At 67.7% G+C, this 44,509-nt stretch carries 39 protein-coding genes (1 of these 39 running past the window's edge); 24 read left to right on the top strand and 15 right to left on the bottom strand.

Annotated features, from left to right (window positions below; all coding sequences use genetic code 11):
* Positions 1–351 carry the 3' end of an ATP-binding protein gene (locus ACZ3HV_RS39400; protein ID WP_465692352.1) on the top strand. The gene continues 2,226 nt to the left of window position 1, outside the view, so 351 of the gene's 2,577 nt are visible here — the last part of the coding sequence; its start codon lies off the left edge, out of view; the stop codon is at positions 349–351.
* Positions 352–1,044: 693 nt separating this feature from the next.
* Here ACZ3HV_RS39400 and ACZ3HV_RS39405 read toward each other — a convergent pair.
* Positions 1,045–2,418 carry an FAD-binding oxidoreductase gene (locus tag ACZ3HV_RS39405; RefSeq protein ID WP_465692354.1) on the bottom strand — a complete coding sequence of 458 codons (1,374 nt, stop codon included), beginning with the start codon at positions 2,416–2,418 and terminating at the stop codon, positions 1,045–1,047.
* Between the two features lie 60 nt (positions 2,419–2,478).
* A complete protein-coding gene (locus ACZ3HV_RS39410; RefSeq protein WP_465692356.1) occupies positions 2,479–2,988 on the bottom strand; it encodes a pyridoxamine 5'-phosphate oxidase family protein in 510 nt (169 codons plus the stop codon).
* An 86-nt stretch (positions 2,989–3,074) separates the two neighbouring features.
* Between ACZ3HV_RS39410 and ACZ3HV_RS39415 the strand changes: the two genes are divergently transcribed.
* The 3 genes from ACZ3HV_RS39415 to ACZ3HV_RS39425 all read left to right on the top strand — a co-directional run bounded on the left by ACZ3HV_RS39415 (position 3,075) and on the right by ACZ3HV_RS39425 (position 7,520).
* Complete coding sequence (locus tag ACZ3HV_RS39415) at positions 3,075–3,917, top strand: DegV family protein (RefSeq protein ID WP_465692357.1); 843 nt, start codon at positions 3,075–3,077, stop codon at positions 3,915–3,917.
* 158 nt (positions 3,918–4,075) lie between these two features.
* Positions 4,076–4,957 (top strand): ComEA family DNA-binding protein, encoded by an 882-nt coding sequence (locus ACZ3HV_RS39420; RefSeq protein ID WP_465692359.1) that lies wholly within the window; start codon positions 4,076–4,078, stop codon positions 4,955–4,957.
* Positions 4,944–7,520 (top strand): ComEC/Rec2 family competence protein, encoded by a 2,577-nt coding sequence (locus tag ACZ3HV_RS39425; RefSeq protein WP_465692361.1) that lies wholly within the window; start codon positions 4,944–4,946, stop codon positions 7,518–7,520. The genes ACZ3HV_RS39420 and ACZ3HV_RS39425 overlap by 14 nt, the downstream gene beginning before the upstream one ends.
* Positions 7,521–7,643: 123 nt before the next feature.
* Here ACZ3HV_RS39425 and ACZ3HV_RS39430 read toward each other — a convergent pair whose 3' ends face one another.
* Positions 7,644–8,213, bottom strand: a complete 570-nt coding sequence (locus ACZ3HV_RS39430) for a cysteine hydrolase family protein (RefSeq protein ID WP_465692363.1) — start codon at positions 8,211–8,213, stop codon at positions 7,644–7,646.
* A gap of 134 nt (positions 8,214–8,347) precedes the next feature.
* Here ACZ3HV_RS39430 and holA point away from each other — a divergent pair, with 134 nt between their 5' ends.
* Complete coding sequence (holA, locus tag ACZ3HV_RS39435; protein ID WP_465692365.1) at positions 8,348–9,331, top strand: DNA polymerase III subunit delta; 984 nt, start codon at positions 8,348–8,350, stop codon at positions 9,329–9,331.
* 348 nt (positions 9,332–9,679) lie between these two features.
* Here the strand turns inward: holA and rpsT are convergent, their stop codons facing one another.
* Positions 9,680–9,940: a 30S ribosomal protein S20 gene (gene rpsT / locus ACZ3HV_RS39440; protein WP_360367258.1), complete on the bottom strand. Its 261-nt coding sequence runs from the start codon at positions 9,938–9,940 to the stop codon at positions 9,680–9,682.
* A gap of 187 nt (positions 9,941–10,127) precedes the next feature.
* Entirely contained in the window at positions 10,128–10,706 is a 579-nt protein-coding gene (locus ACZ3HV_RS39445) for an SRPBCC family protein (RefSeq protein ID WP_465692367.1), read from the bottom strand.
* 214 nt (positions 10,707–10,920) lie between these two features.
* On the opposite strand from ACZ3HV_RS39445, the gene ACZ3HV_RS39450 reads away from it, so the two are divergent.
* Entirely contained in the window at positions 10,921–13,923 is a 3,003-nt protein-coding gene (locus tag ACZ3HV_RS39450; RefSeq protein WP_465692369.1) for a S8 family serine peptidase, read from the top strand.
* Positions 13,924–13,973: 50 nt separating this feature from the next.
* Here the strand turns inward: ACZ3HV_RS39450 and ACZ3HV_RS39455 are convergent, their stop codons facing one another.
* Positions 13,974–14,873, bottom strand: a complete 900-nt coding sequence (locus ACZ3HV_RS39455; RefSeq protein WP_465692371.1) for a protein kinase family protein — start codon at positions 14,871–14,873, stop codon at positions 13,974–13,976.
* A gap of 116 nt (positions 14,874–14,989) precedes the next feature.
* Here ACZ3HV_RS39455 and lepA point away from each other — a divergent pair, with 116 nt between their 5' ends.
* Genes lepA through ACZ3HV_RS39490 form a run of 7 tightly spaced genes read left to right on the top strand, consistent with a single transcriptional unit; the run spans position 14,990 to position 22,930 of the window.
* The gene (lepA, locus tag ACZ3HV_RS39460; RefSeq protein WP_465692373.1) at positions 14,990–16,876 is read left to right on the top strand and encodes a translation elongation factor 4; all 1,887 of its coding nucleotides are present in this window, start codon (positions 14,990–14,992) and stop codon (positions 16,874–16,876) included.
* Positions 16,877–17,788 (top strand): aminoglycoside phosphotransferase family protein, encoded by a 912-nt coding sequence (locus ACZ3HV_RS39465; RefSeq protein ID WP_465692375.1) that lies wholly within the window; start codon positions 16,877–16,879, stop codon positions 17,786–17,788. It begins immediately after the preceding gene.
* Positions 17,789–17,846: 58 nt separating this feature from the next.
* Positions 17,847–18,428: a TetR/AcrR family transcriptional regulator gene (locus ACZ3HV_RS39470; protein WP_465692377.1), complete on the top strand. Its 582-nt coding sequence runs from the start codon at positions 17,847–17,849 to the stop codon at positions 18,426–18,428.
* On the top strand, positions 18,425–19,801 hold the full coding sequence (locus ACZ3HV_RS39475) for an MFS transporter (RefSeq protein WP_465692379.1): 1,377 nt from the start codon (positions 18,425–18,427) through the stop codon (positions 19,799–19,801). Before ACZ3HV_RS39470 ends, ACZ3HV_RS39475 begins: the two co-directional genes overlap by 4 nt.
* Positions 19,802–19,841: 40 nt before the next feature.
* Positions 19,842–20,468 (top strand): MOSC domain-containing protein, encoded by a 627-nt coding sequence (locus tag ACZ3HV_RS39480; protein ID WP_465692381.1) that lies wholly within the window; start codon positions 19,842–19,844, stop codon positions 20,466–20,468.
* Positions 20,469–20,518: 50 nt separating this feature from the next.
* On the top strand, positions 20,519–21,694 hold the full coding sequence (locus ACZ3HV_RS39485; RefSeq protein ID WP_465692383.1) for an MFS transporter: 1,176 nt from the start codon (positions 20,519–20,521) through the stop codon (positions 21,692–21,694).
* A 24-nt stretch (positions 21,695–21,718) separates the two neighbouring features.
* The gene (locus ACZ3HV_RS39490) at positions 21,719–22,930 is read left to right on the top strand and encodes an MFS transporter (protein ID WP_465692385.1); all 1,212 of its coding nucleotides are present in this window, start codon (positions 21,719–21,721) and stop codon (positions 22,928–22,930) included.
* Here the strand turns inward: ACZ3HV_RS39490 and ACZ3HV_RS39495 are convergent.
* Genes ACZ3HV_RS39495 through kduI form a run of 3 tightly spaced genes read right to left on the bottom strand, consistent with a single transcriptional unit; the run spans position 22,909 to position 25,278 of the window.
* Positions 22,909–23,664, bottom strand: a complete 756-nt coding sequence (locus ACZ3HV_RS39495) for an IclR family transcriptional regulator (protein ID WP_465692387.1) — start codon at positions 23,662–23,664, stop codon at positions 22,909–22,911. The genes ACZ3HV_RS39490 and ACZ3HV_RS39495 overlap by 22 nt on opposite strands.
* Before the next feature lie 19 nt (positions 23,665–23,683).
* Positions 23,684–24,445: an SDR family oxidoreductase gene (locus ACZ3HV_RS39500; RefSeq protein ID WP_465692389.1), complete on the bottom strand. Its 762-nt coding sequence runs from the start codon at positions 24,443–24,445 to the stop codon at positions 23,684–23,686.
* Positions 24,442–25,278 carry a 5-dehydro-4-deoxy-D-glucuronate isomerase gene (gene kduI, locus ACZ3HV_RS39505; protein WP_465692391.1) on the bottom strand — a complete coding sequence of 279 codons (837 nt, stop codon included), beginning with the start codon at positions 25,276–25,278 and terminating at the stop codon, positions 24,442–24,444. Before kduI ends, ACZ3HV_RS39500 begins: the two co-directional genes overlap by 4 nt.
* Positions 25,279–25,383: 105 nt before the next feature.
* On the opposite strand from kduI, the gene ACZ3HV_RS39510 reads away from it, so the two are divergent.
* The 5 genes from ACZ3HV_RS39510 to ACZ3HV_RS39530 all read left to right on the top strand — a co-directional run bounded on the left by ACZ3HV_RS39510 (position 25,384) and on the right by ACZ3HV_RS39530 (position 29,316).
* Positions 25,384–25,704 (top strand): hypothetical protein, encoded by a 321-nt coding sequence (locus ACZ3HV_RS39510; protein WP_465692393.1) that lies wholly within the window; start codon positions 25,384–25,386, stop codon positions 25,702–25,704.
* A 46-nt stretch (positions 25,705–25,750) separates the two neighbouring features.
* Positions 25,751–25,939, top strand: coding sequence for a tautomerase family protein (locus ACZ3HV_RS39515; protein WP_465692395.1), 189 nt, complete (start codon positions 25,751–25,753; stop codon positions 25,937–25,939).
* Positions 25,940–26,053: 114 nt separating this feature from the next.
* Positions 26,054–27,079, top strand: a complete 1,026-nt coding sequence (locus tag ACZ3HV_RS39520) for an aspartate-semialdehyde dehydrogenase (protein WP_465692397.1) — start codon at positions 26,054–26,056, stop codon at positions 27,077–27,079.
* Between the two features lie 113 nt (positions 27,080–27,192).
* Positions 27,193–27,327, top strand: coding sequence for a hypothetical protein (locus ACZ3HV_RS39525; protein ID WP_465692399.1), 135 nt, complete (start codon positions 27,193–27,195; stop codon positions 27,325–27,327).
* Between the two features lie 153 nt (positions 27,328–27,480).
* Entirely contained in the window at positions 27,481–29,316 is a 1,836-nt protein-coding gene (locus tag ACZ3HV_RS39530; protein ID WP_465692401.1) for an AMP-dependent synthetase/ligase, read from the top strand.
* Between the two features lie 88 nt (positions 29,317–29,404).
* Here the strand turns inward: ACZ3HV_RS39530 and ACZ3HV_RS39535 are convergent, their stop codons facing one another.
* From ACZ3HV_RS39535 to ACZ3HV_RS39550, 4 genes are all read right to left on the bottom strand, one after another.
* On the bottom strand, positions 29,405–31,294 hold the full coding sequence (locus ACZ3HV_RS39535) for a M6 family metalloprotease domain-containing protein (RefSeq protein WP_465692403.1): 1,890 nt from the start codon (positions 31,292–31,294) through the stop codon (positions 29,405–29,407).
* Between the two features lie 90 nt (positions 31,295–31,384).
* Positions 31,385–31,813, bottom strand: coding sequence for an SRPBCC family protein (locus tag ACZ3HV_RS39540; protein ID WP_465692405.1), 429 nt, complete (start codon positions 31,811–31,813; stop codon positions 31,385–31,387).
* Complete coding sequence (locus tag ACZ3HV_RS39545) at positions 31,810–32,703, bottom strand: MBL fold metallo-hydrolase (RefSeq protein ID WP_465692407.1); 894 nt, start codon at positions 32,701–32,703, stop codon at positions 31,810–31,812. Before ACZ3HV_RS39545 ends, ACZ3HV_RS39540 begins: the two co-directional genes overlap by 4 nt.
* Before the next feature lie 111 nt (positions 32,704–32,814).
* The gene (locus ACZ3HV_RS39550) at positions 32,815–33,501 is read right to left on the bottom strand and encodes a Crp/Fnr family transcriptional regulator (RefSeq protein ID WP_465692409.1); all 687 of its coding nucleotides are present in this window, start codon (positions 33,499–33,501) and stop codon (positions 32,815–32,817) included.
* A 563-nt stretch (positions 33,502–34,064) separates the two neighbouring features.
* Between ACZ3HV_RS39550 and ACZ3HV_RS39555 the strand changes: the two genes are divergently transcribed.
* The 3 genes from ACZ3HV_RS39555 to ACZ3HV_RS39565 all read left to right on the top strand — a co-directional run bounded on the left by ACZ3HV_RS39555 (position 34,065) and on the right by ACZ3HV_RS39565 (position 36,943).
* On the top strand, positions 34,065–34,802 hold the full coding sequence (locus ACZ3HV_RS39555) for an IPT/TIG domain-containing protein (RefSeq protein ID WP_465692411.1): 738 nt from the start codon (positions 34,065–34,067) through the stop codon (positions 34,800–34,802).
* Positions 34,803–34,913: 111 nt separating this feature from the next.
* Entirely contained in the window at positions 34,914–35,765 is an 852-nt protein-coding gene (locus ACZ3HV_RS39560) for a hypothetical protein (RefSeq protein ID WP_465692413.1), read from the top strand.
* Between the two features lie 44 nt (positions 35,766–35,809).
* Positions 35,810–36,943 (top strand): IS630 family transposase, encoded by a 1,134-nt coding sequence (locus ACZ3HV_RS39565; RefSeq protein ID WP_465692415.1) that lies wholly within the window; start codon positions 35,810–35,812, stop codon positions 36,941–36,943.
* A 26-nt stretch (positions 36,944–36,969) separates the two neighbouring features.
* On the opposite strand, the gene ACZ3HV_RS39570 is transcribed toward ACZ3HV_RS39565, so the two are convergent.
* Both ACZ3HV_RS39570 and ACZ3HV_RS39575 read right to left on the bottom strand, forming a co-directional pair.
* Positions 36,970–37,455, bottom strand: a complete 486-nt coding sequence (locus tag ACZ3HV_RS39570; protein WP_465692417.1) for a carboxymuconolactone decarboxylase family protein — start codon at positions 37,453–37,455, stop codon at positions 36,970–36,972.
* Between the two features lie 315 nt (positions 37,456–37,770).
* A complete protein-coding gene (locus ACZ3HV_RS39575) occupies positions 37,771–38,184 on the bottom strand; it encodes a hypothetical protein (RefSeq protein ID WP_465692419.1) in 414 nt (137 codons plus the stop codon).
* Positions 38,185–38,270: 86 nt separating this feature from the next.
* On the opposite strand from ACZ3HV_RS39575, the gene hemW reads away from it, so the two are divergent.
* The 3 genes from hemW to ACZ3HV_RS39590 all read left to right on the top strand — a co-directional run.
* The gene (hemW, locus tag ACZ3HV_RS39580) at positions 38,271–39,476 is read left to right on the top strand and encodes a radical SAM family heme chaperone HemW (protein WP_465692421.1); all 1,206 of its coding nucleotides are present in this window, start codon (positions 38,271–38,273) and stop codon (positions 39,474–39,476) included.
* A 308-nt stretch (positions 39,477–39,784) separates the two neighbouring features.
* Positions 39,785–41,194: a DNRLRE domain-containing protein gene (locus tag ACZ3HV_RS39585; RefSeq protein ID WP_465692423.1), complete on the top strand. Its 1,410-nt coding sequence runs from the start codon at positions 39,785–39,787 to the stop codon at positions 41,192–41,194.
* Positions 41,118–44,509, top strand: a 3,392-nt coding sequence (locus tag ACZ3HV_RS39590; protein WP_465692425.1) for a DNRLRE domain-containing protein, incomplete at its 3' end; no start/stop codon positions are given. The genes ACZ3HV_RS39585 and ACZ3HV_RS39590, both read left to right, overlap by 77 nt.

The following is a 44,509-nucleotide window of genomic DNA, read 5'->3' on the forward strand; positions in this document are numbered from 1 at the left end:
CTCTACCGGTCCCGACTCGCCCGCGACGCCGGTGACGCCGAGCAGGCCCGGGTCTGCATCCGGGACGCGGTCAACCGGCTGCTGGTCGAGGGCCGGGTCGTATATCTGCTCGAAGTACTGCCTGAGGCGGTCGCCGTCCTGCACGCGCTGGGGCGGTCGGACGCGGGTGACTTGCTGTGCGGCCAGCTGCTGGCGTGGCAGCGGTCGATGGACCCGCCGATGCTGCCGACCGCGTGGGCGGTCCTGCAGGAGTCGTGTGCCAGTGCGTCCGTTGCCGAGGGGTGGCCGGAGCCTGATCCCGCAGCCGCGGTCCAGCGGCTGGCGAACGACGTACTCACCGCTCTTTCATGACGCCCTTCTGCTGAAGCTGCCGGGTAACTGCCGGTACTTCTGCCTCGTCCTGACCTGGCTGCCCGACGAAGAATTACAGCCGTAGGACAGGTTCCACGAAGCAGAGACCGACGCCGGGCAGTACGGGCAGAAAAGGGCGGTGAACCCATGAAGAGGCCATGGAACCGCACTGGACTGCCGTCGAGCTTGGGGGAGGCGACGCGGAGGGCATCCGGCGGCCGGACGGTGGGGGCGCCGATCGGCTGTCGAGAGCTCCGGAGTGCTGTGCAGTGCGGATCTGTCCTGCCTGAACCGGGTGCCGTGCGCCGTCAGGGCACCACACCCGGGGCGAGGTCCCAGCAACGGGCCAGGCACACGAAACAGGGGACGAGTGCTGCGGTCCGGCTGACACGGGGAAACCGGTGGGTTTGGTCACCCGCCGGCGGGTCAGTCGCTGGGGCCTCCCGGGACTTCGACGAGCTCGCGGTCAGAGCGGTCCACACCGGACCGGCACGGGGAGTAGCTCGCCGAGGAACCGAAAGCCACGCAGGCACGCTGGCCAACAGGGGGAGCCAGCATGCCGGCGCCATGAGGAAGCCGCCCGCTGACGCGTGGGGGGAGTCGCCAGGCTGACGCACGTGGGGACGTCAGCCCGGAGACATCCGGCAGTCAGCACAGCGAGGTGAAGGCCCCGGCGGGGTGGCCTTCACCTCGCTAGCTTGTGTCCTCGGCCGGAGGCACCGACTGGTGGAAGCGGAACCAGTTGTCCGGGTCGTACTGACGTTTGACCTCGCGGAGCCGACCGAGGTTGGGACCGTGGTAGGCGGACTCCCAGTCGGTCAGTCCGGCGTCCGGGAAGTTCGGGTAGACCCGCCCCGAGCCCCACTGATGCGTGAACTGCCACACCTCGTCCAGCCAGTCCGGAGCGGCTGCGTCTTCGACCTCGACGCTGTGCTCGAGCAGGAATGCCTCTTCGCGATGGGCAAAGGCGGTTGCTTCGGTCGGGACGCGGTTGTAGCCACCGCCCCACGGGGAGAAGCTGAACTCGCGGATCTGGCCCGGGACCCGATCGGCTGTCAGCCGAGCGACCAAATCGCTGATCGCCGCCGGCGGCATCGGTTGCCGGAAGAACTCCGACTTCACGAACCTGGGCTTTGTCGAGTCCGGCGAGTAGCCGGGGCCGACGGTCTCGAGCCGCTCGACCTCACCCAGGTAGTCGCCATGCTCGTGGAAGACCCAATGAGGCTCCACGCCGATCGCAGCGACGATGTCGGTGACCACGTCGAGTGGCCCGGTGCCGAGCATCGAGCCGAACAGATGGACCTCGGGCGGCCGGGCGGGATCGGCTGGGACGAACAGCCGGAGGTCCAGGTCGTACTCGTCCGGAGCTGAAGGTGCCCAGCGCTGGTATGCCGTCGTCACCGCGGCTGCGTGATCGTAGGCCCAGGTCAGGTCGAACGACGTCATGACGGGTGGAAGTGGCACGGTGTCGAAGACCAGGTTCGTGAGCACGCCGAGCTGGCCGCCGCCGGCGCCGCGGAGGGCCCAGAACAGGTCGGCATCATGGTTGGCGTCACACCGGACGATCGATCCGTCGGCAAGGACGAGTTCGGCCGAGACGAGGTAGTCGCACGCCAGCCCGTAAGCCCGGCCGAGGAACCCGAAGCCGCCACCGAGCACCTGTCCGGAGATGCCGACCGTCGGGCAGGTTCCGGCCGGGAGCATCCGGCCCTCTGTGGCCAGGACGTCGTAGATACCGCCCAATCGGGCTCCCGCACCGACGGTGACGAGCGTCCCCGCGAGCTCGACCCGGTCCATCGGACCGACGTCGATGAGCAGCCCGGCGGTCGTCGATCGGCCGGCGTAGCAGTGGCCGCCGCCTCTGGGGACCGTCCGGATCCCCTGATCGCGACCGAATCTGATGGCTGTCGCGACGTCGCCCGCGCTTGCGGCCCGGACGATGGCTTGTGGACAGGGTGCTGTGGGCTGCGGCCGGGCCGTTTTCGCGGCTTCGTCGTACTCAAGGGTCCCGGGAAGGAGCAGTGCTCCTTGGAGGGACGCCGCGAGTCGTTCCCACCTGACTGTCATGAGCTGACTATCCCGACGAGCTCAGGCGTGGACCACACTTTTAGCCACGGCTAAACGGCCTCAGGACTTGAGCACCGCAGCCTTGTCGAAGGCGTAGCCGACCATCCAGCTCGGTTGCAGGCGGCAGTAGACGATGTCGTCGGCCCAGCTCGACGGGGAACTGCCGTAGTGCTTCACCAGATGCGCCTCGATCTCCGCGAAGTCCGGGTGCTCCGGCGTCAGGAACTCCACGTCGCCGTGGCTGAACACGCCGATCCTCTCGCCATCGACGTACGAAAGGCTGGCGGCCGGTCTGGCCTTGAGGTGCCGCGCCTTCGCCGCCGATCCCGACGTGGTGAACACCCACCGGGCATGCAGGAAGTGCCCGTCGACCGCGCTGATCCGCGGCTCGCCGCGCGCGGTGACCGTGGCCAGGTTGAGCGTGCACATGCCGGTCAGAACCCGCACCAGGTCGTCGGCGTCCAGCCGGCGCGGGTCCGTGATGATGTTGCGCAGATGCTCCGTCGAACGCTCGTACGCCCGATCCAGAAGCTCCTGCAACTCGGTGACTTCGGCCGCTGTCTCCTTCATCTTCCGCAGTCTGGCACCGCGCGCCGACAAAGGGCGTGTCTCCCGGTTCCGGAGACACGCCCTAAACTGTCCGGTAACCTCGCTTCATGTCAGCCCGCGTGCAGGTCGTCACCGACTCCACGGCTGGCCTGTCCACGCACGAGGTGCTCCGGTACCCGCTGACCGTCGTACCGCTCCAGGTCGTCATCGGCGGGACGTCGTACGACGACGGCGCGACCTCGGCCGACGCGGTCGCTGAGGCGCTCAAGACCTTCACGCCGGTGTCGACCAGCCGCCCGGCGCCGCAGACGTTCGCCGACACGTACCTTCGCTGTGCGAAGGACGGCGCGGAGTCGGTGGTGTCGATCCACCTCTCCGGCGACATGTCCGGCACCTTCGAGGCCGCCATGATCGGCGCCAAGGACTCGCCGATCCCGGTCCGCGTGGTCGACTCCCGCTCGCTCGGCATGGGACTCGGCTTCCCGGCACTTGCCGCAGCTGCCGCAGCCGCCGAGGGGGAGGACCTGGCAGGCGTCGAGGCCGCGGCCCGCGCCCGGATGAAGTCGATCTCGGCGTACTTCTACGTCGACACCCTCGAGTACCTCCGCCGCGGCGGCCGCATCGGCGCCGCCCAGGCATTGCTCGGTACGGCGCTAGCCGTCAAACCACTGCTCACGATCAGCGGTGGCCGCATCGTCCCCCTCGAAAAGGTCCGAACCTCCAGCCGAGCCATCGCCCGCCTCGCCGACATCGCCGTCCAACGCGCCGGCGACACCCCTGTCCAGGTAGCGGTCCACCACCTGGCCAACCTGGAGAAGGCCCAAACCCTCGCCGACGGCCTGGCCACCCGCCTCCCCCAAGCCGAAGAAATAGTCCTCCGAGAAGTAGGCGCCGTCATAGGAGCCCACGTAGGCCCCGGCCTCCTCGCCGTCGTCATAGCCCCCCGGTAGCGCCACCCGACCTCCGCGCTCGGTCAACCCGCGCTACCTCCCCGCTCACTCGACCCGGTCCAGTCTCTTCACGCAGCCTTTCATCCCGTCCGCGCGACGTTTTCCACAGCTTCGAAGTCGTGCCTCCAGCAGCGTCACGGACTCGTACTTTCTCTGGCGTGAAGGTCTTTCGTCGTGCTCCAGCGCCCGGCCCGGGCGCCCGTGAGCGTGCGCTGGAACGTCTCGGCGCCCGCCCACCGGAGCACGCACCCGACGAACACCTGGAGGAGCGTGATGAGGAGGTGCGAGGTGGATGGATCCCCGAATCAGTCCGGCCCGAGCGACTACGAGACGCCCGCTGGACCCTGTCCCCGCGACACGTCGTGGTCCTGGCCGCCGTACTCGCCATCGGCCTGTCCTGGGCCGCATGGTCCGTCTTCCGGGCCCGCCCGGAGACCCTCCCCGACACCCGCCCGTCCACCGCCGCCACAGGCTCACCCGTCGCCCAACCATCATCCGGCAGCCAATCCCCAGCCGCCGCTGGTACCACCCAACCCGCAGGAGCTCAGGCCTCACCAAACCAGCCCGGGCAGTCGGCCGGCATCCCCGGACAGCCGACCGGCGTGGTCGTCGTACACGTGGCCGGCAAGGTACGGCGCCCCGGCCTGGTCCGTGCCCCGACCGGCTCCCGCGTAGCCGACGTACTCACGCTCGCCGGCGGCCCTCTCCCCGGCGTCGACCTCACCACCCTCAACCTCGCCCGCCAAGTCACCGACGGCGAACAAATCATCGTCGGCCAACCAAACGCACTCCCACCCGCCTCCACCCCCGGCGCGATCACCTCATCCGCACCCACCGCTCCACCCGAAGCCCCCGTCAACCTCAACACCGCCACCCTCGACCAACTCGACGCCCTCCCGGGCGTCGGCCCCGTCCTGGCCCAACGAATCCTCGACTACCGCACCCAGAACGGCCCCTTCACCACCATCGACCAACTCCAAGAGGTCCCCGGCGTAGGCCCCAAGAAGTTCGACTCCCTAAAACCCCATGTCCGCCTCTAACCCCACCACCCCCACCCCAAACCCGCCCCCGACCCACCACCCCACCTCACCCGCCCCCACTACCCACCCCAATCCCGAGGCCGCCGACGCCGCCGGACCTGCCAACTCGACCAAGGACACCGACTCCGCCGACCCCACCGCCGCCGCCGACCACGCAAACCCCACCGACCCCGCCGAGCGACCGGACATCCGGCTGCTGCTGCCCGCGGCCGCGGGCTGGCTCACCGCCGTCCTCTTGGTTGGCCAGCGCCCGCTCGCCGGTGCCATCACGGCCGCAGTCGCCCTAACCACCGCCGTCGTACTCGCCCTGACCAAGTCCCACGCGTCCGGCAAGACCAGGCGTCAGACGCGTCCCCGGACACGCATTAGCTCGACCGTCGTAGGCGTCATGGTCGTCATCGCCGGCATGGGACTAGCGGCCGGCCTCCAGGTCGAGAGCCTCCGCGCCGGCCCGGTACACAACTTGGCGGCCAACAACGCAACAGTCACCGTCCGCCTGAAAATGACCGCTGACCCAGCCGTACGCCAGAGTCCAGGCGGCCGACGCCCGCCGTATGTCGTAGTGAGAGCAACGATCGAGGAGGTGAAATCCCGAGGGACAGCAACCCGAGTGCGTACCCCGGTGCTCGTGATCGGTACGACGCAATGGCAAACGGTCAGGTACGGCCAGCACGTCAACGCGAACGGCCGACTCGAGGCAGTGGAATCCGGATCCGACGTCACCGCGATGCTCTCGATCCGTTCACCTCCGCGGATTGCCGACGAACCACCCTGGTGGTTACGCGCCGCCGAGACGGTCCGCGCCGGCCTTCGCAACTCGGTCGCCGGCGAGCCAGAGGACGTCCGCGGCCTCGTACCAGCACTCGTGATGGGCGACGAGTCCGCCTTACCCGCCGACCTGACCGAGGACTTCCAAACGACAGGTCTCACGCATCTCTCGGCGGTCTCGGGCACGAACCTGACCTTGCTGCTGGCGTTCATCCTCCCGTTCGCCCGGCTGATCGGCGTTCGGGCTCGCGGGTTGACCGCGATCGGACTGATGACGGTCATCGTGTTCGTGGTCCTCGCAAGACCCCAGCCGAGCGTCCTCCGTGCGGCCGCGATGGGACTTATCGCGCTGGCGGCGATGACCAGCGGCGGAGCCCGCCGGCGAGCCGCACGCAGTCTGTCGGTCGCGGTCATCGCCTTACTGCTCCTCGACACGTCCCTCGCGCGATCGGCCGGATTCGCGCTGTCCGTACTTGCAACCGCGGGGATCGTCCTACTCGGTCCCGGCTGGCGGGACGCGTTGGCCAAGTGGCTGCCGACCTGGTTGGCCGAAGCAATCTCCTGTCCGCTCGCCGCGCAACTCGCGTGTACGCCGGTCGTCGCCTGGCTCTCAGGCCAGGTCTCGCTGGTCGCAGTCGCTGCCAACCTGCTGGCCGGTCCCGCCGTCGGCCCGGCGACCATCCTCGGCTTCACTGCGGCCGGCGCCGCTCTCGTCAGTACAGCCGCGGCGCAACTCGTCGGCTGGGCCGCAGGCTGGCCGGCTCGATGGATCATCCTCGTCGCTCGCGAAGGCGCTGATCTCCCCGGCGCCGCTAACGCCTGGCCCGCCACCACGGTCGGCGTCGCCGTACTAACCCTGCTCTGCCTCGCGCTCGTAGTAGGCCTCCACAGGATCCTGGCCCGTCCGATCGCCATGGTCCTCGCGGTAGTACTGCTCGCGGTCGTCGTACTGCGCCCGGTGGGATCACTCGGCTGGCCGCCGGACGACTGGCTGTTCGTGATGTGCGATGTCGGCCAGGGCGATGGCCTTGTCTTGCGGGCAGGCGAGCGTACGGCGGTCGTCGTCGACACGGGTCCGGATCCCGCCGCGATGGATCGGTGCCTGCGTGACCTAGGGGTCGAGCACATCCCGGTACTTGTGCTGAGTCACTTCCACGCAGACCATGTCGGCGGTCTGGCCGGCGTACTGAAAGACCGGCGCATCGACGAGATCGAAGTGACGCCGTACTTCTCACCACGCGCGGAGCACAACCGTGTAGTCGACCTCGCGTCGCATCACGGAATCAGCCTTCGCACAGTCACGTACGGCGAGAAGCGCGTCGTCGGCCAACTCAGCTGGACTACCCTCTGGCCCGCCCGCGTACCCGCGCTCCCACCACCCGGTACGTCGTCCGCGACCCCGACCGACGAGGGTTCACCGGAGAACAACGCCAGCATCGCCATGATGGTCGAGCTGTCCGGCCTCCGAATCCTCCTGACCGGCGACCTGGAACCCGAGTCCCAACGAGCCATCCTCGCAACCGGCGCCGACCTGCACGCCGACATCCTCAAAGTCCCGCACCACGGCTCGGCCCAACAGGACCCGACCTTCCTGGCCGCCACCAACCCCCGCCTGGCCCTCATCTCCGCAGGCCGCAACAACGACTACGGCCATCCCGCCCCGCGAACCCTGGACATCCTCTCCCACGACGCCACCCGAACCGCCAGCACCAACACCAGCGGCACCCTCACCATCACCAACCCCAACAACCACCTATCCCTCACCACCCACGAACCCCAATCCCCGACCCGCTGATGGCGGGCTGAAGCTCAGCCTGGAGAGTGCTGGAGATTGAGGTGCTGGACCCTGGCTGCTCAAGCACCCGTCACCGGAGGCTGAGGGCGAGGATGCTGAGGCCCGTCTGCCGGGCTCTGGAAGTCAGGGTGTTGGGGTGAAGGTGACGCCGGCTGCGTTGACTGTGGTTTCGGGTTGGTTGCCTAGGGACCAGGCGACTACTCGGGAGACGGTGTGGGCGGGGATCTCGTCGCTGATGCCGGCGGCGGCGGGGACGTTGTAGGTCGCGTGGGCGTCGTGGGGGAGGACCACGCGGTAGCCGCGGGCCAAGGCTGTCCGGGCGGTTGCTTGTACGCACATCTCGGACATGACGTCGCAGATCGCAACCGCGCGTACGCCGGCTTTGACGAGCACCTCGCCGAGGGGTGTGCTGTCGAAACCGTCGTCTCTTGGCTTGCGGATGACGTGCTCTCGGGGACCGGGCTTGACCGGGAGGTAAAGCTCCCAACCTGGGGTATCGGGTTCGTCGTCCGCGCCGGGTGGGCCGTCGTTCTGGAGGTGTACGACGACCGCCCCGGCAGCTCGCGCTCGGTCGAGCAGTTCGGTGGTGCGGTCGAGGAGGCGAGGAGCATCGGGTACGGCGTTCGCCCCGGAGACGAAGGCCGATTGCATGTCCACGATGATGAGCGCGTCGACAGGCTTGGTGTTGGTCATGCCGCCATCTTCACGCGTGCGGGCAACAGGTCTCCACGGAGTTTCCCGGGGCGTGGGGTTTGCCGGCGCGGCGCGAGATCCCCAGGAGTTTGCCCGGGGCGTGGGTTGTCGGTGGGGCGTGGGATGCTGGCGGGGTGGCTGCTCGTAGGGGTTCTGCGCCGAAGCTGGGCGACGTGTTGCTGGTGACCGGGACCGAGGCGTTCCTGGCGGATCGGGCGGTGAAGTCGGCGATCGCGGCGGTGTCCAAGGGCAGCGCCGAGGTTGAGGTGACGGAGATCGACGCGTCCACCATGGATGTCGGGGTGTTCGCGGAGCTCACTGGGCCGTCGCTGTTCGCGAGTGAGCGGGTGCTCGTGTTGCGTGCGCTGGAGAATCTGCCGAGCGAGATGGCTCCGTACCTGATCGAGTACGCCGGCGCACCGGTGGACGACGTACTCGTAGTTTTGGTGCACTCAGGTGGGCAGAAGGGGAAGGCAGTCCTCGACAAGTTGCGGAAGGCATCGGTCAACGAGGTGGTCGCGACCGCGCCGAAGGCGTGGGAGCTGCCGCAGTTCGTGGCTGGTGAGATTCGGTTGCTGGGCGGGAGTGTGGACGAGCGGGCGGCGTCGGCGCTGGTGGACGCGGTCGGGCACGATCTGCGGGCGCTGGCTGGGGCCTGTTCGCAACTGGTGTCGGATTCGGGCGGGCAGGCGGTCAGTCCGGAGCTGATCGGCCAGTACTTCGGTGGTCGCGCGGAGGTGACGAGCTTCGCTGTCGCGGATGCGGCGATCGCGGGCCGGACCGAGCCGGCGCTGGAGCAGTTGCGCTGGGCGCTGGACTGCGGGGTCGCGCCGGTGCTGGTGACGAGTGCGATGGCGGGTGGTTTGCGCGGGCTGGCGAAGTTCGCGAGTGCGCCGAGTGGTTTACGGGAGACGGATCTGGCGCGCGAGGTCGGCGTACCGCCGTGGAAGCTCAAGCAGCTGAAGCAGCAGTCTCGCGGCTGGACTCCCGGTGGGCTGGCGACCGCGATCAAGGCCGTAGCCCAGGCCGACGCCGACGTGAAGGGCGCCTCCGGTGACGCCGGCTACGCCCTCGAACGCATGGTCATCACCGTAAGCCGCTCCCACGGCCGCCGCTGACCCCGCAACCCACCCGGTACGGAGAGCCGCCACCGCCGGCCTGAGTCGGGTCGGGATCACGCCACTCCTACTGCTACTACCCGGGGGCTGGAGGGGTCTTGAGTCGTGGGTTGTGGTTGAGGAGTTCGGCGTGTCGAGCGCCGAGATCCACGACTCGAGTTGGCAGGGGGTCGCCGGGGTGCACGACTCGGGGTTGGCGGGGGCGCCAGGTTCCACGACTGGGTCCGGGTCGCGGGGGTGGGGCGTTAGTGCTCGCGGATTAGGTGGAGGCGGTCTGCGTTCGGGGTTGTGCGGGCACGCAAAAACGATCGGCCGGTCGGGAGACGGGCCGATCGTTGGCGGGCTGCTTCAGAGAGAGGCGGCCTTCTTGAAGATGGCCGACTTGCGGTTGGCGGCCTGGTTGGCGTGGATGACGCCCTTGCTGACGGCCTTGTCGAGCAGCCGGCCGGCCTTGCGAGCGGTGTCCTGCGCCTTGTCGGTCTCGCCGGCGTCGACGGCCTCGTGGAAGCGGCGAACAGCCGTCTTGAGGGTCGACTTCACCGACTTGTTGCGAAGTCGCGCAGCCTCGTTCTGGCGGTTGCGCTTGATCTGGGACTTGATGTTCGCCACGGAGCAGAGCCTCGATCAGGAGTATGCGGTCATTACAGGAAAATGTCGCGGCGCACGGCTGAACACCACCCGTGGGCGCGCGAAGAGCCAGATTACCAACAAGCCCCCGCTAGCTCCAAACTCAGCCCCCGTCGGCTCCAGGCTCAGCCTCAGGCAGCAACAGACTCGGGCACGGGTGGCTCCAGGCTCATTCCCGGGTGGACTCGGTCGGCGGAGTTGGGGAAGCGGTGGCTTCGGCGGTGGTTTTCAGGCGGGTGAGGGTGGTGTGGATGCCGTGGATGTTGCGGGGGGTGCGGTTGCCGAAGATCGGGCGGAAGAGGAGGCGGAGGGCGGCGGGGCGATGGTCGGTCCAGGACTCGGTGACCTCGCAGCCGGTCGCGGTCGGGGTGAAGTCGTAGGCCCAGAGCGAGATCGGGATCGGGCCGAAGTGGATGGTGAAGGCGAAGCGCCGGCCCGGATCCGCGTCGACCACTCGTCCGAAGGTGAACCAGCGGACCACACCGACCCGGTTGTGACCCACGAAACGCGCACCGACGGCCGGGCGGGGCGTGCCGGACGCGGCGTGCCTGGTGCCCGACGCATCGGGCGACCGCTCCGGTTGCACCGACCTACCGTAGGACCGGTCGCGGGGGACCGGCGTATGGGAGGACCAGGTGACGCGCGTGCATTCGGGGCTCCACTCGCGCATGCGGGGGAGGTTGCTGACCAGGGCGTAGACGGCGGCGGCCGGGGCTTGGACGGGGATGGACTCCGTCAGGTCGGCCATCGGGTTTTCCCTTGCTGTCGGCTGACATGGGGCCACCTGAGCGTGACATCGACAGGGCCTGACGGCATACTCGGGCCCGCGTGACGCTGATCACCGCAGCCGCCTGGTGCGTGCGGGAGTACCGATCAAAGCAGTCACCCAAGCAACCAGTCACGCAATCAAAACCAGCGAGCCCAGCTCCACCATCGCGCCGTCCCAGCCCTGGAGGAACTCAGTGACCCGCCGTACCCCCAAGCGCCAGGCGATCCTCGTCGCCACCGCACTGATCGCCGCGGCAGCCGGCGTACCGATCCTGGTCAGCGCGGCCAGCGCCAGCCAGATCCCGCCCGACGCGGCCGACCCACAGGTCAAGCGCTCCGGCACCGGCTCGTACATCGTCCAACTCGACGACTCGCCGGTGGCCGAGTACGACGGCACCATCGCCGGCCTGGCCGCGACCAGGGTGGCTCCTGGCGGGAAGCTCTTGAAGACCGCCGCGCCGGTCGTCGACTACGTCAAGCACCTCACCAGTGAGAGCGACCAACTCCTCCAGAAGGTCAAAGGAAAGAAGCTCTACGACTACAGCTACACCTACGCGGGTTTCTCCGCCGAGATGTCGTACGACGAAGCCGTCAAGCTGGCCAAGTCGTCCGGGGTCAAGAGCGTCGAACCGAGCGAGCTGCAGCACGAGGACACCGTGGACACCCCGCGCTTCCTCGGCCTGTCCGGCAAGGGTGGTGCGTGGCAGCAGGCGGGTGGGGTCGACAAGGCAGGCGACGGCGTGATCATCGGCATGATCGACTCCGGTTTCGTCCCGGAGCGGCCGAGCTTCGCGCCGATGAAGACCACCAAGCAGTCGGACGCCATCGTGGCGAAGAAGTGGAAGGGCACCTGCCAGGCCGGTGCGGAGGCGCCCGCCGTCACCTGCAACAACAAGGTGATCGGCGCCCGGTACTTCGACAAGGGCATCGGTACCCGCCCGATCCCGGAGGAGTTCAAGTCGCCGCGCGACTACGGCGGTCACGGCACCCACACCGCGAGTACGGCGGCCGGCAACTACGGCGTCGACATGAGCGTCATGGGCCGGGACTACGGCAAGGGTTCCGGCATGGCCCCGCACGCGCGGCTGGCGATCTACAAGGCGCTGTGGGCCGTGGACGCGACGGGTGGCGGCAGCGGGACCGATGCCGACATCGTGGCGGCCATCGACGCCGCGGTTGCGGATGGCGTTGACATCATCAACTACTCGATCTCCGGCTCCGGCTCGACGTACGTGAATGCCACCGGTCTGGCCTTCCTGCGGGCGGCCAAGGCGGGCGTGTTCGTCGCCACCAGCGCCGGCAACACCGGTCCGGGCGAGGCCACGGTCGGCAAGACCTACCCCTGGGTGACGTCGGTTGCCAACGGCACCCATGACCGCGACATCCAGACCACCGTGACGCTGGGCGATGGCAAGACCTACACCGGCGCAGGCATCGGCGCCGGCACCCCGCAAACGCCGGTGATCCTGGCCAAGGACGCGGGGCTCGATGGCGCCAACCCGACGAACCTCGTCCTCTGCCAGGCAGGAACGCTCGACCCGGCCAAGGTCAAGGGGAAGATCGTGGTCTGCGATCGCGGCGTCAACGCCCGCGTCGACAAGAGCCTGCAGGTGAAGAACGCCGGCGGCGTCGGCATGATCCTGCTCAACATCACCCCGGGCACGCTGGACGCCGACCTGCACACGGTCCCGACCGTGCACCTCGACGACAAGGCCGCGCCTGCGGTCAAGGCGTACGTCAGCGGTACGGCGAACCCGACCGCCACGATCGGCGCCGGCACGCCGGTCCGCGTGACCGCACCGAAGGTCGCCGGCTCGTCCAGCCGCGGCCCGTCCCCGGCAGGCAACGGCGACCTGCTGAAGCCCGACCTGATGGCGCCGGGTACGAACGTCCTCGCCGCGACGACCGTGTTCAGTGCAGCCGGTGGCGAGTACGCGTTCATGAGCGGTACGTCGATGTCGACGCCGCACATCGCCGGGATCGCGGCGGTACTGAAGAGCAAGCACCCGACGTGGTCCCCGATGGCGATCAAGTCCGCGCTGATGACGACCGCGACCGACAAGGACACCAGCGGCAAGCCGATCCAGAACGACTCCGGCTCCCAGGCCAACCCGTTCGGGTACGGCGCCGGCGAGGTGCAGCCGAAGCAGGGTATGGACCCGGGCCTGGTCTACGACTCGTCGTACGCCGACTGGGCGAAGTTCGTCTGTGGATCCGGCCAGGTCCCGAGCACGCACGAGCTGTGCGCGGGCGGCTCGACCGACCCGAGTGACCTGAACTACCCGACGATCGCGATCGGCGACCTGGCCGGCAGGCAGACCGTGACCCGGACCGTGACGAACGTCGGCCAGTTGCCCGAGGTCTACTTCCCGAAGGTCGAAGGCCTCACGGGACTCAAGGTGACCGTGACGCCGCGGATCCTGATCACGCTGCCCGGCCGCAGTACGACGTACAAGGTGACGTTCGAGAACGCCGGTGCGCCGCTGGAGCAGTACTCGTTCGGCAAGCTGACCTGGAAGTCGAACCGGCATGCGGTAAGCAGCACGCTGGCGATCAAGCCGCTGACGGTGAAGGCGCCGGTGCAGGTCAACGGGTCCGGGACCGCGGGGTCGGTCCAGGTGCCGATCACGGCCGGGTACTCCGGCACTCTGAGCACGACGTCCGTCGGCCTGACCCCGGCCACCATCAACGACGCCGCGCTGAAGAATCCGGGTGGCGTGTCGTTCCCGACGACGAACCCGCAGGTCAACGACCACGTCGCCAAGTTCACGGTGAACGTCCCGGCCGGCACGAAGTACGCCCGGTTCTCGACGTTCGACGCGGACTACCCGGCCGGCACCGACCTCGATGTGTTCGTCTACAAGTCCGGTGCGACGGCTCTGCTCGCCAGCAGCACCGGTGGTTCCGCCGAAGAAGAGGCCAACCTCCCAGCCCCGGCGGGCGGCTCCTACGACGTGTACGTCGACCTGTACGCCGGAGCCGCCGAGCAGACCGTCAAGCTCGACCACTGGGAACTCCAGAACCCGGAGAGCAACCTCACCGTCACTCCGGCCAGCCAGGAAGTGCAGGTAGCGGCTCAGACCAATGTCACCGCCTCCTGGACCGGCCTGACCGCCGGCACCCGGTACCTGGGCCAGCTGCACTACACCGACGGCGCCGACGGCTCCGGCTCGACCATCGTCCGAGTAGACGCCTAACCGTAGGGCGGCCCCAGCCATCTGGGGCCGCCCCAAGGCCAGGGCAAAGGTCAGCCAAGTCGTTCGCGGACCCAGTCGAGGTGGATGAGGGCGTGCTCGCGCTGCCAGGCACGGATGGTCGGTAGGCCAGGCGGAGCCGGCTGAGCCGCGCCCCACCACAGTCCGGCCGCTATGGCGGCCAGGAAACCGGTGATGGCGACATCGTCCGGCAGCGCGGGCAGTGTGACCGACTCACGGATGTCTGCCTGCAGGATGACGGTGTCGGCCCAGCGTGGTGCGAGAGCCGGGTGCGCCCAGTCGATGAACACCACACGGTCGTCGGTCAGGATGATGTTGTCGGCCCGCAGGTCCCAGTGCGCCAGGGCCTTCCCCTCCGCGAGCGCACGCAACCCGGTCCGGGCGAGCTCCGCCAGTTCTTCCTCGCGACCAGCGGCCCACGCGGGTACGTCGAGACCGTCAGCGATCACGTTGTCCCACCGGCTCAGGAACTCCAGACTCCGTACGGCGGCGACCGGCGCGTCCGGCCACGGCGACGGGTCCAGGGCCTCGGACAGCTCGGAAACGGCATCCAGGACGCGATCAGCATCACGCTGGTCCCACGGGTGGGACGGCAGTCGGCCTTCGATGTCCTCGAACAGCAGACCGACCCAGTCCCCGTCGTCGTACACGTCGTACAGCGCGGGCGCCGTCGGCAGGGGGCCAATGGCCTGGACAGCGGTGATCTCCTGGCGGAACAGCGACGGCGTCTTCGGGTTGAGCGACGTACCGACGGTTTTGACGAACGCGCGGCGCCCGGAGGCGGTCACCAGGCGGGCGGCGACGCCGGGGGAGAAGCCGCCCTGCTGGGTCGCGGCGGAGACCACCACCGACCCGAGCGTGCGTTCCACCCACGCCCGCACAGGAGCGGGCACCTCCTCGAAAGGCAACCGGACCCCAGCAGCGTGCGCCATGCCGCCCTACGGTAGGTCCCCAGGCCCCGGGTCGCTCGGCATTTTAGAATCCGCTGGCTCCGCATGGGATGATTGACCGGTTGACCAGCATTAACTAGACGAACTGGACCCCCTCCGTGCCCGTAGGCCCCACGACCGTGCCGCAGCCGGGTCGCACTGACCCGTCGCTGATCCGGAACTTCTGCATCATCGCCCACATCGACCACGGCAAGTCGACGCTGGCGGACCGGATGCTGCAGATCACCGGGGTGGTCGACGCCCGCTCGATGCGGGCGCAGTACCTGGACCGGATGGACATCGAGCGGGAACGCGGCATCACGATCAAGTCGCAGGCGGTCCGGCTGCCATTCGCGCCGAAAGCGGAGTCCGCGGGTGGCCTGCTCGCCCCGGACGGTACGACGTACATCCTGAACATGATCGACACGCCCGGCCACGTCGACTTCACCTACGAGGTGTCGCGGTCGCTGGAGGCGTGTGAGGGCGCGGTGCTGCTGGTCGACGCGGCGCAGGGGATCGAGGCGCAGACGCTGGCGAACCTCTACCTCGCGCTGAGCGCGGATCTGCACATCATCCCGGTGCTGAACAAGATCGACCTGCCCAGTGCGCAGCCGGAGAAGTACGCCGCCGAGCTGGCTCACATCATCGGCTGCGACCCGTCCGACGTGCTGAAGGTGTCGGCCAAGACCGGCGAGGGCGTCGAGGAGTTGCTGAGCGAGATCGTTGCTCAGGTCGACCCGCCGAAGGGCGTCAAGGACGCACCGCCGCGGGCGCTGATCTTCGACTCCGTCTACGACACCTACCGCGGCGTGGTCACCTACGTCCGGGTGGTCGACGGCGAGCTGAACCACCGCGACCGGATCAAGATGATGTCGACCGGCGCGGTGCACGAGATGCTCGAGGTGGGCGTCATCTCGCCCGAGCCGGCCAAGTCGCCGAGCATCGGGGTCGGCGAGGTCGGCTACCTGATCACCGGCGTGAAGGACGTCCGCCAGTCCCGGGTCGGTGACACCGTCACCGCGGCCGTTCATGGCGCGACCCAACCGCTCGGCGGCTACAAGCACCCGCAGCCGATGGTGTACTCCGGGCTGTTCCCGATCGACGGTGACGACTACCCGACGCTGCGTGACGCGCTGGAGCGACTGCAGCTGAACGACGCGGCGCTGCAGTACGAGCCGGAGACCTCGGGCGCGCTCGGGTTCGGCTTCCGCTGCGGCTTCCTCGGCCTGCTGCACATGGAGATCGTCCGGGAGCGGCTCGAGCGCGAGTTCGACCTGGACCTGATCTCGACCGCGCCGAACGTCGTCTACCGGGTCGAGATGGAGGACGGCAAGGAGCACGTCGTCACCAACCCGAGCGAGTTCCCCGAAGGCAAGATCGCCGACATCTACGAGCCGGTCGTGAAGGCGACGATCCTCAGCCCGAAGGACTACATCGGCGTCATCATGGAGCTGTGCCAGACCAAGCGGGGCAACCTGCAGGGCATGGAGTACCTGTCCGAGGACCGGGTCGAGCTCCGCTACACGCTGCCGCTGGCCGAGATCGTCTTCGACTTCTTCGACCAGCTGAAGTCCAAGACCAAGGGGTACGCGTCGCTGGACTACGAGCCGACCGGTGAGCAGGCGGCCCAGCTGGTCAAGGTGGACATCCTGCTCCAGGGCGAGACGGTCGACGCGTTCTCCGCGATCGTGCACCGCGACAACGCGTACTCGTACGGCGTTGCGCTGGCCGGCAAGCTCAAGGAACTGATCCCGCGGCAGCAGTTCGAGGTGCCGATCCAAGCTGCGATCGGGTCCCGGATCATCGCCCGCGAGTCGATCCGGGCGATCCGCAAGGACGTGCTGGCCAAGTGCTACGGCGGTGACATCACCCGGAAGCGCAAGCTGCTGGAGAAGCAGAAGGAAGGCAAGAAGCGGATGAAGATGGTCGGCCGGGTCGAGGTCCCGCAAGAGGCCTTCATCGCTGCCCTGCGGACCTCGGACACCACGGAGAAGGCCAAGAAGTAAGTGCCGGTCGACATTCCGGAAGGCCTGCTGGTCGTCGGTTCACGCGGTCCGGACTGGGCCGGCTGGCTCGACCGGCTGCCTCGGCTGACGCGCGATCTGCTGGACGAGTGGCAGCTGCGCGTCGACGGTACGTCGTTCTACGGGAACTGCGCGTTGGTCGTTCCCGTGATCACAGCCGACGGGCAGCGCGCCGTACTCAAGGTGCAGTTCCCGCATTGGGAGGCGGAGACCGAGCACCTGGCGTTGCGGGCGTGGGGTGGGAACGGCGCGGTGCAGCTGCTGCGGGCCGATCCGCGGCGGTTCGCCTTACTGCTCGAGCGGTTGGAGCAACGGGACCTGACCACGATCGACGTTCTGGACGCGTGCGAGATCGTTGGCAGCACCTACAAGCGGCTGCATGTCCCCGCAGGTCCGCAGTACCGGACGTTGTCGGGTGAGCTGACGCGATGGCTCGAGCGGTTCCGGCAGTTGCCCACGTCGGCGCCGGTCCCGCACCGGTACGTCGAGCAGGCGATCTCGCTGTCCGAGGACTTCGTCGCGGACCCGGCGACCGACGGCCGGTTGATCCACACCGACCTGCACTACGAGAACATGCTGGCCGCGGAGCGCGAACCGTGGTTGGTGATCGACCCGAAGCCGCTGTCGGGGGACCCGCACTTCGAGGTCGCGCCGCTGGTCTGGAACCGCTGGGACGAGGTCGTTGCCGCCGGCGACCTTCGGTTCGCGGTCCGGCAGCGCTTCTACACGGCGATCGACGCCGGTGGTCTGGACGAGGAGCGGGCCCGCGACTGGGTCATCGTCCGGCAGATGCTCAACGTCCTGTGGACGCTGGAGGACGCCGGCACCGACGAGTCCCTCCCGCAGGACTGGCTCACCCGCAACATCGCGATCGTGAAGGCGATCCAGGACTGAAGAGTGAGATGCCGCACGCCGGCTTAAGTTAGTAGTTACTACCTACTAACTTAAGAGCATGTCGCCGACACGGATGAGCGGGCGCGAGCGCCGCGAGCAGATTCTTGCCATCGCCGAGGAAGAGTTCGCCACCGCCGGGTTGTACGGCGCCTCAACCGAGACGATCGCCCGTCGGGCGGGGATCACCCAGGCCTACGTGTTCCGGTTGTTCGGCACGAAGAAGCAGTTGTTCCTGGAGTGTGTGGATGCCGCGTTCGAGCGGATGACGCTCGCGATGCTGGCTGCAGCGGGTGGTACGAGCAGGATCGAGGCGCTGACCGCGATGGGTCACGAGTACAACGAGATGCTCGCCGACCGCACCACCCTGCTACTCCAGTTGCAAGGCACCGCCGCCGCGGCCGCCGGGGACGGTGAGGTCCGGGGTGCGGTGCGAGTCAGCTTCGGCCGACTCTGGCAGGCCGTTGCCGACACCGCCCACTTGGACCCGGTGACCGTGAAGGCGTTCCTGGCCTTCGGGATGTTGCTCAACACCAACGCTGCGCTCGACCTGCCTGAGGTCGACGAGGACTGGGCGCGGCAGGCGCGCACGCGCATCAAGCCAGGCCTGTTCACCCACATCACCAGCGAGACCAATCAATGACCGTCCGCACGGAGACCTCGCCGCGGAACCTGGTCGCGGTGGTCGTCTTCATCGGCCTGCTCGTCGCTGTCATCGGCAGCCTCGGCGCCCCGCTCATCACCGCGGTTGCCGAGCACTACGACGTCTCGCTCGCCGCGGCCCAGTGGACGCTGACCATCGCACTGCTGTCCGGCGCCGTCACCACTCCGCTGGTGGGTCGGCTTGGGTCCGGTCCGCAGCGGCGAACCGTCGTACTGGTCACGCTTACCGTCGTCGTGGCGGGCAGCCTGCTGACCGTGATCCCGCTCCCGTTCGCGCTGCTGCTCGTCGGCCGCGCGGCCCAGGGCGCTGGGCTCGGCCTGATCTCGTTGATGATGGCGACCGCCCGCGACCACCTCGACGACAAGCGTTCCGCCAGTACGATCGCGCTCCTGTCGGTCGCCTCCACTGCCGGGATCGGCATCGGCTATCCGTTGGCTGGGTTGCTCACCGACCTCTGGGGCATCCGCGCCGCCTATGCGCTCGGCCTCATCGTTACCGCTGCCGCACTGCTCGCGGCCGCCGTCGGGATCCCGGCCGCGCCGGTGCGGCCGGCGAACCGCGTCGACGTACGTGGCGCAGTGCTGCTCACCATCGGGCTCCTCGCCCTGCTCATCGTGATCAGCCAGACCGATCTCTGGCGAGACCACACCGCGCTCGCTCTCGTCGTACTCGCGGTTTCGGTGCTGGTGCTCACCGCCTGGGCAGTCGTCGAGACCCGGACCGGCAATCCGCTGGTCGACGTGCGGCTCCTTCGTCACCCTGCGATCGCCGCCGCCAACCTGGTGATGCTGACCGGTGGTGTCGGCATGTATCTGCTGCTCAGCCTGATCACGCGTTACGTCCAGACGCCTGCGTCCGCCGGATACGGGTTCGGGCTGAACACCTTCCAGGCCGGGCTGGTCCTCGTGCCGTTCTCGGTGCTCGGCTTCGTGGCCGGCCGGATCCTGCCAGGCCTCCGCGGCCGGCTCGGGGTTCGTCTGTTGCTCGCGGCAAGTACTGCCGTCGTGCTGGCGGCGTTCGTCCTGTTCGCGCTCGTTCGAGATCGCCTGGCCGAGCCGGTGATCGCGATCAGCATCCTCGGCTTCGGCGTCGGCGCGTTCTCCGCCGCCATGCCGGCCGTCATCCTGGCCGCGACTCCCTCGGCCGAGACCGCCGGCGCGATGAGCGTCAACCAGGTCGTCCGCAGCGTCGGTTTCTCCATCGGCAGCGCCCTCGGCGGACTCATCCTCGGCGCCTACACGACCGACCTCTTCCCACGGGAGACCGGCTACACCACGGCCGCCTGGGCCGGCGCGGCCACCACCGCCATCACGCTGCTGGTCGTTGCCGCCGTACCCCGATCCCGCGAATAACCGGTGGCTCCGGCCCGGCGTTGGGAGAGAAGATGCCGGTATGCGGTTGCTGACGGTCAATGTGGTGGAGAAGCTGATCCCGGGTCCGAAGGAGACGGGCTTCACGGCCATCGACAAGCGACCGCAGCCGGGACGGGTCGCGGTGGGTGAGCTCGGCCTCGCCGGTGACCGCGTGTGTGACGTCAAGAACCACGGTGGTCCCGACCTGGCCCTCTACGCGTACGCCGAGGAGGACGCGAACTGGTGGGCCGGACAGTTGGGCCGTGAGATCCCGGCCGGACTGTTCGGGGAGAACCTGCGCACCGAAGGGCTCGACATCACCGGCGCACTGCTCGGTGAGGTCTGGCGGATCGGCGATGAGGTCGAGGTGATGGTCCGCGCACCTCGCATCCCGTGCATCACCTTCCAGCACCGCATGCAGATACCCCACTGGGTGAAGCTCTTCCACCAGGCCGGCTGTCCCGGCGCGTACCTGAAGGTCCTCCGGACCGGAACGATCGGCGCGGGGGACCCGATCGAGGTCCTGAGCCGGCCGGACCACGAGGTCACCATCGGTGAGATGTTCAGCGCCCAGGATTCGGCGAAGATGCAGGGGATGCTGGATTCCGGCGTCGATCTGATGGACGAGCTCCGCGACACCGCGCACCGCGTGGCGGCGCGCGCGTGAGCGCGCCGCAGCCCACCGGGATTCTCCCAGCTCCTGGACCACTGCGCCCGATGGCGCTCGCGACTCTGCTCAGCCGGATCGGCAACGGGCTGCTGATGACGGTCAGCGTCCTGTATTTCACCCGGATTGTCGGATTGTCGATTGCTCAGGTCGGGCTCGGGCTCACTATCGCCGGGTTGTTCGGTCTGCTGTCGGCCGTGCCGCTGGGGCATATCGCCGATCGACGTGGGCCGCGGACGCTGTTCGTCGTACTGAGTCTGATGCTGTGTGGAGTGTCGCTGCTCTACCTGCTCGTCGAGAGCTTCTGGCAGTTCCTCGTCGTCGCCATCGCGGTGACCGTGATCGACCGGGGCGCGGGCGCTGTCCGATCAGCGTTGATCGCCGCGGTGACCCAGGGCGCCGGCCGGGTCGCGGCCCGCGCGTACCTGCGGGCGGTGACCAACATCGGGATCATGGCCGGCGCCGGGATCGGTGCGTTCGCGCTGCACTTCGACACAGGTACGGCATACCGCCTGATGTTCGTGCTCGATGCGGTGCTCAGCGTCATCGCGGCCCTCGTCGTACTGGCGGTGCCGCGAGTCGAACCGCAGTCACGCAGCGACGACGGGCCGGTGTGGGTGGCGCTGCGGGACCGCGGATACCTCGCCGTGGCGGCCCTGAACGCCGGGATGTCGATCCACTACGCCGTCTTCGACGTCGCGATCCCGCTCTGGGTGGTCGACCACACCGACGCGCCCCGCTGGACGGTCGCGCTCGTGCTGATCATCAACACCGCCGTGGTCGCGCTGTTCCAGGTCCGGTCGTCGCGGGGGATCGCGGATCCGACCACGGCGGCCCGGGCGACCCGGAGTGCGGGGTTGTTGCTGCTGGCATCGATGGTGCTGTTCGCGACGGCGTCCACCGGTGACGCAGTGGTCGCGGTCGGCCTGCTCGCGCTCGGCGCCCTGGTGCAGGTGATCGCCGAGCTCATGCAGTCGTCCGCCTCGTTCCTGCTCGGCTTCGACCTCGCCGCCGACCACGCGCAGGGTCAGTACCAAGGCGTCTGGAACACCAGCATGTCGATCAGCAACATGGTCGCTCCGACGGTTCTCGCCCTGCTCCCACTCGGCCTCGGCGTCCCCGGCTGGATCATCCTGGGTGTCTGGTTCGCTGTGATCGGCGTCCTGTTCGTCCCGGTCGTCCGGTGGGCCGCCGCCCGGAGGAGTGAACTGCTTATTGCGACTTAGTCGCAGATAGCCCACCATGGTGCGGTGCGGAAACTGCTCCCGCCACCGGGTCCGCTGCGCCCGCTGGCTCTGGCGACGCTGCTCAGCCGGGTCGGCAACGGCCTGCTGATGACGATCAGCGTCCTGTACTTCAACCGCATCATCGGGTTGTCGATCGCCGAGGTCGGCCTCGGCCTCACCGTCGCCGGGTTGTTCGGTCTGCTCGCGAGCATCCCGTTCGGTCACCTCGCCGATCGACGCGGTCCGCGGACGTTGTTCGTCGTGCTCAGTCTGCTGTTGTCAGTGGTGGCGCTGCTCTACCTGGTGATCGGCACCTTCTGGCAGTTTCTCGCCGTCGCGATCGTCGTGGCGATCCTCGACCGTGGTTCGAACGCGGTCCGGTTCGCGCTGATCGCGGGCGTGACGCAGGGTTCCGCTGCCCGGGTCGCGGCCCGCGCCTACCTGCGCTCGATGACGAACATCGGTGTCACCGCGGGAGCCGGCCTCGGCGCGATCGCGCTGTCCTTCGGTACGGCGGCGTCGTACCGGCTGATGTTCTGCCTGTACGTCGTCCTCGGTGTGATCTCGGCGTTGGTCGTCCTCGCCGTACCCCGGGTCGCGCCACGGGAGCGACCGGCCGACGGGCCGGTGCTGGTCGCCCTCCGAGACCGTGGGTACCTCGCCCTCTCCGGTCTCAACGCCGCGATCTCGATCCACTACTCGGTCATCGATGTAGCGATTCCGCTGTGGGTGGTCGACCACACCGACGCGCCGCATTGGGCCGCTGCGCTCCCACTGATCGTGAACGCCGCCGGGGTCGCCGTACTGCAGGTCCGGGTCTCGCGCGGGATCGTCGACACCGCCACCGCGGCCCGGGCGACGAGGACCGCCGGATTGTTGCTGCTGGCATCGATGGTGCTGTTCGCGACGGCGTCCGTGGGTGATGCCGTGGTTGCGATCATCGTGCTCGTGGTGGCCGCGCTGGTGCAGGTGGCGGGGGAGTTGCTGCAGTCATCGGGTTCGTTCCTGCTGGGCTTCGACCTGGCCGCCGAGCACGCTCAGGGGCAGTATCAAGGCGTCTGGAACACCAGTACGTCGGTGAGTTCGATGCTGGCCCCGACCGTCATGGCGCTGCTGCCGCTCGGCCTTGGTGTGCCCGGCTGGATCATCCTGGGGGCGTGGTTCGCAGTGGCCGGAGCGTTGTTCGTGCCCGTTGTGCGGTGGGCGGCGGCGCGTCAGTTGGTGGGTTCGCGGTAGCCCAGGGCCGCGGAGATCTTGCGGGCGGCCTCGATCGCGGCCGGCGCCATCAGGGCGACCTGGGCGATCGACTGCTCGAGCGACAGGGTCGAGATGCTCACGGCGGCGATCGCGGTGCCGGTGTGGTCGTGGATGACCGAGGCGACGCAGCGGATGCCGGGCTCGTTCTCCTCGTCGTCGAGCGCGTACCCGCGGGCGCGGACCTGAGCGAGGTCGGCCTTCAGTGCGCTCGCGGTCGTGTGGGTCAGGGGAGTGCGGGCGGGCAGACCGGTCCGGGTGATGTGCGCGTCGAGCGCCTCGTCGTCCTTCTCGGCAAGTAGCGCCTTGCCGATGCCGGTGCAGTGCAGCCAGAAGGCCTTGCCCACGCGCGACGGCATCCGGTACGGCTTCGGTCCGTCGAGGCGGGCGACGTAGATCGCCTCGTCACCGTTGAGCAGTCCGACGTGCACCGTGCACCGGGTCTGCGCGACCAAGTCCGCGAGTACAGGCCGGGCGACCGTGGCGAGGTCGACGTTGGTGAGGGCATGACCGGCCAACCGCAACGCCTTCGGCCCAGGGTGGTACGAACCGTCCTCGGCCTGCGCGACGAACTCGTGCTCCACCAGCGATGCCATGATCCGATGCACCGTTGACTTCGCCAGCCCGGTCGCGTTGACCACGTCGGTGAACCGCGAGTGCTCCAGCACGGCATCCAGCACCATCAACGTCTTGTCGATGGCCGAAGGCGAGCTCATGTCGGTCATCCTGCCACTCCTATCTGGCCAGCCAGCCGCCGTCGACCGCGAGTACGTGGCCGTTGACGTAACCGGCCGCCGCCGAGGCCAGGAAGACCGCGGCACCGACGACGTCCTCCGGCCGCCCCCAGCGACCGGCCGGGATGCGCTCCCGGATCGCGGCCTCGCGAGCCGGATCCGCGCGCAGCACGGTGGTGTTGTCGGTACTGATGTACCCGGGCGCGATCGCGTTCACCTGGACGCCGGCCGGTCCCCACTCCCCAGCCAGCGCCCGGGTCAGTCCCGCGACCGCATGTTTGCTCGCAGTGTAGGCCGGAACCCTGATCCCGCCCTGGAAACTCAGCAGCGACGCGATGGTGATGATGCGGCCCGCGCCGCGCTCGACCATCGCCCGCCCGATCGGCCGGGTGACCGCCCAGGTGGAGTTGAGGTTCACGTCGATCACGTGCTGCCAGTCGGCGGTGCTCGTCTCGGCGGCCGGCGCGCGGCGGATCGTGCCGGCGTTGTTGACCAGGATGTCGATGCGGCGATCCGCGGCCAGCTCGGCAGCGGCTGCCTCCACCGCTGAAGGATCGGCGAAGTCGGCAGTGACGACCGTCGCCGCACCGCCGCCGTTCTGCTTGATCGCTTCGAGCGTGTCCTCGAGAGCCGCGTCCCGCGCCATCAGGATCAGCTCGGCGCCGGCCGCGGCGTACCCGGCCGCGATCGCCGCCCCGATACCCCGCCGGGCTCCGGTGACGAGCGCCGTACATCCCTGCAGGCTGAACGGGTCAGGCGTCACCGCAGGTCCTGTACGTCGACGCCGTCCATGTCGCCGAACGCCTGGTTCTCGCCCGCCATCGCCCAGACGAAGCTGTACGACGAGGTGCCGGAGCCGGAGTGGATCGACCAGCTCGGTGAGATCACGGCCTGCCGGTCGGCCACCAGCAGATGCCTGGTCTCGTCGGGCTCGCCGAGCAGGTGCACGATCCGCTCGCTTTCGGGGAGTCCGAAGTACAGATAGCACTCGGTCCGGCGGTCGTGGGTGTGGGCGGGCATGGTGTTCCAGGTGCTGCCGGGGTGGAGCGTGGTCACGCCGAGCACGATCTGGCAGCTGCGGACGCCGTCGGCGTGGATGTACTGGTCGATCGTGCGGCGGTTCGCGGTCCGCTGGTCGCCGAGCTCGAGCCGGTTGCCCTCGCCGGGATTCACCAGCGCGGTAGGGAAGTCGGTGTGCGCGGGGGCCGAGAACAGGTAGAACGCCGCGTCCGGTCCATCGAAGACGACCTCACGGACGCCGCGGCCGACGTACAGGCAGGCGCCTGTCGGAAGCTCGTACTTGGTGCCGTCCGCGGTGACCGTGCCCGGTTCGCCGACGTTGACGATGCCGGCCTCGCGGCGCTCGAGGAAGTGCTCGCTGCGCAGCTCGGGCCACGTGCCGAGCGTCAGTGGACCGCGCGCGGGGCGGGCGCCGGCGAGCACGATCCGGTCGTGGTGGGTGAGCACCGCGGTGATCGTGTCCGGGGTGAAGAGATCGTCGGCCAGGTAGTGCGAGCGCAGCGCGGCGGTGTCGAAGCCGGGCACCTGGGCGGGGTGGGTGGCGTGTCTGACCTGAAGGGGCGGCTGTCCGTTCACAGAACTAGGTTCTATTCCACGGAACCTCCTGTCAATCGGCCTAACGGTCCGGAACCAGGACTGGAAATGTTCCACGTTCCGCGTCTTGACACCAAGTTCTGGCTGATGGAACCCTCCAGTCGCTCGCCCCCATCGATCGCGATCCCGTTGATGCTCGGTCTGCTGCCGTGGTTCCGGCGCAGCGGGCCGCGGGCGGCGCTGGTGTCGTGGGCGATCGGACTGATCGCGTGGGCGGTCGTCAAGTGGGGCGTCGGCTCCACCGACACCACCCTGGTCGTCGCGTTGCCGCTGGCAACTTCCCTGGTCGTGTACGTCGGCCTCGGCCTGCTGCTGCCGGAGAACCGTCCGGAGGTCGACGAGCTGATCGATTCGCTGAACACCGACCCCGCCGAGGTCACCGCCCGCCCGGCTCCCGTCCTGAACTGAAACACTGTCCCACGACACGGAACCGCCAACCCTCAGGAGATCCCGTATGCCGAACATCACCGTCGAACTCCTCTCCGGCCGCACCCTGGACCAGCGCCGGGAGTTCGTCGCCGCCGTCACCGACTCCGCCATCGCCATCCTCGGCGCCAAGCGCGAGGCCGTCCGGATCGTGTTCACCGAGATCGAGAAGACCGACGTAGCCAACGGCGGCACCCTGGCCGCCGACGTGCAGTAACCCAGTCGGCCCGGCGCCTCCCCGCCCCAAGGCGCCGGGCGGTCCGCCTCCAGGGGCAGCACCGCATGGTGAAACAACCAGGCGATCGGGGCACCGACCTACTACTGTTTCCGCATGCGAGTAGGTGTTTTCGGAGCCACAGGTCAGGTCGGTAGCGTCATGCGGGAGCTGCTCATCGAGCGGAAGTTCCCGGTGGACGAGGTGCGGTACTTCGCGTCGGCGCGCTCGGCGGGCAGCAAGCTGGCGTTCGGTGACGCGGAGATCACCGTCGAGGACTCCGCCACCGCGGACTTCGCCGGCCTGGATCTCGCCTTGTTCTCCAACGGGAAGACGGCGTCCAAGGAGTTCGCGCCGAAGGTGGCCGCGGCCGGTGCGATCGTGGTCGACAACTCGTCCGGCTGGCGGATGGACCCCGACGTACCGCTCGTCGTCTCCGAGGTGAACCCGGGCGACCTCGACCACCTTCCGAAGGGGATCGTCGCCAACCCGAACTGCACCACGATGGCCGCGATGCCGGTGCTCGCCCCGCTGCATCGCGAGGCGACCCTGACCCGGCTCGTGGTCTCGACGTACCAGGCCGTCTCCGGCTCCGGTGGCGTCGGCGTCAGCGAGCTCGAGGACCAGGCGCGTGCCCTGGTCGAGCCCGGCGGCAAGCTCGCCCGCGGCACCGACGGCATCACGCTGCCGGAGCCCAAGGTGTACGCCGGACCGATCGCGTTCAACGTGCTCCCGCTGGCCGGCTCGATCGTTGCCGACGGCACCGGTGAGACCGATGAGGAGCAGAAGCTCCGGAACGAGAGCCGCAAGATCCTCCACATCCCGGACCTCCCCGTCGCCGGCACCTGCGTCCGTGTGCCCGTCTTCACCGGCCACTCGCTGAGCATCCATGCCGAGTTCGCCGAGCCGATCGCCCCCGAACGCGCCACGGAGATCCTCGGCGCCGCCCCCGGGGTCGCACTCGCCGACCTCCCGACGCCGTTGCTCGCCGCTGGTCAGGACCCGTCGTACGTCGGCCGCATCCGCCAGGACCAGTCGGTTCCCGGCAACCGCGGTCTGGTCCTGTTCGTCTCCAACGACAACCTTCGCAAGGGCGCAGCCCTCAACGCCGTCCAGATCGCCGAACTCCTAGCCAACCGCTGACCCCCGGGACGTTCCTGGGCTGACGGTAGGGGTGAGGCCTCCTGTGGGGGGAGGAGCAAGGTGCTGGAGTTGGGTCGACCGGCCTCCGGTCTCGGTTGCCGGGCACGGTGGAGGTGCGGTCCGCAGACGGTGACCTCGTACCGCTGCCGTCACACCGCCCGGCGGTGCTGCTCGCCGCTCTGCTGCTGCGGTTGAACCAGACCGTCCGCACCGACGACCACCCCGATGCGGAGGTGGTCCGTCGGTAGGCTCGATCAGAACGGATAGTGAGGTCCGTGCCACCGTATGCGCATGTTGCGGAAACGTGATGGAGAAGGTTCAGGCGGGCAAGCGAGTGCCATGGTCAGGCATGCCTCCCAGCTATTACCCTCCGGTTACTTGACCCCCGATGGAGGCCAGTTATGAAGCCTGTCGCCGATTCCGGCCAGCTCGCACTGCTCAGCAACCGCAAGGACACGATGGCCCAGATGTTCCTGGACCGCGTCGCCGCCACCCCGCAGCGCGAGGCGTTCCGGTATCCGGCCGGGGATCAATGGAAGTCGGTGACGTGGCGGGAGACCGACGAGCTGGCGCGCCGCCGGGCCGCCGGTCTGATCGCGCTCGGCGTCGAGCCCGAGCAGCGGGTCGCGATCGCGTCGAGCACCCGGATGGAGTGGATCGACTGCTACCTGGGCGCCGTCCTGGCCGCGGCCGCGACGACCACGATCTACCCGTCGACGATGTCGTCCGACGTCGGGTTCATCGTTGCGGATGCCGACGTACAGGTCGTCTTCGCCGAGGACGCGGGGCAGGTGGACAAGCTCCGGGAGCATCGCTCCGAGACGCCCTCGCTGCGTAAGGTCGTGCTGATCGACGGCTCTCCGTTGGAGAGTGACGGTGACTGGGTGATCAGCCTGTCCGCGCTGGATTCGCTGGGGGAGTCGTACCTGGCCGATCACCCCGCGGCTGTCGACGAGCGGCTGGATCAGATCAAGTCGGATCACCTGTGCACGTTGATCTACACCTCCGGCACCACCGGCCGTCCGAAGGGCGTGCGGCTGCCGCACTCGGTGTGGACGTACGAGGGTGCCGCGGTCGAGGGGATCCGGGTGCTCAGTCCGGACGACCTGCAGTTCCTGTGGTTGCCGTTGTCGCACGTCTTCGGCCAGGTGCTGCTCGCCGTACAGTTCCAGATCGGTTTCGCGACGGCGGTCGACGGGCGGATCGACAAGATTGTCGACAATGCGGCGATCGTACAACCGACGTTCATGGCCGCCGCGCCGCGGATCTTCGAGAAGGCGCACGCGCGGATCGTCACGATGATCGCGTCCGAAGGCGGGGTGAAGGCCAAGCTCTTCCACTGGGCCTTCGGCGTCGGCGCGCGGGTCTCGGACCTGCGCCAGGCCGGCAAGGAGCCGAGCGGCTTGCTGGCGGCGCAGTACGCCACGGCTGATCGGCTGGTGCTGTCGAAGATCCGGGCTCGCTTCGGCGGGCGGATCCGCTTCTTCGTGTCCGGCTCAGCTGCCCTGGACAAGAAGCTGGCCGAGTGGTTCCACGCCGCCGGACTGCTGATCCTCGAGGGCTACGGCCTGTCCGAGACCGCGGCCGGCTCCTCGCTCAACCGGCCGACGCAGTACCGGCTCGGCAGCGTCGGCCCGATCTTCCCGGCCACCGAGATGAAGATCGCCGAGGACGGCGAGATCCTGATCAAGGGCCCCGGCGTGATGAGCGGCTACCACAACCAGCCCGAGCAGACCGCGGAGGTGATCGACGCCGACGGCTGGTTCCACACCGGCGACATCGGGCACTTCGAGGACGAGTTCCTCTTCATCACCGACCGCAAGAAGGACCTCTTCAAGACCTCCGGCGGCAAGTACGTCGCCCCCCAGGTGATCGAGGGCCGATTCAAGACCATCTGCCCCTACGCCTCGCAATTCGTTGTCCACGGCAACAAGCGCAACTTCGTCTCCGCGCTCGTCACCCTCGACCCCGACGCCATCGTGGTGTGGGCCGCTTCGAACGACATGGCCGGCAAGCCGTACGCCGACATCGTCACCTCGGACGCGGCCCGCGAGATGGTCCAGGGCTACGTCGACGAGCTCAACGTGGGCCTCAACCGCTGGGAAACCATCAAGAAGTTCACCATCCTGGACCGAGACCTCACCGTCGAGTCCGGCGAAATGACCCCCAGCCTGAAGCTCAAACGCAAGTACGTAGAAACCCAGTACGCCGCCCAGCTGGACAAGATGTACGAGTGAACGTGGGTCCGAGGTAGCCGTGGACGCTTGTGATACGGCTACCTCGGCAACATCCGCGTACGTCGAGGCGGTGTAGGCGATGCTCGGCTTATGGTGAGACGGCCGGGTCGGCGACCGCCGCGGCCCCCGGCACGCCTGCTTCCGCCGGCGCCGGTGACGCGGCGCGCAGTGCATAGAAGCAGCCAGATCCCGGGTTCGGCGGTGCCGATGCGTACCCCATGATGCCTGACATCGCGTCCGCGTAGACCGAGGCCGTGTACACCAGCCCCGGCGCGTTGGTGAAGTTCCAGAAGGCGTTACTTCCCACCTGGATCCAGCGGCCGCCGCCGAAGGCGTAGGTCCACGTGCCATCCGGATTGAAGGTGAATGCGCTCGCCTTCAGCACCGATCCAGAGCATCCCCAGTCGACGGCCACCACCGGCCAGGTTCCCACCACACTTGCCATTGCACTTCCCCCTTGTGTAGTCACTGTCATCGCTGCGCCCGGCGCGGAGACGCTGACGATCTCCAGCCCCGATGCGGTTCCGTCCCACCACTGGCTGTCCGGTCCTGTCGCCGCACCGAACTGCTCGGCCGTCGGCGCCCCGTACAGGTCGTCCACGTCGCCGGAATTGGCTCGGCGCTCCAGATCGAACCGGTCGTCCGCCTGCTCCAACGACACCTCGTAGTGCATGGTCGGCGTCATCTGCTCGTTGTTGTTGCTGCCGAGCCGGTCGACGTGCCAGATCAAGAGCCCGGCATCCGGCAGGGCGCTGTCCCGGCCACTCTGTTGCCGGTTCTCCGCGATGAAGTACTCGTTCACATCGCGGCGGTGCACCAGGAAGTCATTGCTGCCTGCCGCGACGGTCGCGATCATGCCCGGCCCGAGCGTGGTGAGTCGCGACGTCCACCCGGACACGTCCTTGAGATAGGCGCTCACTTGGCACGGGTTGGTGTCCGACGCGCCGTAACACATCAGGCAGTAGTTGCCCACGCCGTACCCCTCGCCCCCGTAGTCGTACAGGTCGGGGTAATCGCAGATCATGTGCCCGTTCTCGTGACAGAACGTGCGCAGCGTCAGTTGACTGCCGACATTGGTGATCTGATAGTCGGACAGCCTCTTGGTCGGCGTCGCCTGGTACGGCGTGGCCAGCGCCCACGAGTGCGGCCACAGCCCCTGGGACCAGTTGTTCACCCGGTCACCCGCGTAGAACACGTTCAGCGCGTAGACGAAGCCGGCACCATCCGCGCTCAACCCGGAGAAGTCGAACCCGTTCGCGGTGAGATTCGCGAGTGCTTCGCCGATGAGTTCCTGAGCACGCTGACCGTAGGGAATCGCCGGGTCCGTGTAATACGACCGGGGATGCGCGGCGGTGTAGTACGTCGTGACCGCGTTGGTGTAACGCAACTTGCCGTCCGACACTGAAAGGAAGTAGTCGTAGACCGAGCCGTTGTTACCAAAGCCCGTGTATCCCGCCTGATTGCAGAAGTTCGCGATCTCGCCCTGCGCGATCGTCGCCGGTACGTCGGGGAACTGAACCAACACGGACAACCCGCGGTAGTCGCCCACCGTTCCGGCAGGCTCCGGCGGACCCGCGTCGACGTGCAGTTCGGCCGCCAGGCCGGCATCCCGCCTGGCCTGGGACCGCCGCTGCTCTCGTCGAACCTGCCAGCGAGGCCGGCTGCCGCGCGCTTCCAGCTCCGCTTGCAACGCGGCCGCTCGAGTCCGGCTGGTGGCGCGCGGTGCCCGTAGGTGCCGCGCCATGCCGAGAACGCCTGGAGCGGTCTCACCGACCCGGGCTGCCGTAGGCACCAGGTCCGTGAGATCGGCCGCCAGCGTGGCGTAGTGGTAAAAGCCGGTGTTCGGGTCCTGTACGACGGTGTAGCCGTCGAGCGTCTCGAACACGGCCTCGAACTGATCGCCCCAACCGCGCACTTCGACCTGCGTGCCGTCGGGATTGGTGAATGTGAACTGCTCGCCAGAGAACGGTGTAGGCATGGGACCCCCTCAGAACCCTTGTACAGGTCTGAGGCATGGACCGGCCGGTCAGATACATCGGCGGAGCGCGTCCCTGGCGCGCCGAGGTGCTCAGGCGTGCTCTAGGAGTTGTTTTAGTACGGCGAGGTTCTCGGCTACTGCGGATTTGATTCGGCTCAGGGCGATCGGGGCCAGGAGGTTGAGGGGGCGTGGGGGGTGGAGGTCGATGGTGTTCGTGAGGGTGGTGGCGTTGGCGGTGGGGTGGAGGGTGTAGGTGAGGTTCGCGGGGAAGGCGTTGAGGGTGCCTTGGATGGTGAGGTTGTGGGGTGGGGTGAACTCGGTGATTTCCAGGGATTCCTCTGTGTGGACAGGGATCGTGCGGGTTTGGATGTAGCGGGTGCCTACGCCGGGTGGGCCGGGGGTCAGCTGGCGGGTTTCGGCCAGGGCGTAGTTCCACCGGGGGAGGTTTTCCAGGTTTGACAGGTAGGCGAAGACCTCCGTCGGGGGACGGTCGATGGTGATCGTGTTGGTGAATTTCATTGGGGCCGCCGGGAGCTGTCGACGAGCCGTTGGGCGGCGGTCGGGTCGTGGGCGGGGAGGATTACCAAGCCGGGGAGGTGCTCGGCGAGGGCGAGGACGTTGTCGGTTGTGCGGGCGAGTTCGCCGCGGTCTCCAACTCCGGGGAGTTGGCGGCGTTCGAGCAGGCCGGCCTCGTAGGTGAGGTCTCCGACCATCAGGAGGGGTGGCAGGTCGCGACGGCGTACGAGCATCGAGATCGAGCCGGGCGTGTGACCGGGGGTCGGGAGCAGGACGATCGAGCCGTCGCCCATGACGTCGAACGCCTCGGTGAACGGTGCCAGATCAGTTGGTGCGAAGGTGATGTGCTTCCAGCGCGCGCCGGGTACGTCGATATGCGCGCGGAGGAAGCCGCGGGCCTCGGGGGAGAACCCGGACAGCTGGTCCCATTCCGCGGACGTGATCAGGAGGTCGCTGCGGCCGAGCTGTGGGATCCCGCCGATGTGGTCCTGGTGCAAGTGGGAGATGACCGCCTTGTCGACGTCCGCGGTCGAGTACCCGAGGGTGCCCAGTTGCGCGTCGAGGGTCTCGTGCTCGGCGATGTGGAACTTGGCGAGCCGGTCGTACACGATGCCGTTGAACCCGCCCGGGAAGTACGACGGATCGGTTACCGAGGCGCGGTCCTGGCCGGTGTCGAACAACACCAGTCCGTTGGCGTGCTCAACGACGTACACGTTGATCGGGCGGGGCGGCAGCCACCGGCGTGAGGTGAGCAGCCACCAGTAGAGCGGCTTCTTCGAGCCGTGGGCGTGTTCGGGGTGGATCTCGACGCTGCCGGTGCTGATCACCGACACCGCTCGTACCGGATCACCGGTGCCGGTGCGCGCCGGCAATCTGGTCGCTTCCGTGGACATGTGGACTCCTGAGGTACCGATCGGCCCGACGGATTCGGGGCCGAGGGCATCAGTCTTCGCCCGCGGTCGCGGCATGTCTGTGACTTTTGTAGCGCGCTCGAGTAACCGAGGTCACTCGTCGTCGGGGTTCCACGTCTGGTCGTGGAGTCCGGTGGGGTCGAGGATGTGGACACGGTCCGCCGAGGTCGCGACCAACCGAGTCAGCCGGAAGTCCCGCAGTACGCGCGCCACCACCTCACGGACCGAACCGACGGCATCCGCGAGTTCCTGCTGGGACACGCGGGCGACGAGCTCGCCGCGTGGACTCTGCTGGGCGGACGCCAGGTCCAGCAGGTGAGCGGCAACCCGCTGCCGTACGGTGCCGAAAGCGTTGACCGCTGTCTGCTGGAGGTTCTCGTACAGGCGGCGACTGAGTTCCTCGGCCATCGCCCACGCGACCCGGCTGTCGTCCCGCGCCGCAGTCGTCAACAATCCGGCGTCTATCCGGAACAGGGTGGAGTCGGCCAACGTCTGTACGCCGACGTCCGCCGGACCGCCGACCAGAACGGCAACTCCGAGTACGTCGCGGGGGCGCGCGTACCGGACTGTCACCTGACGACCCTCCGGCGACGACATGTAAACGCGCAGCAGCCCATGGACGACCAACAGCGCCCGCGGCGCCGACCGCTCCCGATAGAGCGTGCTACCGGCCGGGAAGTCGATCCGATCACCCGTAGCCAGCAGCCGCTCGACCAGCTCAGCCGGCAGTCCGCCGAGGAAGCTCCCGGCCATCGCCGCCGCCACATCCTCATCACCCACGCCCTAAGCATCCACCGGATTGCTTCAAAGGGGTGTTCTTTCGAGGGGTATGTACGTTTTGGCCTCGATCTCTCCTCCGGGGTAAGTGAGGGGGCGTTATGAGCATTCGGGGGCGTGTGTGGTCGTTGGTCGTGCTGTCGTGTTTGGTCGTCACGAGTTGTGGGTCGAATACGGCTCGCTCGGTTGACGCCGGCCCGATCCCGTCGGCCGCGCCGAGTACCTCGGTACGACCGACGCCCGGCGGGGGTCAGGTGAAGACCTGGACGCCCGTGCAGCCGTCGACAACGGCACCGACAGGTACGTCGTCGACTGGATTGGGCAGTACTACGCCCCCGCCGGGGCAGACTTCGCAACCCGGCCAGACGTCGCAGCCAGGTCATCCGAACTCGCCCCGATCAGGTGAGACGTCGCGGCCAGGTCAGACCTCCTCGAGCCGACCAGGTGAAACGTCCTCGACGGGACCAGGGGCGACCTCCTCCACGGGACCAAGTAGGACGACCTCGACGGGACCGAGTAAGACCACCTCGACGCAGCCGGGCCAGGGGCGGTCGTTCCCTCGGAAGGTGGCGGTTGCCAAGGTGACGTGGGTGCCGTTCGGCCCAGCCGCGGCGGACTCGCCGCCGCCGATGGAGTGGTTCGGCCGGACGCATCGGGCCGTCCTCGCCACCGGTACGGAACGCGTACGGCGCTGCGAAGACTTGGCCGCCGTGGAAGGCGACACGCTCGGACGGATGCGGTCGGCGTACCGAGGTGTGGGCGAAGCCTGTCTGGGTGCTCTGAGCGGTGATTCGACCCGCTGGACCGCGGCCATCGCTTACTTGAACCAGTCCCGGCAAGCCCTCGCCGGCCAACCACAGAGCTGCTTGGAGCACTCGGTGGTGTCGCTGCTCGAACGACTCGTTTCCGCGCACCGTGCGCAGCCGAAGGCTCGGCTGGACCTTGTCCCGTCGGCAGGAACGGCATGCCCGTGGGGCATCGACAAGCTGGAGCTCCGGGATCCCGTCGAGACCGCTCCCGAGAAAGTCGCTGGGCCGGTGAGCGGTGGGACCGAAGTGAAGATCATCGGTGCGGGCCTGGTGCAGGTGTCCGAGGTGTACTTCGGTGACGTCAAGGCGACCAAGTTCACCACTGGCAACGACTTTGCGGGCCAATTCATGTACGCGTGCTCGCCGCCGGGTGTCGGTCCCGGGGAGGTCCGCATCACGGTCAAGTCGCCGGGTGGTCGTCGTACCAGCCCTCCGGGTGCGGTCTTCGAATACGCGGCTGGTCTGCCCGCGCCAACCAGCGACTGTGGCTCCTAGGGGGAGATGTTGTCGACAATCAGACGACGCCGGAGGGGCGCTCCAGAAGCAAGGCCCGAGTCAGGTCATGAAGGGTTTGATGTCCTGCGGTCAGCGCTCAGCTTGGTGAGCGTGTTCGGTCCACCGCTGACGGTGGCCACCGCGTTGCTCGTCTACTTCGGCTGGGCGAGAAGCGATGAGCAGGCCCGTGAGCTGGGGCTCGAGGAGAGCGTGCTCGGCATGTCCACGCGCGACTACGTACTCCGAAGCATCGACACACTGTTCGTGCCGCTGCTGGTGGTCGGCGGCGTCGGGATCGCGTGGTTGCTTGCACACGAGCAGATTTCGGCGGCGATCGATCACGGCCGAGATCTGCCGGGCTGGCGCAGGGGCTTCCGATGGTTGAGGTTCAGCTGGATCGCGCTGCCGGCGCTCGGCCTGATCGCGGGCTTGGTGTGGCCGATGTGGTTGGAGCTGATCGTGCCGCTGGCGATGGCCGTCGGCATCCTGATCACCAGCTACGCATCGGTGATGTGTCGCCGGATCGACGCTCTGACCCGGCATGACGGTGAAGGCGGCCGGCTCGCGAGATGGCATTGGCCGCTGATGAAACTGCTCGTCGGAGCTCTGGTCGCACTCACGATCTTCTGGGAGCTGTCGATGTTCGCGGGCGTCGTCGGCCGCGGGCTTGCCCATCAGATCGTGGCCGGTCTCGACGACCGTACGGGCGTTGTCGTGTACAGCAAGCAGGACATCCAGCTCGGCGGCCCCGGAGTGACGAAGTACCGGATCACCGAGCCCTCGTCCGCCTACGGCTTCCGGTACGACGGCCTCCGCCTGCTCCAGCGAACCGGCGACAAGTTCTACCTCCTACCCGTCGGCTGGCGAACCGCCGCCGACGGCGTCATCGCCCTCCCGGACGACGGATCCCTACGCATCGAATTCAGCACGGCCGGCTCGTCGGCAGGCGATCTCAGCCGCTAGTGTCCTGCTTCTGAAATTCGCGGCATAAGTCTAGGGTGGGTTGTATGCCTAGGACTGGGCGGCCGAAGGCCGAGTTGGTGTTGACCGCTGATGAGCGTGCGCAGTTGGAGCGGTGGGCGCGGAGGGCGAAGTCGTCGCAGGTGCTGGCGTTGCGGTCGCGGATCATTCTGGCGTGTGCGGAGCCGGGGTCTGTGAGTAAGCAGGTGGCGGCGGGGTTGGGCTGTGGTGAGTCGACGGTCGGGAAGTGGCGTCGCAGGTTTCTGGCCGAGCGTCTGGATGGGCTGGTCGATGAGGATCGGCCGGGGCGGCCGTCGTCGGTGAGTCTGGATCAGGTCGAGGATGTGATCGTGGCGACGCTGGAGTCGAAGCTGGCCGGTGCCACGCATTGGTCGCAGTCGTCGATGGCGAAGCGGACTGGGTTGTCGCGCTCGACGATCGGGCGGATCTGGCGCGATTTCGGTCTCAAGCCGCATCGCGTCGATGGGTTCAAGGTGTCGACCGATCCGTTGTTCGTGGAGCGGGTCGTCGATGTCGTCGGGCTGTATCACAATCCGCCGGAGCGGGCGGTGGTGTTGTGCGTGGACGAGAAGTCGCAGATCCAGGCACTGGACCGGTCGCAGCCGGTACTGCCGATGATGCCGGGCATGCCGCAGCGCCGCACGCACGACTACCGGCGCAACGGGATCACGTCACTGTTCGCGGCGTTCAATGTTGCCGACGGCACCGTGATCACCGAATTGCACCGCCAGCATCGCGCGACCGAGTTCAAGAAGTTCCTGGCCACGATCGACAAAACGGTGCCCGAGGGCCTGGACGTCTACATCGTGGCCGACAACTACGGCACCCACAAAACCCCGGCGATCAAGGCCTGGCTGGCCAAACACCCCCGCTTCCACATGCACTTCACCCCGACCGGCTCGTCGTGGCTCAACCAGGTCGAACGCTGGTTCGCCCACCTCACCGAGCAGAAGATCCGCCGCGGAACCCACAAGAGCGTCCAGGCTCTGGAAGCCGACATCCGCGCCTGGGTGAAATCCTGGAACGACGACCCCAAACCATTCATCTGGAAGAAAACCGCCGAGGAAATCCTGGACTCCCTCAGCCGCTACCTCCAACGCGTCACCGGGCAATCCGCCCGCGATCAACTTATGTCACGGATTTCAGAAGCAGGACACTAGCAGCACAGGTAGTTGGTGATGGGCGTTCAGCCGAGTTGGCCAGGTTCGTAGTTGCCGCCGGGCTGCTGGAAGGTGACCATCATGCGGTTGAAGGCGTTGATGAGGGCGATCTGGCTGACCAGAGCGGTGAGTTCCTCTTCGTTGTAGTGCTTGGCCGCGGTTTCCCAGACGTCGTCGGTGACGCCGGTGCCGTCGGCGAAGCGGGTGCACTGCTCGGTGAGTTCGAGCGCGGCCCGCTCCGCGTCGGTGAAGACGGTTGTTTCGCGCCACGCGGCGACCAGGTTCACCCGGAGCGGGGTTTCGCCTGCGTGGAGGGCTTCCTTGGTGTGCATGTCGAGGCAGCCGCCGCAGCCGTTGATCTGGCTGGCCCGGATGTTGACCAGTTCTATGGTTGCCATCGGCAACGTCGAGCCGGCGACGGCCTTGTGGGCCGAGACCAGGTGCTTCGCGATCTTCGGGCCGAGGATGGTGGCCTGGGGGTTCAGCCGAGGCATGTCGATCTCCTTCGTCATTGGTAGAGGTTCTACTCACTTCGACGAGATCGCCGCCCCAGACGTAACAACTCCCGGGGGCTGGCACGGGAACCGGTGGCCTTGAACAGGCTATTCCTTGTTCAAGGTCCCCAGAAGTTGTCCAAACCCCCGCGAGCCGGCGGCTTCCCCGAACCCCGCTGCCTCCGCGGACCGGGCGGTCTTCCGCGACGCCGCGGTTCCCGCAGACCGGCGGCCTGTGCCGCCCACGGAGCTAGTGGGCGGGGGTGAGCGCTGCGGCGTGTTTGCCGGTGGTGAGGGATTGGCCTTGGTCGATCATTTGTTCGGCGAGGCGGTCTACCGCGCAGGAGAAGGCTTCGGAGTTGTCGGGGTCCCACTCGATGAGGCGGTCGAGCATCCAGGTCCGGAAGGCGCCGACGAAGCGCTGGAACATCTCCAGCCCGGCCGTCGTGAAGCGTACTGGCCGAGGGTCTCGGAGAGGTAGCCGTCGGCAACCAGTTGAGTGGCGAGCGGCTCGTACAGGTCGCCGAACTTCCCGATCAGCGCGGTCATGATCGTTTCGGCCAGCAGGTACGACGTGACCACCCAGGAGAGGTGGTTGGCGCCACCCAGGTCGCTGACGATGGTCGGCAGCGCGGTCGCCACGATCGTCTGATCGAGCGCCGCGAGCAGCATTCCGAGCATGATCGCGACCACGACCACGACCGCGTTCCGGGTGGCGCGTCCGACGGCCTGAGCCTCGGTGTCCATGAGCCGAATGTAGCTATCTCCGGACGGACTGTGACCACGAAGTGACGGAGATCTGGTGACGAAACACGGGTCCGTACGATGGTGGGGTGCCGTCGACACTGCCCGAGGGGGAGGTTGCGCCCCGGGACGGGTCGCTGCCGGAAGCCGCCGTCCGCGAGGCCGGATCACGCCCGCTGGGCTTCTACCTGCATGTCCCGTTCTGCGCGTCCCGCTGCGGATACTGCGACTTCAACACCTACACCGCGAAGGAACTGGGCGGTGGCGGGTCGCAGGCGTCGTACGCCGACACCGCGGTCGCCGAGGTCCGCCAGGCCCGGGAGGTCTTGAAGGACCTCGACCGTCCGGTCGACACCGTGTTCTTCGGCGGGGGTACGCCGACTCTGCTGCCGGCTCGTGATCTCGGGAAGATGCTGGCCGCGGTCCGGGACGAGTTCGGGCTGGCGCCTGGCGCCGAGGTGACGACCGAAGCCAACCCGGAGTCGGTGGACCCGGCGTACCTCGAGGCTTTGCTCGAAGCCGGCTTCACCCGCGTGAGCTTCGGGATGCAGAGCGCGTCGTCGCACGTGCTCCGGATCCTCGACCGGCAGCACACCCCGGGCCGGGCCCTGGAGGCGGTGAAGGAGGCGTCGGCCGCCGGGTTCGAGCACGTGAATCTCGATCTGATCTACGGAACGCCGGGGGAGACGATCGATGAGTGGCGGGCTTCCCTGGAGTCCGCGTTGTCGGCACAGCCGGACCATGTCAGCGCCTACGCGCTGATCGTCGAGGACGGCACGCAGTTGGCTCGTCGGGTACGGCGAGGCGAGCTGCCGATGCCCGATGACGACGACCTGGCCGACAAGTACGTGATGGCGGACGAGATGCTCTCCGCTCAGGGCCTGAACTGGTACGAGGTGTCCAACTGGGCTCGTACCGAGGACGCACGCTGCCGGCACAACGAGCTCTACTGGCGCGGCGACACCTGGTGGGGGATCGGTCCGGGCGCGCACAGCCATGTCGGCGGCGTCCGCTGGTGGAACGTGAAGCACCCCAGCGCGTACGCCGAACGCCTCGACGCCGGCGTCAGTCCGGCGTACGCCCGGGAGACCCTCGACGCCGAGACCCGCCGGGTCGAGCGCGTACTCCTCGAGGTCCGCCTCGCCGCCGGGCTTCCCCTGGACGTGCTGGACGAGGAGGGCCGCACGGCGGCCCGAAACCTACCCGACCTGGTCGTCCAACGCGACGACCGGCTGGTCCTGACCAGGAAAGGCCGGCTGCTGGCCGACGCGGTGGTCCGGGACCTGCTGCCGTGAAATGACCGAAACTGATCACTTCATATCCGTACCCGTGACGTGATCGTTGTGCGTCCCTGCTGATCGGGTCGTGCGCAGCACACCGCTCAGCGGTTGCTTGGCTGTTGAGGTGCGTAGTTGGGTTGGTTCCTGATTGCGCTGCAGACATAGCAGAGGCGCCCGCGTGTGGCGCTGGTGCGGCGTGTCGCCTGCAGCAACATGCAGTGCGGTTGCGGGCCAGCAATTCGAACGATAGAAAGTCTGTTGTCTATACCGGTGCCGCGGGGGCTGCGCTGGTGCTTCCGCCCCTTCGTCTGCTGGAGTGCCCTATGCGCCGCGCCGGTAGGTTGCTGACGTCTGCCCTGGTGCTGTCTCTTCCGGCATCGCTCGGAGTTCCGGCTGCTGCGCTTGCGCATCCACAGTCGGTCGTGCAGGTCGCCGTGCCGCAGGTGGCTCGTCCGGCGGCCGGCCCGCTGGCGCCACCGCTTCCCGCGCGCGTAGCGAAGGCGTCCACCACGACAGCTGCGAGTGGGAAGCCCGCGCGGGTGCGGGAGTTGGAGGAGCGGCGTACGGCGACAACGTCCAGCTATCGGATGTCGGATGGCACGACGCAGGTCGAGTTGTCGACGGAGCCGGTGCACTACAAGGACTCCAGGGGCAAGTGGCAGGGCATCGACACGAAAGTCACTGCGGGTACCGGTGACGATTCGTTCGAGAACGCGAAGAACGCCTTCCGGACGCGGTTCGGCAAGTCCACCGACCGTCTGCTGACGTTCGAGGCCGACGGCGAGTCGATCAGCCTCGGTGCGGCGGGTGAGAAGCGGCAGTTGACGCCGCTGATGAAGGACTCCTCGGTCGCGTTCGCGGACGTGTTCGGCACGGCGGATGTGCGGTACTACGTGTCGCGCACGGGTGTGAAGGAGACCGTTGTACTCACGGCTGCCGCCGATGCGGCGAACGAGTACACGTTCGAGTTGCACACGAGTGGTCTGACGGCGAAGGCGCAGGCCGATGGGTCGATCGGGTTCTTCAAGAAGACCAGTGACAAGTCTGGGGACGTGCGGCCGAGGTATGTGATCCCGGCGCCGAACATGTTCGATTCCTCGCCGGACAACAAGCTGGGCCAGCCGGGCTACTCGGACAAGATCACCCAGACGATCACCCCGCAGGGCGGCAAGACGCTGCTGACTCTGAGGCCGGATCAGGCGTGGCTGGCGGCGAAGGAGCGGGTCTTCCCGATCGTGATCGATCCGACGATCGTGGTGGTGCCGGATCCGGCGGCGGCGCAGGATACGTCGATTTCGGAGGCGAACTCGGCCACGGCGTATGGCTCGAACTCGACGGTGCTGGTGGGGGATGACGCGAGCCACAACACGTGGCGGGGTCTGTTGAAGTTCGATCTGTCGATGATCCCGGCCACGACGACGGTCCGGTCGGCTGATCTGAATCTGCATTACGGGGCGGGGTTCGGTCAGGACGTGAGGCTGCCGTTCGCGGCGGTGAAGGTGACTTCGGGGTGGTCGGAGGCGTCGGCGACGTGGGCGTCGATGAACGCGGCGTGGGACGGGACGTATGCCACCAACAAGGTCACGGTCGACGATCAGGACACCTTGTCGGCGTCGTATGAGGGGTCGTGGAAGGACTATCCCAACGCCGGCTGCGGTGAATGGCTCGTTCTCGTATGCGCCGGACGGTACGACGCCGGAGGCGTTTACCTGGGATGCGCGGGTGCCGAGTGAGGGTGACTATCTGGTGCAGGGTCACTATTTCCAGGCGTCGTATCGCGGCAAGTTGGCGACGACGCTGACTGGTGCGACGGCCGGTGGTCAGGCGCTGGTGCAGAACACGACGTGGGACCAGACGACCGGTGCGGCGGCGGGGTCTTGGTACTCGTTGGGCACGATTCATGCGCGGCCGGGGAGCCCGGCGCGGGTGAAGATCGTTCGCGACCAGTCCGGGGTGGCGACGGTCCCGATCGCGGACGCGGTGTCGTGGACGAAGTATTCGACGGCGACCAAGCAGCCGGGGGATCGTGACGGCTGGCATTCGTACGCGCTGGGCAGCTATGTGCAGTCGTGGGTGGCCAATCCGGCGTCGAACTTCGGGGTGATGCTGAAGGCTGTCGACGAGGCGCCTGCGACGGCGCCGGCCGGTGGCCTGTACTACACCGCGAGCGAGGCGACTTTGGGCGGTGAGACTGCGGCGCGGCCGAACCTGGTGATCACCTACGACGAGCCTGGTGTCACGCTGAACCCGCCGTCGACGATCAACGCCTCGGGTGCGGAGCTGTCGTGGGGCAAGTACGTCGATCCGACGCCGGCCGACGATGACGACCTGGTCGAGTACCAGGTCTTCCGCGGTTGCCGCGTGCTGCCGGCCAACGGCTGTGCCGCGCCGGTGGGTGACTATTTCTCGACGACCGCACCGGGTGCTCTGGAGTTGGTCGGGACCGTGCCGCCGGACGTGACCTCGTTTACCGACGACACGGCCAAGCCGTCCACGGTGACCGGCACCGGCGACACCGATCCGGCGACGTACAACTACTGGGTCGTGGCCCGGACGGTGGGTGACGGCGCGGCGAACGGCAAGGCCGCGTCGAACGTGCAGACGGTGACGATGCCGCGTGAGGGCCGGATCCTGCAGTCCTTCAGCGGCGACATCACCAGTGGTATTTCCGACACGACGTTGAGCAAGACCCAGCCGGGCACGAATCTGCAGCGCCCGGACGGCACCACCGGGAACACGCGGTATTGGGTGCAGGTCGGCAACAATCACCCGATCTACGGTGTCGAGCGTGGCGTGTTCGAGTTCGACACCGCGGCGATCAAGCAGGGCACGAAGGTCACCGACGCGCGGGTGGAGCTGTTCTCGAACTACGGGTCGGGTAGCGGCCGGGCGGACTTCGACCTGTATGCGTTGACGAAGGACTTCAAGGAGGACCAAGCGACGTGGAACCAGGCGGACTCCACGATCAACTGGACGACTCAGGGCGGTGACTACGACCCGGGGATGTTGCTGGCGTGGGTGCATCCGGACGGTAACGCGCAGCGGCTGACATTCGCGCCGAACACCGAGGATCAGAACTTTCTGACGAAGGTGCAGGCCTGGGTCGACAACCCGGGTGACAACCACGGCCTGTTGCTGCGGACGCGTGACGAGGCGCCGGCCGCGGCGGGTCAGCAGTTGGTCAGCATCACCAACGGCGAGTCGCCCGACACGTTGTTCCGGCCGCGGCTGTGGATCGAGCACCTGGCCAAGAACCAGGCCGAGACCTACCAGGCCGATGAGATGCCGGAGAGGTTTGTGCCGGGTACCACGATTACGACCCCGGTCACGGTCACGAACACATCGAACGAGACGTGGCCGGCCGACGCGCAACTGTCCTACCGCTGGACCGAGCCGGACAGTACGACCGACATCACGGTGTCTGGTGACCGCAACTTCAAGCCACTTGAGCAGGCGCTGGCACCGGGCGAGTCGAAGACACTGGACCTGCCGATCCGGACTCCGATCGAGGCCGACAACGGCTCCAAGCGGCTGGCTTACGACCTCTATCTGGACCTGTGGTGGTTCAATCCCGCCGCGAACAAGAACGAATGGTTCTCCGCGACTCATCATCCGTCGAGCAATACCACTGAGCCCACGCAAGGCTGTGCAGTCATGACCACTGGTCTCTTGTGTGTCGATCGCTACGTCGAGGACCCGGGCTCGAACCAGTTGGGTCTGGAGAAGTTCCTCTCCTATACCGGTGAGGAGACCGGCGGCGGTGCGCAGTTGTTGACGAACCTGTACAGCGGCAACGCGGTCTGGTCCTACGACGCGCTGTCGAACCCGTCGATCGGGCCGTCGGCGTTCGTGCGGCTGGCCTACAACAGCCAAGACGGCACCAACCCGCGGGCCGGGTTCGGGTTCTCCGTCCAGGCGGCCACCCTCACCAGGCTCGGCAGTGATCTTTCGGTGCCGACCGGCGGCAGCACGAACAACTTGATGACGTTCATCGACGGTGACGGCACGACCCATACCTACAAGCTCGCCACCCAGACCCCGTCGCTGCTGACCTACACCCGCCCGCCCGGTGTCGGCCTGGACTTGACGCGTGACCTGACCGCCGACGCGGCACACCAATGGGTGTTCACCCGGCCCGATGGCACCCGGTTCTACTTCAACCAGGACACCGGCCTGCAGACGTCGGTGGTGGACCGCAACGGCAACACGATGTCGTTCGCCTACGACAGCTCCGGCCGGTTGACCACGGTCACCGACTCCCGCAACCGGCAGGTTCTGACGTTGGGGTACGAGTCCGGCGGTGCCAGGAAACTGGTGTGGATCCGGGACCTCTCGGGGCGGGCGCTGAAGTTCACCTACAACGCCTCCTCGCAGTTGACCCGGCTCGAGGACGGCGGCCCGTTCAACTCGATCACAGCGACCTTCGACCCTGGTGCTGCGGTGAAGGCGTTCCAGTTCGCCTACTCCGACACCTCGAACAACTCGAACACGAAGCTGATTTCGGTCAAGGACCCGCGCAACGCCGAGACCAAGGTCCAGTACTACACCGCGACCGAGAACTCGACCTACGCGTCGTGGCCGAAGAGCTACACCGACCGCCGAAACAACAACACGACGTTCTCCTACGCCGATCCGGACGGATCGGCCGCGAAGGACATCGTCGCCACCGTCACCGATGTCAACGGGTCCACGCCGTCGGTGACGACGTACCGGATGGACGGCTACGGGCGGACCACGAGCATCCTGGATGCGAACCAGAACGCTTCGGGCGGCACGAAGGCGACGTTGCTGGGGTGGGACAGCGACCACAACGTGATCCGGCTGCAGGAGCCGAACGGCGCGGTGTCGACCTGGGAGTACGACCCGACCACCGGGTATCCGCTGATCGTGCGGGACGCGATGGCGGTCAAGAACGGGCTGCCGGGTGTGCTGCTGACCTACCAGAGGCTGACCACCGGCGCGAAGCCGACCGTACTGGTGTCGAAGAAGAGCGCCGCCGGCCGGACGGACACGTTCACCTACGACGCGAACGGCAACGTCAAGACCGT

The organism is Kribbella sp. NPDC020701, assembly GCF_055562215.1.

Excerpts from the sequence above, each read along its gene's own strand:
- ACZ3HV_RS39405 (WP_465692354.1), bottom strand. The coding sequence starts at position 2,418 with ATGACAGTCAGGTGGGAACGACTCGCGGCGTCCCTCCAAGGAGCACTG.
- ACZ3HV_RS39410 (WP_465692356.1), bottom strand. The coding sequence starts at position 2,988 with ATGAAGGAGACAGCGGCCGAAGTCACCGAGTTGCAGGAGCTTCTGGAT.
- ACZ3HV_RS39415 (WP_465692357.1), top strand. The coding sequence starts at position 3,075 with ATGTCAGCCCGCGTGCAGGTCGTCACCGACTCCACGGCTGGCCTGTCC.
- ACZ3HV_RS39425 (WP_465692361.1), top strand. The coding sequence starts at position 4,944 with ATGTCCGCCTCTAACCCCACCACCCCCACCCCAAACCCGCCCCCGACC.
- ACZ3HV_RS39430 (WP_465692363.1), bottom strand. The coding sequence starts at position 8,213 with ATGACCAACACCAAGCCTGTCGACGCGCTCATCATCGTGGACATGCAA.
- ACZ3HV_RS39445 (WP_465692367.1), bottom strand. The coding sequence starts at position 10,706 with ATGGCCGACCTGACGGAGTCCATCCCCGTCCAAGCCCCGGCCGCCGCC.
- ACZ3HV_RS39455 (WP_465692371.1), bottom strand. The coding sequence starts at position 14,873 with ATGGCGCACGCTGCTGGGGTCCGGTTGCCTTTCGAGGAGGTGCCCGCT.
- ACZ3HV_RS39470 (WP_465692377.1), top strand. The coding sequence starts at position 17,847 with ATGTCGCCGACACGGATGAGCGGGCGCGAGCGCCGCGAGCAGATTCTT.
- ACZ3HV_RS39475 (WP_465692379.1), top strand. The coding sequence starts at position 18,425 with ATGACCGTCCGCACGGAGACCTCGCCGCGGAACCTGGTCGCGGTGGTC.
- ACZ3HV_RS39480 (WP_465692381.1), top strand. The coding sequence starts at position 19,842 with ATGCGGTTGCTGACGGTCAATGTGGTGGAGAAGCTGATCCCGGGTCCG.
- ACZ3HV_RS39485 (WP_465692383.1), top strand. The coding sequence starts at position 20,519 with ATGGCGCTCGCGACTCTGCTCAGCCGGATCGGCAACGGGCTGCTGATG.
- ACZ3HV_RS39495 (WP_465692387.1), bottom strand. The coding sequence starts at position 23,664 with ATGAGCTCGCCTTCGGCCATCGACAAGACGTTGATGGTGCTGGATGCC.
- ACZ3HV_RS39510 (WP_465692393.1), top strand. The coding sequence starts at position 25,384 with ATGGAACCCTCCAGTCGCTCGCCCCCATCGATCGCGATCCCGTTGATG.
- ACZ3HV_RS39515 (WP_465692395.1), top strand. The coding sequence starts at position 25,751 with ATGCCGAACATCACCGTCGAACTCCTCTCCGGCCGCACCCTGGACCAG.
- ACZ3HV_RS39520 (WP_465692397.1), top strand. The coding sequence starts at position 26,054 with ATGCGAGTAGGTGTTTTCGGAGCCACAGGTCAGGTCGGTAGCGTCATG.
- ACZ3HV_RS39530 (WP_465692401.1), top strand. The coding sequence starts at position 27,481 with ATGAAGCCTGTCGCCGATTCCGGCCAGCTCGCACTGCTCAGCAACCGC.
- ACZ3HV_RS39535 (WP_465692403.1), bottom strand. The coding sequence starts at position 31,294 with ATGCCTACACCGTTCTCTGGCGAGCAGTTCACATTCACCAATCCCGAC.
- ACZ3HV_RS39540 (WP_465692405.1), bottom strand. The coding sequence starts at position 31,813 with ATGAAATTCACCAACACGATCACCATCGACCGTCCCCCGACGGAGGTC.
- ACZ3HV_RS39545 (WP_465692407.1), bottom strand. The coding sequence starts at position 32,703 with ATGTCCACGGAAGCGACCAGATTGCCGGCGCGCACCGGCACCGGTGAT.
- ACZ3HV_RS39565 (WP_465692415.1), top strand. The coding sequence starts at position 35,810 with ATGCCTAGGACTGGGCGGCCGAAGGCCGAGTTGGTGTTGACCGCTGAT.
- ACZ3HV_RS39570 (WP_465692417.1), bottom strand. The coding sequence starts at position 37,455 with ATGACGAAGGAGATCGACATGCCTCGGCTGAACCCCCAGGCCACCATC.
- ACZ3HV_RS39575 (WP_465692419.1), bottom strand. The coding sequence starts at position 38,184 with ATGGACACCGAGGCTCAGGCCGTCGGACGCGCCACCCGGAACGCGGTC.
- ACZ3HV_RS39585 (WP_465692423.1), top strand. The coding sequence starts at position 39,785 with ATGCGCCGCGCCGGTAGGTTGCTGACGTCTGCCCTGGTGCTGTCTCTT.